At 64.6% G+C, this 55,843-nt stretch carries 53 protein-coding genes, 1 tRNA gene and 1 pseudogene (1 of these 55 cut by a window edge); 27 read left to right on the plus strand and 28 right to left on the minus strand.

Translation table 11 applies throughout. The annotated features are described in order from the left end of the window. Positions 1-250: 250 nt before the first annotated feature. Positions 251-1,177 (minus strand): amino acid ABC transporter substrate-binding protein, encoded by a 927-nt coding sequence (locus tag A3M7_RS0117885; RefSeq protein ID WP_027545161.1) that lies wholly within the window; start codon positions 1,175-1,177, stop codon positions 251-253. 9 nt (positions 1,178-1,186) lie between these two features. Continuing rightward, complete coding sequence (locus A3M7_RS0117890) at positions 1,187-2,485, minus strand: dicarboxylate/amino acid:cation symporter (RefSeq protein WP_027545162.1); 1,299 nt, start codon at positions 2,483-2,485, stop codon at positions 1,187-1,189. A 211-nt stretch (positions 2,486-2,696) separates the two neighbouring features. Between A3M7_RS0117890 and A3M7_RS0117895 the strand changes: the two are divergent. The 5 genes and pseudogenes from A3M7_RS0117895 (at position 2,697) to A3M7_RS0117915 (ending at position 8,046) form a co-directional block, all read left to right on the plus strand. Further along, positions 2,697-3,691 (plus strand): annotated as a pseudogene (locus A3M7_RS0117895) (NADP-dependent oxidoreductase). A gap of 260 nt (positions 3,692-3,951) precedes the next feature. Next, the gene (locus A3M7_RS0117900; protein WP_027545163.1) at positions 3,952-4,782 is read left to right on the plus strand and encodes a hypothetical protein; all 831 of its coding nucleotides are present in this window, start codon (positions 3,952-3,954) and stop codon (positions 4,780-4,782) included. 109 nt (positions 4,783-4,891) lie between these two features. Beyond that, complete coding sequence (locus A3M7_RS0117905; RefSeq protein ID WP_027545164.1) at positions 4,892-5,107, plus strand: hypothetical protein; 216 nt, start codon at positions 4,892-4,894, stop codon at positions 5,105-5,107. Positions 5,108-5,296: 189 nt separating this feature from the next. Beyond that, positions 5,297-6,436 carry an FAD-dependent monooxygenase gene (locus A3M7_RS0117910; protein WP_027545165.1) on the plus strand — a complete coding sequence of 380 codons (1,140 nt, stop codon included), beginning with the start codon at positions 5,297-5,299 and terminating at the stop codon, positions 6,434-6,436. Then, positions 6,433-8,046 (plus strand): benzoate-CoA ligase family protein, encoded by a 1,614-nt coding sequence (locus A3M7_RS0117915; RefSeq protein WP_027545166.1) that lies wholly within the window; start codon positions 6,433-6,435, stop codon positions 8,044-8,046. The genes A3M7_RS0117910 and A3M7_RS0117915 overlap by 4 nt, the downstream gene beginning before the upstream one ends. A 379-nt stretch (positions 8,047-8,425) precedes the next feature. On the opposite strand, the gene A3M7_RS0117920 is transcribed toward A3M7_RS0117915, so the two are convergent. Both A3M7_RS0117920 and maiA read right to left on the minus strand, forming a co-directional pair. Next, positions 8,426-8,938 (minus strand): MarR family winged helix-turn-helix transcriptional regulator, encoded by a 513-nt coding sequence (locus A3M7_RS0117920; protein ID WP_027545167.1) that lies wholly within the window; start codon positions 8,936-8,938, stop codon positions 8,426-8,428. Next, entirely contained in the window at positions 8,928-9,560 is a 633-nt protein-coding gene (gene maiA, locus A3M7_RS0117925) for a maleylacetoacetate isomerase (protein WP_027545168.1), read from the minus strand. The genes A3M7_RS0117920 and maiA overlap by 11 nt, the downstream gene beginning before the upstream one ends. Positions 9,561-9,768: 208 nt before the next feature. Here maiA and gtdA point away from each other — a divergent pair, with 208 nt between their 5' ends. Continuing rightward, the gene (gene gtdA / locus A3M7_RS0117930) at positions 9,769-10,809 is read left to right on the plus strand and encodes a gentisate 1,2-dioxygenase (RefSeq protein WP_027545169.1); all 1,041 of its coding nucleotides are present in this window, start codon (positions 9,769-9,771) and stop codon (positions 10,807-10,809) included. A gap of 212 nt (positions 10,810-11,021) precedes the next feature. Here the strand turns inward: gtdA and A3M7_RS0117935 are convergent, their stop codons facing one another. The 4 genes from A3M7_RS0117935 to A3M7_RS0117950 form a co-directional block, all read right to left on the minus strand. Then, positions 11,022-11,849 (minus strand): ABC transporter permease, encoded by an 828-nt coding sequence (locus A3M7_RS0117935; RefSeq protein ID WP_027545170.1) that lies wholly within the window; start codon positions 11,847-11,849, stop codon positions 11,022-11,024. Next, complete coding sequence (locus A3M7_RS0117940; RefSeq protein ID WP_027545171.1) at positions 11,842-12,615, minus strand: ABC transporter ATP-binding protein; 774 nt, start codon at positions 12,613-12,615, stop codon at positions 11,842-11,844. Before A3M7_RS0117940 ends, A3M7_RS0117935 begins: the two co-directional genes overlap by 8 nt. Before the next feature lie 187 nt (positions 12,616-12,802). Then, positions 12,803-13,807, minus strand: coding sequence for an ABC transporter substrate-binding protein (locus A3M7_RS0117945; protein ID WP_027545172.1), 1,005 nt, complete (start codon positions 13,805-13,807; stop codon positions 12,803-12,805). A gap of 31 nt (positions 13,808-13,838) precedes the next feature. Further along, the gene (locus A3M7_RS0117950) at positions 13,839-15,203 is read right to left on the minus strand and encodes an FAD-dependent oxidoreductase (protein WP_027545173.1); all 1,365 of its coding nucleotides are present in this window, start codon (positions 15,201-15,203) and stop codon (positions 13,839-13,841) included. 113 nt (positions 15,204-15,316) lie between these two features. On the opposite strand from A3M7_RS0117950, the gene A3M7_RS0117955 reads away from it, so the two are divergent. Both A3M7_RS0117955 and A3M7_RS0117960 read left to right on the plus strand, forming a co-directional pair. Then, the gene (locus A3M7_RS0117955; protein ID WP_027545174.1) at positions 15,317-16,201 is read left to right on the plus strand and encodes a LysR family transcriptional regulator; all 885 of its coding nucleotides are present in this window, start codon (positions 15,317-15,319) and stop codon (positions 16,199-16,201) included. Between the two features lie 172 nt (positions 16,202-16,373). Beyond that, on the plus strand, positions 16,374-16,646 hold the full coding sequence (locus A3M7_RS0117960; RefSeq protein WP_049823509.1) for a hypothetical protein: 273 nt from the start codon (positions 16,374-16,376) through the stop codon (positions 16,644-16,646). Between the two features lie 11 nt (positions 16,647-16,657). Here the strand turns inward: A3M7_RS0117960 and A3M7_RS0117965 are convergent, their stop codons facing one another. After that, positions 16,658-17,461 (minus strand): enoyl-CoA hydratase-related protein, encoded by an 804-nt coding sequence (locus A3M7_RS0117965; protein WP_027545176.1) that lies wholly within the window; start codon positions 17,459-17,461, stop codon positions 16,658-16,660. Positions 17,462-17,615: 154 nt separating this feature from the next. Here A3M7_RS0117965 and A3M7_RS0117970 point away from each other — a divergent pair, with 154 nt between their 5' ends. Continuing rightward, positions 17,616-18,596, plus strand: a complete 981-nt coding sequence (locus A3M7_RS0117970; protein ID WP_027545177.1) for a ketopantoate reductase family protein — start codon at positions 17,616-17,618, stop codon at positions 18,594-18,596. A gap of 44 nt (positions 18,597-18,640) precedes the next feature. Here the strand turns inward: A3M7_RS0117970 and A3M7_RS0117975 are convergent, their stop codons facing one another. The 3 genes from A3M7_RS0117975 to A3M7_RS0117985 form a co-directional block, all read right to left on the minus strand. Beyond that, positions 18,641-20,029, minus strand: coding sequence for a hypothetical protein (locus A3M7_RS0117975; protein ID WP_027545178.1), 1,389 nt, complete (start codon positions 20,027-20,029; stop codon positions 18,641-18,643). A 70-nt stretch (positions 20,030-20,099) separates the two neighbouring features. Beyond that, positions 20,100-20,462 (minus strand): hypothetical protein, encoded by a 363-nt coding sequence (locus tag A3M7_RS0117980; protein ID WP_027545179.1) that lies wholly within the window; start codon positions 20,460-20,462, stop codon positions 20,100-20,102. A gap of 248 nt (positions 20,463-20,710) precedes the next feature. Continuing rightward, on the minus strand, positions 20,711-21,388 hold the full coding sequence (locus A3M7_RS0117985; RefSeq protein WP_027545180.1) for an alpha/beta family hydrolase: 678 nt from the start codon (positions 21,386-21,388) through the stop codon (positions 20,711-20,713). A 127-nt stretch (positions 21,389-21,515) separates the two neighbouring features. Here A3M7_RS0117985 and A3M7_RS0117990 point away from each other — a divergent pair, with 127 nt between their 5' ends. After that, positions 21,516-22,661, plus strand: a complete 1,146-nt coding sequence (locus A3M7_RS0117990; RefSeq protein WP_027545181.1) for an acyl-CoA dehydrogenase family protein — start codon at positions 21,516-21,518, stop codon at positions 22,659-22,661. A 6-nt stretch (positions 22,662-22,667) separates the two neighbouring features. Here the strand turns inward: A3M7_RS0117990 and A3M7_RS0117995 are convergent, their stop codons facing one another. After that, positions 22,668-23,648, minus strand: a complete 981-nt coding sequence (locus A3M7_RS0117995; protein ID WP_027545182.1) for a helix-turn-helix domain-containing protein — start codon at positions 23,646-23,648, stop codon at positions 22,668-22,670. A gap of 152 nt (positions 23,649-23,800) precedes the next feature. Between A3M7_RS0117995 and A3M7_RS0118000 the strand changes: the two genes are divergently transcribed. Continuing rightward, positions 23,801-24,526, plus strand: a complete 726-nt coding sequence (locus tag A3M7_RS0118000; RefSeq protein ID WP_027545183.1) for an alpha/beta hydrolase — start codon at positions 23,801-23,803, stop codon at positions 24,524-24,526. A gap of 43 nt (positions 24,527-24,569) precedes the next feature. On the opposite strand, the gene A3M7_RS0118005 is transcribed toward A3M7_RS0118000, so the two are convergent. After that, the gene (locus A3M7_RS0118005) at positions 24,570-25,454 is read right to left on the minus strand and encodes a LysR family transcriptional regulator (protein WP_027545184.1); all 885 of its coding nucleotides are present in this window, start codon (positions 25,452-25,454) and stop codon (positions 24,570-24,572) included. Between the two features lie 104 nt (positions 25,455-25,558). On the opposite strand from A3M7_RS0118005, the gene A3M7_RS0118010 reads away from it, so the two are divergent. The 3 genes from A3M7_RS0118010 to A3M7_RS0118020 are packed head-to-tail and all read left to right on the plus strand — an operon-like array spanning position 25,559 to position 27,055. After that, positions 25,559-25,987 carry a DoxX family protein gene (locus A3M7_RS0118010; protein ID WP_027545185.1) on the plus strand — a complete coding sequence of 143 codons (429 nt, stop codon included), beginning with the start codon at positions 25,559-25,561 and terminating at the stop codon, positions 25,985-25,987. A 20-nt stretch (positions 25,988-26,007) separates the two neighbouring features. Continuing rightward, the gene (locus tag A3M7_RS0118015) at positions 26,008-26,466 is read left to right on the plus strand and encodes a DsrE family protein (RefSeq protein WP_027545186.1); all 459 of its coding nucleotides are present in this window, start codon (positions 26,008-26,010) and stop codon (positions 26,464-26,466) included. After that, positions 26,459-27,055, plus strand: coding sequence for a TlpA disulfide reductase family protein (locus A3M7_RS0118020; RefSeq protein ID WP_027545187.1), 597 nt, complete (start codon positions 26,459-26,461; stop codon positions 27,053-27,055). Before A3M7_RS0118015 ends, A3M7_RS0118020 begins: the two co-directional genes overlap by 8 nt. A 5-nt stretch (positions 27,056-27,060) precedes the next feature. Here A3M7_RS0118020 and A3M7_RS0118025 read toward each other — a convergent pair whose 3' ends face one another. Together A3M7_RS0118025 and A3M7_RS0118030 are read right to left on the minus strand one after the other, a co-directional pair. Then, entirely contained in the window at positions 27,061-28,200 is a 1,140-nt protein-coding gene (locus tag A3M7_RS0118025) for an amidohydrolase/deacetylase family metallohydrolase (protein WP_027545188.1), read from the minus strand. A gap of 126 nt (positions 28,201-28,326) precedes the next feature. Then, a tRNA-Arg gene (locus A3M7_RS0118030) sits at positions 28,327-28,403 on the minus strand. A 142-nt stretch (positions 28,404-28,545) separates the two neighbouring features. Between A3M7_RS0118030 and A3M7_RS0118035 the strand changes: the two genes are divergently transcribed. From A3M7_RS0118035 to A3M7_RS0118045, 3 genes are all read left to right on the plus strand, one after another. Beyond that, positions 28,546-28,899, plus strand: a complete 354-nt coding sequence (locus tag A3M7_RS0118035; RefSeq protein ID WP_027545189.1) for a VOC family protein — start codon at positions 28,546-28,548, stop codon at positions 28,897-28,899. Between the two features lie 124 nt (positions 28,900-29,023). Beyond that, positions 29,024-29,317: a GYD domain-containing protein gene (locus A3M7_RS0118040; RefSeq protein WP_027545190.1), complete on the plus strand. Its 294-nt coding sequence runs from the start codon at positions 29,024-29,026 to the stop codon at positions 29,315-29,317. Positions 29,318-29,673: 356 nt separating this feature from the next. After that, positions 29,674-32,130, plus strand: a complete 2,457-nt coding sequence (locus A3M7_RS0118045; protein ID WP_027545191.1) for a hypothetical protein — start codon at positions 29,674-29,676, stop codon at positions 32,128-32,130. A gap of 64 nt (positions 32,131-32,194) precedes the next feature. On the opposite strand, the gene A3M7_RS0118050 is transcribed toward A3M7_RS0118045, so the two are convergent. The 4 genes from A3M7_RS0118050 to A3M7_RS0118070 all read right to left on the minus strand — a co-directional run bounded on the left by A3M7_RS0118050 (position 32,195) and on the right by A3M7_RS0118070 (position 37,252). Then, the gene (locus A3M7_RS0118050; RefSeq protein WP_027545192.1) at positions 32,195-33,118 is read right to left on the minus strand and encodes a phosphatase PAP2 family protein; all 924 of its coding nucleotides are present in this window, start codon (positions 33,116-33,118) and stop codon (positions 32,195-32,197) included. Between the two features lie 81 nt (positions 33,119-33,199). Continuing rightward, positions 33,200-34,990 carry an adenylate/guanylate cyclase domain-containing protein gene (locus A3M7_RS0118055; protein WP_027545193.1) on the minus strand — a complete coding sequence of 597 codons (1,791 nt, stop codon included), beginning with the start codon at positions 34,988-34,990 and terminating at the stop codon, positions 33,200-33,202. Between the two features lie 311 nt (positions 34,991-35,301). Beyond that, a complete protein-coding gene (locus A3M7_RS0118060; protein WP_027545194.1) occupies positions 35,302-35,940 on the minus strand; it encodes an RraA family protein in 639 nt (212 codons plus the stop codon). 283 nt (positions 35,941-36,223) lie between these two features. Continuing rightward, the gene (locus A3M7_RS0118070) at positions 36,224-37,252 is read right to left on the minus strand and encodes an alpha/beta hydrolase (protein ID WP_027545195.1); all 1,029 of its coding nucleotides are present in this window, start codon (positions 37,250-37,252) and stop codon (positions 36,224-36,226) included. A gap of 208 nt (positions 37,253-37,460) precedes the next feature. Between A3M7_RS0118070 and A3M7_RS49685 the strand changes: the two genes are divergently transcribed. After that, a complete protein-coding gene (locus A3M7_RS49685) occupies positions 37,461-38,084 on the plus strand; it encodes a hypothetical protein (RefSeq protein ID WP_027545196.1) in 624 nt (207 codons plus the stop codon). A gap of 248 nt (positions 38,085-38,332) precedes the next feature. On the opposite strand, the gene A3M7_RS0118080 is transcribed toward A3M7_RS49685, so the two are convergent. Both A3M7_RS0118080 and A3M7_RS0118085 read right to left on the minus strand, forming a co-directional pair. Next, positions 38,333-38,545 (minus strand): hypothetical protein, encoded by a 213-nt coding sequence (locus A3M7_RS0118080; RefSeq protein ID WP_027545197.1) that lies wholly within the window; start codon positions 38,543-38,545, stop codon positions 38,333-38,335. Between the two features lie 36 nt (positions 38,546-38,581). Continuing rightward, positions 38,582-39,583, minus strand: a complete 1,002-nt coding sequence (locus A3M7_RS0118085) for a 2-dehydropantoate 2-reductase (RefSeq protein ID WP_027545198.1) — start codon at positions 39,581-39,583, stop codon at positions 38,582-38,584. A 161-nt stretch (positions 39,584-39,744) separates the two neighbouring features. On the opposite strand from A3M7_RS0118085, the gene A3M7_RS0118090 reads away from it, so the two are divergent. Together A3M7_RS0118090 and A3M7_RS0118095 are read left to right on the plus strand one after the other, a co-directional pair. Further along, complete coding sequence (locus tag A3M7_RS0118090; protein ID WP_027545199.1) at positions 39,745-40,341, plus strand: YidB family protein; 597 nt, start codon at positions 39,745-39,747, stop codon at positions 40,339-40,341. Between the two features lie 42 nt (positions 40,342-40,383). Then, entirely contained in the window at positions 40,384-40,656 is a 273-nt protein-coding gene (locus tag A3M7_RS0118095) for a GlsB/YeaQ/YmgE family stress response membrane protein (protein ID WP_083926312.1), read from the plus strand. A gap of 95 nt (positions 40,657-40,751) precedes the next feature. Here the strand turns inward: A3M7_RS0118095 and A3M7_RS0118100 are convergent, their stop codons facing one another. Further along, positions 40,752-41,537, minus strand: a complete 786-nt coding sequence (locus tag A3M7_RS0118100) for an SDR family NAD(P)-dependent oxidoreductase (protein ID WP_027545200.1) — start codon at positions 41,535-41,537, stop codon at positions 40,752-40,754. 260 nt (positions 41,538-41,797) lie between these two features. On the opposite strand from A3M7_RS0118100, the gene A3M7_RS0118105 reads away from it, so the two are divergent. From A3M7_RS0118105 to A3M7_RS44420, 3 genes are read left to right on the plus strand one after another with little or no spacing between them, the layout of a single operon-like run. Further along, positions 41,798-42,859: an acyl-CoA dehydrogenase family protein gene (locus A3M7_RS0118105; protein ID WP_027545201.1), complete on the plus strand. Its 1,062-nt coding sequence runs from the start codon at positions 41,798-41,800 to the stop codon at positions 42,857-42,859. Positions 42,860-42,875: 16 nt separating this feature from the next. Continuing rightward, positions 42,876-44,036, plus strand: a complete 1,161-nt coding sequence (locus tag A3M7_RS0118110; protein ID WP_027545202.1) for an acyl-CoA dehydrogenase family protein — start codon at positions 42,876-42,878, stop codon at positions 44,034-44,036. Positions 44,037-44,053: 17 nt separating this feature from the next. Next, entirely contained in the window at positions 44,054-44,866 is an 813-nt protein-coding gene (locus A3M7_RS44420) for an enoyl-CoA hydratase/isomerase family protein (protein WP_049823510.1), read from the plus strand. 185 nt (positions 44,867-45,051) lie between these two features. Here A3M7_RS44420 and A3M7_RS0118125 read toward each other — a convergent pair whose 3' ends face one another. From A3M7_RS0118125 to A3M7_RS0118140, 4 genes are all read right to left on the minus strand, one after another. Then, on the minus strand, positions 45,052-47,166 hold the full coding sequence (locus A3M7_RS0118125; protein ID WP_027545203.1) for an acetate--CoA ligase family protein: 2,115 nt from the start codon (positions 47,164-47,166) through the stop codon (positions 45,052-45,054). Between the two features lie 166 nt (positions 47,167-47,332). Continuing rightward, on the minus strand, positions 47,333-48,094 hold the full coding sequence (locus A3M7_RS0118130) for a hypothetical protein (RefSeq protein WP_027545204.1): 762 nt from the start codon (positions 48,092-48,094) through the stop codon (positions 47,333-47,335). Positions 48,095-48,096: 2 nt separating this feature from the next. Continuing rightward, positions 48,097-48,888 (minus strand): enoyl-CoA hydratase, encoded by a 792-nt coding sequence (locus tag A3M7_RS0118135; protein WP_027545205.1) that lies wholly within the window; start codon positions 48,886-48,888, stop codon positions 48,097-48,099. A gap of 179 nt (positions 48,889-49,067) precedes the next feature. Beyond that, a complete protein-coding gene (locus tag A3M7_RS0118140; protein WP_027545206.1) occupies positions 49,068-50,273 on the minus strand; it encodes an ABC transporter substrate-binding protein in 1,206 nt (401 codons plus the stop codon). Positions 50,274-50,495: 222 nt separating this feature from the next. On the opposite strand from A3M7_RS0118140, the gene A3M7_RS0118145 reads away from it, so the two are divergent. Then, positions 50,496-51,350 carry a thermonuclease family protein gene (locus tag A3M7_RS0118145; protein WP_027545207.1) on the plus strand — a complete coding sequence of 285 codons (855 nt, stop codon included), beginning with the start codon at positions 50,496-50,498 and terminating at the stop codon, positions 51,348-51,350. 99 nt (positions 51,351-51,449) lie between these two features. Then, a complete protein-coding gene (locus tag A3M7_RS0118150) occupies positions 51,450-52,877 on the plus strand; it encodes a M48 family metalloprotease (RefSeq protein WP_049823511.1) in 1,428 nt (475 codons plus the stop codon). A 179-nt stretch (positions 52,878-53,056) separates the two neighbouring features. On the opposite strand, the gene A3M7_RS0118155 is transcribed toward A3M7_RS0118150, so the two are convergent. Further along, positions 53,057-54,385, minus strand: a complete 1,329-nt coding sequence (locus A3M7_RS0118155) for an MFS transporter (RefSeq protein ID WP_027545209.1) — start codon at positions 54,383-54,385, stop codon at positions 53,057-53,059. Positions 54,386-54,566: 181 nt separating this feature from the next. Between A3M7_RS0118155 and cyoA the strand changes: the two genes are divergently transcribed. Together cyoA and cyoB are read left to right on the plus strand one after the other, a co-directional pair. Continuing rightward, on the plus strand, positions 54,567-55,727 hold the full coding sequence (gene cyoA / locus A3M7_RS0118160; protein WP_027545210.1) for a ubiquinol oxidase subunit II: 1,161 nt from the start codon (positions 54,567-54,569) through the stop codon (positions 55,725-55,727). 11 nt (positions 55,728-55,738) lie between these two features. Continuing rightward, positions 55,739-55,843: the 5' end (the start) of a cytochrome o ubiquinol oxidase subunit I gene (gene cyoB, locus A3M7_RS0118165; RefSeq protein WP_027545211.1), read on the plus strand. 1,893 nt of this gene lie beyond the right edge of the window; 105 of the gene's 1,998 nt are visible here — the first part of the coding sequence; it begins with the start codon at positions 55,739-55,741; its stop codon lies off the right edge, out of view.

Consider the following 55,843-nt stretch of genomic DNA (forward strand, 5'->3'; position numbering starts at 1 on the left):
TAGCCTGGCCGACCGGGACTCTCCTCATCCCGCAAATGGCCGATCAGCTTCTCGAACCGGTACCACTTGACCAGGCCAGCCAGCCGATCCAGCGCCGCATTGGCGCCGGCCCCCTTCGGCATCAGCGCTTCCACAAAGCTCGGCTGTCCCGTCTGCTTAACCGCCATNGCTACCCTCCAAGGCTTTGCCCTAGGGAATCACAATTGACGAATTACGCAACAGGCCCACAAGGGGAGAAGGGAAGTAAGCGCTAGTTATTCGCGCTCGCCGAATCGTCCATCGCCTTGAAGGCTTCCTCGAGTTGCAGCGAGATCGGCACGTTGAGCCGTTCGCCGGTCGGAAGCCTGGCGGTGAACCATTTGTTGTAGAGCGGGACCAGGTCGCGGTTGGAGCCGAGCTTGCGGAAGGTGCGCTCGACCACGGCCGACAATTGCGACTCGCCCTTCCTGAACATGATGCCGTAGGGGTCGTAGGACAAATAGTCGCCGGTGACGCGAAACTTGTCCTGCGCCTTGTGGCGCGCGATCAGGCCGGAGAGCAGGATGTCGTCGGTCGCAAACGCATCGGCCTTGCCGTCGACGAGCATCTGATACGACTGCTCGTGATCCGGCGAGGTGACGATGTTCAACCCGAGCGAGGACTTCTTGTCGGCCGCCTGGATCGCCTGCTCGTTGGTGGTGCCCTTGGTCACCACCACGGTCTTGCCCTTCAGATCGGTCAACGACTGGACCTTTGACGCCTTCGGCACCATCAGCTTGGTGCCGGCGACGAATATCAGCGGGGAGAAGGCGACGCGCTTGCCACGCTCGGCATTGGCGGTGGTCGAGCCGCATTCCAGGTCGATCTTGTTCTGGAGCACGGCGTCGATGCGGTCGTCCGAGGTGACCTTGACGTAGTCGATCCTGAGATTGGGATCGTCGACCTCGACGCCGATCTCCTCGACGATCGCCTCGCAGAGTTCGAGGCTGTAGCCGATCGGGCGGCCCGACTGGTCGAGGAAGGAGAACGGCGGCGAGCTCTCGCGATAGCCGAGCCGCACGACATGCGCTTTCTTGATGGCCGACAGCGTCGGGCTGAGCCCTTCGCTGCTGGTCTGGGCGAATGCTGTGGTCGCGAGCAACGATGCCGCGAGCCAGAGGCAGCCGCCGATCACTGACCTTGTCAGTGTCTGGCCCATGATGCGCTCCTAACCATGGCCGGCCATGGCGGGCACTTCGCCGGGCACCATGTCGCCGGGCACGGCGTCGCCTGGTCCCATCTCATGCTCGGGCCCGAGCTCGCCTTCCCACTTCGCCACGACCGAGGTCGCGAGCGTGTTGCCGATCACGTTGGTGGCGCTGCGGCCCATGTCGAGGAAGGTGTCGATGCCCATGATCATGAGCAGGCCGGCCTCGGGGATGTTGAACTGCGCCAGCGTCGAGGCGATCACCACGAGGGAGGCGCGCGGCACGCCGGCGACGCCCTTGGAGGTGATCATCAGCGTCGCCAGCATCGCGAGCTGCGTGCCGAGCGCCATGTCGATGTGGTAGCTCTGCGCGATGAAGACGGCCGCGAAGGTGCAGTACATCATCGTGCCGTCGAGGTTGAAGGAATAGCCGAGCGGCAGCACGAAGCTCGAGATCCGCGACGAGGCGCCGAAGCGGTTGAGCGCCTCCAGCGTCTTCGGATAGGCCGCCTCCGAGCTCGCGGTCGAGAACGCGATCATCAGCGGCTCGCGAACCAGCTTCAGCAGATGGCTGTAGCGCGGCCCGATCACGATGAAGCCCACGATCACCAGGATCGTCCACAGGATCGCCAGCGAGAGATAGAAGCCGCCCATGAAGACGACGAGCTTCCAGAGCACCAGCAGGCCGTTCTTGGCCACCGTCGCCGTGATCGCGGCCCACACCGCGAGCGGCGCGAACAGCATCACATAGCTCGTCACCTTGAGCATGATGTGGCCGATATCGTCGATCAGCGCCAGGATCGGCTTGGAGCGCTCGGGCATCGCGCCCATCGCCACCGAGAAGAACACAGCGAAGATCACGATCTGGAGGATCTCGTTCTGCGCCATCGCGTCCGCGATCGAGGTCGGGATCAGATGGGTCAGGAACTTCTCGATCGAGAAGGCCGAGACCGGCAGGCCGGTCGATTGGCCTGCCGCAGGCAGCGTGCCGGGGAAGTTGGCGCCGGGCTGGAGCAGGTTGACCATCACGAGGCCGAGCAGCAGCGAGACGAAGGAGGCGCTGATGAACCAGCCCATGGTCTTGGCGAAGATGCGGCCGAGCTTGGAGCCCGAGCCCATATGGGCGATGCCGCCGACCAGGGTCGCGAACACCAGCGGCGCGATGATCATCTTGATCAGGCGCAGGAACATCATGGCGATCAGGTTGATGGACGAGGCCCAGTCGGCGCGCGTATCGGGCAGGAAGTTGTAGATCGCCGAGCCCATGATGATGCCCAGCACCATCGCGCCCAAGATGTATTGCGTAAACCTGTTCGACATTGCTTACCCCCACGTACACCGGCGCTTCATGATGTCGCAGATATGACGGCTACGCAACACGCTTGGCGGGAGGCCGCGTTGGCCGGATGTTCCCGTTGTGAAACTGCCCCCCGCGATCTAGCCTTCATGCAGCGCACAACGAATGCGGCCTGCACGTTTTCTTTGCGGCGGCTGCATCAATAATCGTCAAGCAAACGAAGAGGGAAACGCCATGAGCGGCAACATCAATCGCCAGATTCTTCTGGTGGAAAAGCCGAGCGGCAAGCTCGGCCCAGAACATTTCAAGATGGTCGACGGCGCGATGCCGGAGCCGAAGGACGGCGAGGCTTTGCTGCGCGTTCGTTACATCTCGCTCGACGCCGCCAACCGCGCCTGGATGCATGGCGCGACCTATCGTTCAGCCGTCGAAGCCAACAGCGTGATGGCCGGCGGCGGCATCGCCGAGGTCGTCAGCTCGAAGGCGCCGGGCTTGGCTGCCGGTGACATCGTGTTCGGCGACACCGGCTGGCAGGAGTTTGCCGCGGTGCCGGCCAAGCATCTCACCAAGATGCCGAAGCTGGAACCGATGACGCATCTGCTCAGCGTGTTCGGCATCGCCGGCCTCACCGCCTATTTCGGCCTGCTGGACGTCGGCAAGTGGGCGAGACCGTCGTGGTCTCCGCGGCGGCCGGCTCGGTCGGCTCGATCGTCGGGCAGATCGCCAAGATCAAGGGATGTCGCGTGATCGGCATCGCCGGCGGCGCCGACAAGTGCAACTGGCTGACCTCCGAGCTCGGCTTCGATGCCGCCGTCGACTACAAGGACGGCGCCGTGTTCAAGGCCCTGCGCGCGGCCGCGCCAAAGGGCATCGACGTCTATTTCGACAATGTCGGCGGCGACATTCTGGAAGCCTGCCTGCCGCAGATGAACAATTACGGCCGCATCGCCTGCTGCGGCGCGATCTCGCAATATGACGGCGCGCCCGCCGCGCACGGTCCGCGCGGCGTGCCCGGCCTGATCGTGGTGAAGCGGCTCGTCATGCAGGGCTTCATCGTGATGGACTACATGAAGGACAGCCAGCGTGCGCTCGCCGATCTCCAGGCCTGGGTCAAATCCGGCAAGCTGAAGGTGCAGGAGGACATCATCGACGGTCTCGCGAACACGCCGAAAGCGCTGATCGGATTGCTCGCGGGCGAGAACCGCGGCAAGCGCATGGTCAAGCTCTGACGACGTATTGTTTGAGCATGATCTCCGCGCAGACGCGTTCCGCGTTTGTCGCGAGGGAAAACCGCTGCACACTTTGCGCTAACGCGGCCCTTCGGGTCCGGATCATGCTCTAGTTTCGTCGCAATTGCGCTGGCATTATCTACTTGCGGTAGAGGCCAAAGCATCCAAAGATACCGCGCGCGAGGCATCACTCGCGGCGATTGCGCTTGCATTACATTTGAAAACCGTCGGCGTTACCGACAGGGCAGGAATTCACTCAGATGTTCAACACGTTGAAACATGCATCAACGCGCACGGCGCTGCTCGCCGCCGCGCTCTTCGCAACTGCAACAGGCGCCTTCGCGCAAGTACCGACCGACGCGCAGAAGAGCGCCATGCGGTCCGCATGCCGTTCGGACTTCATGGCGCACTGCGCGAACGTCACGCCCGGCGGCGTGGAAGCGTATCAATGTCTGGCGAAGAACATGTCCAGCCTGTCACCTGGATGCCAGACCGCGGTTCGCGCGGTGGAGCCCGCTGCGGCTCCGAAGACCGAAGCCGCTCCGGCCAAATCTGAACCTGCAAAGTCTGAACCTGCAAAAACCGAAGCTGCGCCCGCCACCGAGCCGGCGGCCAAGCCGGCCGCTGGCGCCGCCCCAAAGGCGGCGGCACCAAAACAGCCGAGCAGCGCGCAGGTTGCTGCGGTCAAGAGCGCGTGCCGCGCCGACTATCCCAAGGTCTGCGCCGGCGTGCCGCCCGGTGGCGCCCCCGCGCTCGAATGCCTGGAGAAGAACAAGGCCAAGGTTTCGCCCGCCTGCGAGAAGGCCCTGAGCGCCGCGGCCGGCGGCGGCGCGGCAACAACGGCAGCGCCTGCGGGCGCGGCTCCTGCAGCGGCGGCAGCACCGGCGGCCGCGCCAGCCGTGATCGTTCTGCGCCCGCTGCGGCCGCGCGAAGAACTGCTCATCGTCCGATCGGCCTGCGGCGCCGACATCCGCACGCTGTGCGCCGGCGTTGCGCCCGGCGGCGGCCGCATCGTGCAATGCATCTCGAGCAATGCCGCGTCGCTGTCGCCTGCCTGCAAGGAGGTGCTCGCCCCGTTCGCAGCGCGATAGGGCAGCGCACGATACTGATCGGCGGCGTGCGCGAATGGATTTTCGCACGCCTGCCGCGACAAACTTTTGCAGATATCGATTTCGATCACGACAAGACAGGGAGGACAACATGCGTTCATTGCTGCTCGTTGCTTCTGCGCTTCTCGCCTTCGCGGCGACCATGACGTTCGAGGCCACCGACGCCAACGCGGTCGTGTGCGCCCGCGGCGTCTATCGCGCCGGTTGCGCCGGGCCGAACGCCGCCGTCGTGGTCCGCAAGCCGGTTCCGGTGGTCCGCTGTACCAGGGTGCTCGTGAACGGGGTCTACGTGAAGCGCTGCGTCTGACGCACAGGTGGCCAAGCCGGCGCGGTTTGGCTATGCTCCGGACGTGATGGTTTCGGACACGCGCCAAACGTGTGTTTGGAGCGAGTTTCGGCGCGCCCCGCCATGCCGATAATTCCGCTGGCGCCGAACGTCGGAGCACATTAGTCTACCCCTAGATAGTAAGTATACTGTCAATTAGGGAGGCAGACGTTGCGGATCGCCGTGATTGGCGGGGGGCCCGGCGGGCTCTACTTCGCCTATCTCTGGAAGAAGCGTCACCCTGAGGATCAAGTCGACCTGTTCGAACAGAACCCGGCCGACGCGACCTGGGGCTTTGGCGTCGTGTTCTCCGACCAGGCGCTGGAGTTCCTGCGTACCGACGACCCCGAGACGGTCGACGCGATCGCGCCGCATATGGAGAGCTGGGAGAACATCACGCTGAACGTCCATGGCGACAGCGTCGCCATCGACGGCGTCGGCTTCTCCTCGATCGGCCGGCTCGAGCTCTTGCAGTTCCTGCAGCAGCGCGCGCTCGATGCCGGCGTCACGCCGCGCTTCGACACGCAAATTCTCGGGATCGACCAGCTCAACGGCCACGACCTGATCGTCGCCGCCGACGGGCTGAATTCGCTGGTGCGCCGCGCTTACGAGGGCGATTTCGGCACCTCGCTGTCCTACTCCTCCAACAAGTTCGTCTGGTACGGCACCTCGAAGCGCTTCGACACGCTGTCGCAGACCTTCGTCAAGACCGACCGCGGCGCCTTCAACGCCCATCACTACCGCTATTCGCCGACCATGAGCACCTTCCTGGTCGAGTGCGATCACGCCACCTGGCAGGCTTACGGGTTCGCCTACAAGGACGTCGAGCAGTCCAAGGGCGTCTGCGAGGAGGTGTTTGCGGATACGCTCGGCGGCCACTGCCTCGTCTCCAACAAATCGGTATGGCGCAATTTCCCCTGGGTCTGGAACGAGCACTGGTCGTTCAAGAACATGGTGCTGATCGGCGACGCCCTGCACTCGGCGCATTTCTCGATCGGCTCCGGCACGCGGCTCGCGATCGAGGACGCGATCGCGCTGGTCAAGGCGCTGGAATCGGATGCGCATCTGACCACTGCGTTGCAGCGCTACCAGGCCGCGCGAAAGCCGGTGGTGCAGAAACTCGTCGACGCTGCGCGCACCTCGGCCTGCTGGTACGAGCACTTTGCCGAACACATGCAGCTCGATTTGATGGACTTTGCCTACAGCTACATCACCCGCTCCGGGCGTATCGACGATTCCCGCCTGCGCACGATGTCGCCGGCCTTCATGGCGCGTTATGAGGCCGCCAAGAACGGCGGGGACGAGGCATGAACAACGAGATTCGCGACCAGGTGCCCGCGGACAGCGCGGGCGCACGCGAGATCGGCTTTGCCGTTCCGCAAATCTACAACGCCAGCCGCGTGCTGTTCGACAATCTCGGCAAGGGATATGGCGACAAGCTCGCGCTGATCGGTGCGGCGGGCACGCGCACATATGCCGAGCTCTGCGCGGAGGCTTGCCGCTGGGGCAACGGCTTCGTCTCGCTCGGGCTGAAACGCGGCGACCGCGTGCTGTTGTTCCTCGACGATACGCCGGCCTATCCCGCCGCCTTCTTCGGCGCGGTGCGCGCCGGCTTCGTGCCGCTCCTGATCAACACGCTGACGCCGCCCGATCTCCTGCAGTTCTATCTCGCCGATTCCGGCGCGACCGTCGCGGTGGCCGAGTCCGAATTCTGCGCACGCTTCAATGCGGAGGCGTGCAAGGACACGAACCTGCGCACGCTGATCGTCGTCAATGGCGAAACGGGCGAGCATGCTGCGCCTGCGGCGGTCGCGGCTGCAGGCTGGCTTGCGCAATTCCCGGCCGAGCTGGCGGAGGCGGACACAAATCGCAACGAGATGGCGTTCTGGATGTACTCCTCCGGCTCGACCGGCCGGCCCAAGGGCATCGTGCATCTCCAGCACGACATGGCCTATAGCGAGATGGCCTTCGCCCAGAACATGCTGAAGCTGACGCCCGACGACATCTGCTTCTCGGTGCCGAAGATCTTCTTCGCTTACGGCTTCGGCAACTCCGTCACCTTCCCGTTCTCGGTCGGCGCGACGACGCTGCTGCTGCCGGGCCAGCCGAAGCCGGCAACGATCTTCGCGGCGATCGAGCAGTACAGGCCGACGGTCTTCTTCGGCCTGCCGACGCTCTACACCTCGCTGACCAAGGCCGAGGGCGCGCAACAGACGAACTTCTCGTCGCTGCGCATGGCGCTCTCCGCGGCGGAAGTGCTCTCGGCCGACGTCTTCAACGGCTGGAAGACTCTCACCGGCCTCGAAATCGTCGAAGGCCTCGGCTCGACCGAGGTGCTGCACATCTATCTCTCCAATCGCCCCGAGCAGAAAAAGCTCGGCGCCGCCGGCCTGCGCGTGCCCGGCTACGAGGTCGCACTGCGCGACAAGGACGGAAGCGAGGTCGGCGACGACGAGGAAGGCATCTTGTGGGTCCGCGGCGATTCCAACACGCCGCTGTACTGGAACCGGCCGGACAAGTCCGCCGAGACCATCCGCGAGGGCGGCTGGATCTACACCGGCGACCGCTTCGTGCGCGATGCCGACGGCTTCCACTTCTTCCGCGGCCGCGCCGACGATCTCATCAAGATCTCCGGCCAATGGGTCTATCCGCTCGAGGTCGAGCTGTGCCTCGCCGACCACCCCGACATCCGCGAATGCGCGGTGTTCGCTGCTGAATTGCCCGATCGTCGCATGACGCTGAAGGCGGTGGTGGTGATGAACAGCCGTGCCACCGACCAAAGCGAAGCGACGCGGCGGCTCCAGGATTACGTCAAGGGCAAGCTGCTTCCCTACAAATACCCGCGCGAGGTGATCTTCATCGACGAACTGCCGAAGACGGGAACGGGGAAGATCGACCGGCAGGCGCTGCTGCGGATGTGAGGCGACAAGGGCGGTCAGGGACGCATTCAGTCACCACACCTTCGGTGTCATCGCCCGCCTTGTGCGCACTTGCGCACTGGGGCGGGCGATCCATTATTCCGGAGGCAGCTGTGATTGAACCGAGAAGCCGCGCCATACTGGATTCCCCGCCTTCGCGGGGAATGACAGCGGAGGTAAAGGCGGCGGCGTCACCACACTCTTGGTGTCGTCCCGGCCTAGTGCGCAATTGCGCACGGGGGCCGGGACCCATACGCCGAAGCAGCCGTGTGGCGCGAGATGGTCATTGCCTGTCTTCGCCAAACCAAGATTCGTGGTTATGGGTCCCGGCCTTCGCCGGGACGACATTGAGTATTGGGGCTGCGATCTCGCCAACTCCCCCTCACCCGCCCTTCCCCAGATGCTCCAACGCGTCCTCGGCCCGCAGCGGCACGCGCGAGACTTCGTTGTTGAGATCGACGAGCTGCACCAGAAGCCCCATCAGCGCCTTGCGCTCAGTGGGCTTCAGCGGCTCCAGCATGCGCGCCTGGGCGCGTTCGACAGCGGGGATGATCTCGCGCAGGATCGCGGCGCCCGACTTGGTCAGATAGAGCAGCTTGATCCGCTTGTCCTCGGGCGCGGGCTTGCGCTCGATATAGTCCTTGGCCTGGAGCCGCTCGATCACGCTGCCGAGGGTGGAGCGGTCGAACGCAATCACCGCCGACAGCCGCGTCGCATCGATGCCGGGATGGGTGTGGATCGCGATCAGCGCCCCATATTGCACCGGCGTGAGATCGAACGCCTTGCACTCCTCCATGAAGATCGAGACCGCGATCTGCTGCATGCGCCGGAACAGATAGCCCGGCGCGGCATAGACCGCATCCATCGTGATCGGAGGAGGAGGCTTACTCGGCATCGGGCTGCTTCTCCGGTGCCGCATTGGCAAACGCCGGCAACGCCTTGGCGGCGGCTTCTGCCTTGAGAAGGCGCGGATAGGCCGAGACATCGACGCCGAAGCGGCGCGCATTGGCAAGCTGCGGCACGAGGCAGAGATCGGCCAGCGTCGGCGCATCGCCGAAGCAGAACGGGCCCGGCTCGTCCCTGATCAGGGTTTCGCAGGCCGACAGGCCCTCGCGGTTGACCCAGGCGGCCCATTCCTGGACCTTCTCCTCGGCAAGGCCGAGCTCGCGCAGCCGCGCCAGCACCTTCAGATTCTGCACCGGATGGGTGTCGCAGGCGATCGCCAGCGCAAACGCCCTCACCTTGGCGCGCCGCAGCGGATCCTTCGGCAGCAGCGGCGGATTGGGGTGCGTGTCGTCGAGCCATTCGATGATCGCGACCGATTGGGTCAGCACCGCACCGCCATCGCTCTCCAGCGCCGGCACCAGCCCTTGCGGGTTGATGGCGAGATAGGCGGGCGCGCATTGCTCGCCCTTGCGAAGATGATGCGGCAGGTGCTCGGCGCCGAAGCCCTTCAGATTCAGCGCGATCCGCACCCGGTAGGCGGCGCTGGAGCGGAAATAGCCGTGCAGCTTCATCGGAACCCTCCCTCTTGATTTTTCCCCGTCATTCCGGGGCGATGCGTCAGCATCGAGCTATGGTGCGCTTTTGCGCACCTGAGAATCTCGAGATTCCGGGTTTACGCTTCGCGTGCCCCGGAATGACTGCTTTGTACGTTACTCGTCACATTGACGCTACCTAGATCGTCAGTATACTGTCAATCAACAAAACGACGGGAGCGCCACCATGGAAGCCGTGACCAAGACGCCGGAACGCGAGGCGTTCTACAAGAAGATCGACGGCGAAAATCTCACCGCGCTGTGGACGGTGATGGGCGATTTGATCACGCCGGAGCCGAAGAGCGCCTGCCGGCCGCACCTCTGGAAATTCGAAATCATCCGCGACTACATGACGGAAGCCGGCAAGCTGATCACGGCCAAGGAAGCCGAGCGGCGCGTGCTGGTGCTGGAGAATCCGGGCCTGCGCGGCCAGTCCAAGATCACGACCTCGCTCTATGCCGGCGTGCAGATGGTGGTGCCCGGCGACGTCGCCCCCGCCCACCGGCACAGCCAGTCGGCGCTGCGCTTCGTGCTCGAAGGCAAGGGCGCCCACACCGCCGTCGACGGCGAGCGCACGGCGATGGAGCCCGGCGATTTCATCATCACGCCGTCGATGACCTGGCACGACCACTCCAACGAGACTGACGAGCCGATGTTCTGGCTCGACGGCCTCGATATCCCGCTGGTGCAGTTCTTCGACTGCTCCTTTGCGGAAGGCTCGAACGAGGACCAGCAGAGGATCACGAAGCCCGCCGGCGACAGCTTTGCGCGCTACGGCCACAATCTGCTGCCGGTTGACGTGAAGCGGAGTTCGAAGACCTCGCCGATCTTCAGCTATCCCTATGCCCATACCCGCGAGGCGCTGGAGAAGGCTCGCGCGAGCCAGGAATGGGACGCCTGCCACGGGCTGAAGCTGAAGTTCAGCAATCCCGAGACCGGCGATTTCGCGATGCCCACCATCGGCACCTTCATCCAGTTGCTGCCGAAGGGGTTCAAGACCGCGCGCTATCGTTCGACGGACGCGACGGTGTTCTGTCCGATCGAAGGCAAGGGCCGCACCCGCATCGGCGATGCCGTATTCGAATGGGGCCCGCGCGACCTGTTCGTGGTGCCGAGCTGGCATTGGGTGACGCACGAGGCCGATGACGATGCCGTGCTGTTCAGCTTCTCGGACCGCCCGGTGCAGCAGAAGCTCGATTTGTTCCGCGAGGATCGCGGGAATGCGTGAGATTGGGTGCTATAGCCTTACATTCGGTGTCGTCCCGGCGAAGGCCGGGACCCATACCGCGTGATCTATCTAGGAACGGCGGTATTCGTACCGACGAAAGGTAACTACGGGTCTTCGCCAAACCCCTCCCTGGGGTTATGGTTCCCGGCCTTCGCCGGGACGACGGCAGGGTTGTGGCCGCGCCTCCATCCACATCACCATTGCTAACGTGGCTACCGCCAGTGCAGCAGCCGCGTCTCCAGCAGATTGATCACCTTCCCCACCGCCAGCCCGAACACCGACAGGATCACCACGCCCGCGAGCAGCTGGTCCGTCTGCATCAGATTGCCGGCCTGGAGCACGAACGCGCCGATGCCGTATTGCGCGCCGATCATCTCGGCGCTGACGACGAGCAGCAGCGCGACGGAGGCGGTGATGCGGAAGCCGGCGAGGATTGCGGGCAGCGCGCCCGGCCAGATCACCTTGCGCACGATGGTGGCGAAGGGGACATTAAAACTCTGCGCCATGCGGATGAGGTTGCGCGGCACCGCATCGACGCCGCTATAGACCGAGATCGCGGTCGAGAAGAACACGCCGAGCGCAATGGTCGCGATCTTCGGCTCTTCGCCGATGCCGAGCCAGAGGATCAACAGCGGCAGCAGCGCGATCTTCGGAATCGGAAACAGCGCCGAGATGAAGGTGATGCCGACGCTGCGCGCGAGCCGCGACAGGCCGATGGCAAAGCCGACGGCGATGCCGGCCGCCGTGCCCAGCAGCCAGCCGACGCCGATGCGCAGCAGCGAGGCCGAGAGGTGCTGCCAGAGCGCGCCTGACATCGCGAGCTCGTAGATCGCACGCACGATCGCCGACGGTGCCGGCAGGAACAGCGGATTGACGAGACCGACGCTGCCGGCAGCCTGCCAGAGCGCAATGACGAGGGCCAGCGCAATCCAGCCGCCGAAGCGGCTCGACGCGGGCACGAAGCCGGCGCCGCGGAAGCGGACGCGCCGGGTCGCTTCGCTCATTACAGGTGTCTCCGTCGAGGGTGCGCGATCAAGCATGCTGAACCTCGCGCTCGGCATCGATCGCCTCGTGGCGGATCAGCGACCAGATCTGGTTCTGGAGCGCCAGCAGCTTTTCACGCGCCGCCGTTTCGCCGCGCTCAGTGCGCGTCATCGGCACGGTGACGACCTCGCGGATGCGCCCGGGCCGGCGCGACAGCACCACAATGCGGTCGGCGAGCCGCGCCGCCTCTTCGAGATTGTGCGTGACGTAGACCGCGCCCATGCCGCCATCGGCGAGCAGGCGGACAAAATCCTCCATCAGCAGTTCGCGCGTTTGCGAATCCAGCGCCGAGAGCGGCTCGTCCATCAGCAGGATGGCGGGCCTGACCGCAAGCGCGCGCGAAATGCCGACGCGCTGGCGCATGCCGCCGGAGAGCTGCTTTGGATAGGTCTTGCGAAAATCGGTCAGGCCCGTGCGGCGCAGCGCATCCTCGACCAGCGCGCGGCGTTGCGCCGCCGAGAGCTGGGCGTGCAGCAGCGGGAATTCGACGTTCTCCTCGACCGTCGCCCAGGGCAGCAGCGCAAAGTCCTGGAACACGAAGGTCAGCGGATTGAGACTGTCCGCCGGCGGCGCCCCGCGCAACTCGGGCGCGCCTGATGTCGGCTGCAACAGCCCGCCCAGGATCGACAGCAGCGTGCTCTTGCCGCAACCGGAGGGCCCGACGATCGCCACCACCTCGCCGGCACTGACGGTGAAGGAGACGTCGTCGAGCACGGCGAGATCGCCGAAGCGGTGGGTGATGTGGTTGGCGATCAGGTCCATGCGTTGCACCTCACTCTCGATCCGTCATCCTGAGGTGCGAACATTGCGATGCGAATGCATCGCAATGTGAGCCTCGAAGGATGAGCGGCCCCGCCGCATCCGGGCCGTGCATCCTTCGAGGCTCGCCTTGCGGAAGACCGCAAGTCGAGCACCTCAGGATGACGGAGATGGAGGGGGACTCGCGTCATCAATCCGCCTTCACATAGTCCTTGGCGATGATCGTATTGGCATCAAAGCCCTTGTCGGCAAAGCCCTGCTCCTGGAGCCATTTGATCTGGTTGTCGACGTTCTCGACGTCGAGCTTGCCGTCGGGATCGATGTAAGCGCAATTGCCGACCACCTGCTCGACCGGCAGATTGGTGTACTTCGCGATGATCTCCAGCAGCGGCTTGGTCTGCTCGTTGATGGGCGCCACGCCGTCCTTCATCGCGGCGAGGATGACGTCGTGATACTCGCGGTCGGCCTTTGCCAAGGCGCCAAGCAGCTTGGTCACCAGCACCTTGTTGGTCAGCGTCTTGGGCGCGGCGAACACCGCGCCCAGCTGCCACGGCGTCTCGTCGCCGACCCAACCCAAGAACTTCGCACCGCCCTCGTCCATCAGCTTGCGCGCCGTGGAGATCGGCAGCAGCGCCGCATCGACGGTCTCGCCCTTGAGCGCCGCCGCCGCGTTCGACAGCGATTGCAGCGGCACGATCTTCACGTCCGCGAGCTTGAAGCCGTATTTGTCGGCGAGCAGGCCGAGCGAATAATGAAAGGACGATCCGACCTGCGTCATTGCCACGCGCTTGCCGGCGAGGTCCTTCGGCGTCTTCAGGCCGGCGGCATAGGCGTTGTTGCTGGCGAAATAGCCGATCAGGGGGTAGCCGGCCTTCTCGCGGCTCATGCCGCCGATCACCTTCAGCACGCCCTTGCCGGCGAGATTGTAGAGACCGGCGGTGAAGGCGGTGACGCCGAAATCGACATCGCCCGAGGTGGTCGCGACCGCGATCGGCTGCGCCGCGTCGAAGAACTTCAGCTCGACGTCGAGTCCCGCCTCGCGAAAATAGCCCTTGTCCTGCGCGATGAAGACCGGCGCGGAGGAGGACAGGCGGAGCACGCCGATCCTGGCCTTCAGCGCGTCCTCAGCCTGCGCCGCGCCCATCGCCATGATCGCCAAAAGGCTCGCAAGCGCGAGCCGCGCCATCCCGATCATCCCGTTTCCTCCGTCGTTGTCTTGCAGCCCGTCAAAGCCCTTCGGGTACGGGCTGGTCCCGCCCGATGAAGGCGCCCTGTTGTTTCAACGTTTCCTGCAATTTTTCAATGGGGATGTCACGCGGGATCCGGTTTCCGGAGAGCGCCAGCGCTGCGGCGGAACCGGCAGCCTCCCCCATCACGAAACAGGCACCGGAGACGCGGGCGGCCGACTGGCCCTCATGGGTCATCGAGGCGCAGCGGCCGGCGACCAGCAGATTGTTGACGCCTTCGGGCACCAGCATCCGGTAGGGCAGCTCATTGTAGCCACGGGATTCCGGGATGGGCGGGAAGGTGAAGACGACGTCGCCGGGGACATGGGCCTCGATCGGCCAGCCGTTGACGCCGATGGAATCCTCGAACGAGGCACAGCCGAGCACGTCCTCACCGCTGAGCTGGTAGCCGCCCCTGATCCGGCGGGTCTCGCGGATGCCGAGCTGCGGCGGCAAATCGACGATGTAGGACTTTTCGAAGCCCGGCACGGTGCGCAGGAATTCGAACGCGGCGAGCGCCTGCCTGCGGCCCTCGATCTCACCGCGAGTGAGATCGTCGGGCTCGATGCCGTTGATGGCGTGGCCATCCTCGCGGGCAACTTGCGTGAAATTCACCCGCCATTCGATGCCGGATTTCTGCGGCCGCACGATGGCGCTCTTGCGCGGGAATTTGTGGGTGCCGGCGGCGAGCGCCTTTTCCATCAATTGCGGAATGGTGCGCCAGGCCTCGCCTGCCCTCTCGGGATCGATGCCGTTGAGGCGGAGCATCATCGAGGGATACAGCGGATGGCCGTGTTCGTCGCCGATCTCGAACGGCGCGCCGGCCCACACGGCGAGATCGCCGTCGCCGGAGCAGTCGATGAAGATCTCTGAGCGCACCGCCTGCCGGCCGCCCTTGGTTTCGACCATCAGCGCGTCGATGCGGCTGTTATCGCCCATCACCACGCCGGCGCCGAGCGCGTGGAAGAGGATGTGCACCTTGTGGCTGGCGAGGAGTTCGTCGGCCGCGATCTTGTAGGCCGCCGTGTCGTAGGCCTGGGCAAAGACCTTGCCGAGGATCAGATGCGGCGTGTTCAGGCCGTTGAGCAGGTCGATCCGCGCCAGGAGCTCGGACGCCATGCCCTGCACCAGCCGGTGGGCTTTGCCGTAGACGTTGCCATGCAGGCCGCAGAAATTGGTGACGCCGGCTGCCGTACCCATGCCGCCGAGGAAGCCGTAGCGCTCGATCAGCAGCGTCTTCCGTCCCGCCCGCGCTGCGGACGCCGCCGCGATAATGCCGGCCGGGCCGCCGCCAAGCACGACGACTTCATATTCGCCATAGAGCGGCACCTGGCGCGCTGGTTCTTCGATCGTCGTGGCCCGCATGACGCGTCCTATCCCTGAAAATCCTTGCTTGGGATCGACTATGAATTAACGCGAGGCGGGCTACAATCCACCAAAATACGCGATCAGCTTTCTCGAATTGCGAAAGGTCAGAGATGGACATCCTGGTGAACCTTCAGGCGTTCCTCGCCACCGCGGACGCGGCCGGCTTCTCCGCCGCCGCGCGAAAGCTTGATGTCTCGACCTCGGTCGTGGCCAAGCGCGTCACGCAACTGGAGGCGCGGATCGGCACGCCGCTGTTTCACCGCTCGACCCGGCAATTGCGCCTGACCGACGCCGGCCAGCGCTATGTGCATCGCGCGCGCGGCGTCGTCACTGATGCCACCGACCTGCTCTCGCGCATGGGCGAGAAGGGCCACGATCTCGTCGATCACCTCCGCATCAAGGCCCCGACCTCGCTGACGGTGGCGCGCCTTGCCGACGCCTTCAGCGCCTTCCAGACCCAGAACCCTAGGCTGAAGCTCGAGATCGTGCTGATCGATCGCCCGGTCGATCCTGTTACCGAAGGCTTTGATATCGCCATCGGGGCCTTCCCGCACTCCTTCGGCGGCGTGGTCGACGAGCCGCTGTGCGCGCTGAAGCGGCTGCTCTGCGCTTCGCCCGCCTATTTGAAGAAGCACGGCACGCCAAAGCATCCGCGCGACCTCGTCGAGCATCGCTGCCTCAGCTTTCTGCCGACCGGCCCCGAATGGATCTTTGACGGGCCGCGCGGCCGCATCAGTATCCAGGTAAGCCCGCTGCTCTCCTCCAACGAAGGACATGTGCTGGCGCGCAGCGCGATCGCGGGCAACGGCATCGCGCTGATATCGCAATATCTCGTCGCGGATGCCTTGCGCGACGGCACGCTCAAGCCGGTGCTGCGCGACTTTCCGATTCCGGAATTGTGGGTGAAGGCCGCGATCCCCGAGCGGCGGCGCAATGCGGCTGCGGTGCAGGCGCTGCTGACACTGCTGAAAAAGTCACTCGCGCCGTCGCTGTGAGCCGTGTCAATTGTGAGGTGGCGTAGCCCGCATGAGCGAAGCGACATGCGGGACTTTCGCAACATTCCCGGATATCGCTTCGCTCATCCGGGCTACGCGGTGCGCGCCGTGTCGGGCACCTGTCACAACATCGCAGTTGCTCTGGCGTGACAGACCTGAGAGAAGGGCCGCCATGGATTCGACACTCGTGAAATTCGCTCTCGCCGCCCTGATCGCTCTCGCGATCTCTGCCGCTCCCGCCGCAGCCGTGGAGCAAAACTGCCGCTTCATCCAGGCCAAGGCCGATCGCGAAGCCTGCTACAAGCGCCAGGAGGAAGAGCTCGCATCCAAGCGCAAGCCCATCGCGCCGACCGCCGAGAGCAAGACGCTCGAAACGCTGCGGCCGATGCGGCAGGACGACGACGCCGTCTATCGCAGCATCAACAACATCTGCCGCGGCTGCTGAGCGGAGAACGCTCAGCCTGTCCCGGCACCCCACTTCGCCGCCCGCTTTTCGGCAAACGACGCCAGCCCCTCCGCCGCCTCCGCGCTCTGGCGCTTGACCGAATGCAAGTGCACGAGCCGCGCGTATGCCGCATCGTCCACGCCCATCCCGCCGAACGAGCTCTCCAGCGCGAGGCGCTTGGTCTCGGCCATCGCCTCCGGTCCGTTGGTGAGCAATTGCTCGACCACCTTGGCGCCGGCGGCCTCCAGCTCGGCGAGCGGCACCACCTCGTGCACGAGGCCAATGCGGCGGGCGTCCTCGGCACCAAAGCGTTCGCCGGTCAGCGCGTAGCGGCGGACCTGCCGCACGCCGATGGCGTCGCAGAGCTGCGGAATGATGATCGCCGCCGTCAGGCCCCAGCGCACCTCCGTGATCGAGAACAGGGCATTGTCCGCAGCAATCACGACGTCGCAGGCCGCAATCACGCCGGTGCCGCCGCCGAAGCAGCCGCCCTGTACCAGCGCGACCGTCGGGATCGGCAGCGTGTTGAGCCGCTGCACGGCCTCAAACGTCGCCCGGGACGCTGCCTCGTTGGCCTCGGTCGATTGCGGCCGCACGCCGTTGATCCATTTGAGGTCGGCGCCGGCCTGGAAATGCCTGCCGTTGCCCTTGAGAACCACGACCCGCAGATTGGGCTTCTTGCCGAGATCGTCCATGGCTGCGAGCACGCCCGCGATCAGCGCGCCGTCATAGGCGTTGTTGACCTCCGGCCGGTTCAACGTGACGGTCGCAACCCCACGCGCATCAAGGGTCCACAGGACGGGGCTGGCAGTCATCGGCGATCCTCCGGTCGTTTGTTTGGCGCACACTATGGCCGAGGCAACGCATCCCGATCCATATGTTTCCGGCGTAGGGCGGCCGCGTCCATCGCATGGCGGCTTGTGTCATGCTGTCGCCTGACGGCACCAAGGGATCAGGGACGGGACATATATGCGCATCTGCATTTTCGGCGCGGGCGCCGTCGGCAGCCACATCGCGGTCAGGCTGGCACGCGCCGGCCATGAGGTGTCATGCGTGATGCGGGGGGCGCATCTGGAGGCGGCGCGCGCAGGCGGCCTGAAGCTGCGCGTCGGCGATTCCGAGGTCACCGCCAAGGTGAACGCCTCAGGGGATCCCGCCCAGCTCGGCCCGCAGGACGTGGTGATCAGCACGCTGAAGGCCACCGCGCTTCAGGGACTGGTTTCCAGCATCAAGCCGCTGCTGCAAGACGACACCGCGATCGTGTTTGCCCAGAACGGCATTCCCTGGTGGTACGGCATCGGCCTGCCGCCACGGCATCCCACCCCGCCGGACATCTCCTTCCTCGATCCGGGCGGCCGCTTGCGCGCCTGCATCCCGAAGGAGCGGATCATCGGCGGCGTGGTCTTCTCCTCCAACGAGGTGATCGCACCCGGCGTGGTGCAGAACCTCACGCCTGACCGCAACCGCCTGCTGATCGGCGAATGCGACGACCGCAATTGCGAGCGCATCACGAAACTCCGCGGCGTCCTCAACGATGCGCGACTGGAATCGCCGCCGGTGGCCGAGATCCGTGAGGCGATCTGGTCAAAGCTGCTGACCAACATGTCGCTGTCGGTGCTGTGCCTGCTCACCGGCCAGACCGCGCGCGGCGTGCGCGACGACCCTGCGTTCGCCGAAGTCATTCCGCGCATGCTGAACGAGGCCAACGACATCGCCCAGCACTTCATTCCCGAGGTGAAGCGCGTGACGCGCAGCGGCCCCGCTCCCAATCACAAGCCATCGCTGCTCCAGGATTACGAGCTCGGCCGCGCCATGGAGATTGACGTGCTGGTGAAGGCGCCCGCCGCCTTCGCGCGCACCGGCGGCCTGTCGACGCCGACGCTCGACCTGATCGCCGCACTAGCGATCCAGAAGGCCCGCGACAAGGGGCTTTACACGGCGGCGCCTTAAATCGCGCGCAACGGATGGCGGCGCGACGCAATTTGGGTCGATAGTCACCAAGGTGCAGCGGCCATGCAATTAACCGCTGATTTTGCACCAACATCACCCGCCGAGGTGCACATGATATCGAGACCGTTGCCGCCTGCCGGCTTGATCTGATACGGGCCGAAGGCTTGGCCAAAGGGCAACGTCCCATCGACCCAGACCTGAACCGCAGAACGTTCGAATTCAACCCTTTTGGTTTCTCCCGGCAACAGCGAGAACGGAACGTTCGGAAGGGTATCGGTCTTCTTTTCTATTCTTCGGCGGGCAATACCAAACTGGTAGGCGACCGATCCTCCCGTATTCTGGATCTGACATTGGGCCTTCGTGTTGTCTTCGAGAAAGCTACAGTTCGACTGTTCGTTGTAGGCGAACGGGCATCCGTTGCCGCTGATCGGGGAGCAGTTGTTGTGACCCCTGTCGTAAGAAACCCAGCGCCATCCGTCGCCAGCCGAATACAATCCACTCTGGGGGCAAGTGGTTGTCGCTGGATGATCAGGGTTGTGCAAGTTCGGGAGATTGCAGCCCCCAGTCAGCAATATTTCGGGATCGCCAACTAGTTCGTCGTGCTCGGACTGCTGGTGGAGAGCGAGAGCGGCCGGATTGCTTGGATAGAGGCTGAGGTGATACGTCGCCGCATAGGTCTTGGAGCATCCCCAGCTGACCCAACCGCACCACAGCCCGTCCTGGGAGGTCACGGCGCTTTGAATGATCATCGGGAAATAGGTATAAGCTGACGGATTCCAGTCGATATTGAAATCAGTCGCCTGCAGCGCCAACTCGATGCCGAATTCCTTCACCACGATCTTGTCTTTGGAAAGCGGCTTTCCGTTCATGAGAACGGTCGTCTCGTACTTGTTGCGGGCATCGTCGACGCCAAAGCCGACGCCAAATATCCTGATCGGATTCTGAGCGATATCCGAGCGGGTGATGATCGTGGGCCCGACCCTCATGATGAGGAACTTGACATCCTTGCCGATGAACTGGAGCATCGGCAGCAGCTTGGCTTCCTGTACCGCTGCGCGAGCAAAGTCGTCGTTGATCTTCTCGTTCAGCCTGTTTGCGACATTGTACAGGTCCCAAATCGCCAGCTTTCTCTGGTCTGAAATCTGCTCGAACGTCTTTTCTCTTTCCTCATCCAGAATGGACTTGAGCTGCTTCAGGCTTTCATACGCCTGCTCGGCCCCACTCGCTATCAGCTGGTTTCCGGCACCCGTAAAGGCACTCTTCGCCTGCTCGATCTTGTTATCGATATCGCTCAAAATGCTGGAGATCTTCTTGCCGGCGAGGACACCGCCGGCGGCGGCTACCAGTACCTCCACGCCTTGAGCCTGAACTGGAGAATGTGCGATGTTCAGCGCAAGGCCAAGAACGACTGTCCGAGCTATTCTCAAAATCATCTATTCACCCTAGGTTCTTGAATTGACAGGTGGCCTCACCCGCAGGGGATCAGCCGGAGATGCGACGCATTCAAAATTCGGCACGAATAATGGTCAAAGGATCGAGCTTCTCGGAAGTCACACACACCTTGAACGCCGGACCACTGTCCTGCTGCCGTATGTGGAGGGCGCCCGCCCCATAAGCGGTCATCCGCACTGTGCCTGAGCCGTCTGATGTGGAGCCCCAGGGCCTGCCGCGAAAGAAGACGCCCGTACCCGCTCGGAACGTCCGATCCTTTGGTCCGACGATCAAATAGTCGATTGACCCTACGACGTGATCACTGAACCAGGTCCAGTTTTCGTCCACAGTCTTGCAGATGTAGTCCGCACCTTGAGCCTGACTGGTCAGCACTGACAAGGCGAGCGCCGCGGTGGCGGCGAGTCGGACAAGCATCGGTACCTCGGGGAAAGTTGGGCGGCAGGTGGCAGGTGGCAGGTGCACGATCTTAGATAGACATTGCTCGACGTTGCAAGCTGCAGCGCAATGAGTGCGGCGCACACGCGATCGCAGCGGTCACGATCCAGAAGGCGCGCGACAAGGGGCTCGCTTCGAGCGTGATTTTTTTTGAGCATGATCTCTTCGGAAAACCGCTGAGCAGTTTGCGCTAACGCGGCCCTTCAAGCCCGGATCATGCTCTGCCCTCAGGCGAGCCCGTCGATCCAGGCCGTGAGCGCGTCGAGCACCTCCGCCAGCGCCTCTTCGTTGCTACGGCCGGACTTTTTCAGCACCGCGAAGGAGTGATCGCCGCCTGCGACCTCGTGCAGCGTCGCCTTCGGACGGAGCGCATCGATCACGGGCTTGAGGAGGCCGAGATCGGCAAGCCCGTCGCGCGTGCCTTGCAGGAACAGCATGGGGATTGCGATGCCGGCGAGGTGCTCGGCGCGCTCCATCGACGGCTTCTTGTCGGCGTGCAGGGGAAAGCCGAGGAAGGCGAGCCCTTTGACATCCGGCAATGAAGCCTTGGACTGCGCCTGCGACGTCATCCGCCCGCCGAAGGACTTGCCGCCGGCGACGAGCGTCACGCCGGGGCACAGCCGCGCCGCCTCCGCGACCGCCGCGCGGATGGCGGCGTGCGCGACTGCCGGCTGGTCAGGACGTCCCAGCTTCTTTTCCATGTAGGGAAAATTGAAGCGGAAGGTCGCGATGCCACGGTTCGCGAGGCCCTCAGCGACCTTCTCCATGAAGGAATGCCGCATGTCGGCACCGGCGCCGTGCGCCAGCACATAACAGGCGCGCGCATCTTTCGGCTGCGTCAGGATCGCCGAGACCATGCCGATGCGCTCGATGTCGAGCTTGAGCTCTTGAGTTTTGGTCGCCACAATCAGCCATCCCGACAGACGCTATTCCGGGCCGCCTTGGTAGCGTCACCGGCGCAGCCTGAAAACACAATAATTGTCGCCGCCGGCCAGCCTACCAAGCCGGAACACCGCATTAACCGAGGTAACCATGTCCTACCGCTCCTCCTGGATGACCGAAGAGCTCGACGTCTTTCGCGACCAGTTCCGGAAGTATCTTGCCAAGGACCTGGCGCCGCATGCCGAAAAATGGCGCGAGCAGAAGATGGTCGACCGCTTCGCCTGGCGCGGGCTCGGCGAGATGGGTGCGCTGCTGGCGAGCGTGCCGGAGGCATATGGCGGCCTGGGCGCAACCTTCGCCTATGACGCCGCCGTGCTGGATGATCTCGAGAGCACCGTGCCGGAGCTGACGACCGGCGTCTCTGTGCACAGCGCCATCGTCGCGCACTACATCCTCAACTACGGCTCGGAGGAGCAGAAGAAGCGCTGGCTGCCGAAGATGGCGAGCGGCGAGATGGTCGGCGCCATCGCCATGACCGAGCCCGGCACCGGCTCGGACCTCCAGGCCGTGAAGACCACCGCGAAGAAGCAGGGTAATTCCTACGTCATCAACGGCCAAAAGACTTTCATCACCAACGGCCAGGCCGCCGATCTCGTCATCGTCGTCGCGCGCACCGGCGAGCAAGGGGCCAAGGGCATTTCGCTGATCGTGGTCGAGACGTCAGGCGCGGACGGTTACAAGCGCGGCCGCAACCTCGACAAGATCGGCCTGCATGCCTCCGATACGTCGGAGCTGTTCTTCGACAACGTGCAGGTAGCCCCGGAAAACCTGCTCGGCAAGGAGGAAGGCCAGGGCTTCGTCCAGCTGATGCAGCAATTGCCGCAGGAGCGTCTCGCGCTCGCGGTCGGCGCCGTCGCCTCGATGGAGCGTGCCGTCAAGCTCACCACCGAGTACACCAAGGAACGGAAGGCTTTCGGCAAGCCGCTGATGGATTTCCAGAACACCGCCTTCACGCTCGCCGAGCGCAAGACCGAGGCGATGATCGCGCGCGTCTTCGTCGACTGGTGCATCGAGCGCCTGGTCGCCAAGGACCTCGACACGGTGACGGCCTCGATGGCGAAATATTGGTGCTCGGACAAGCAGGTCCAGACCGCCGACGAATGCCTCCAGCTGTTCGGCGGCTACGGCTACATGCAGGAATACCCGATCTCGCGCATCTTCGTCGATGCCCGCATCCAGAAGATCTACGGCGGCACCAACGAGATCATGAAGCTGCTGATCGCAAGGTCGCTATAGCGCCGCTCAGCCCGCGCGCCAGTCGCGCGGCCGGCAGCCGAAGCGCTGCTTGAAGCGTCGGGTGAAGTGGGAGAGGTCGGAGAAGCCCCAGTCGAACGCGATGGCGCCGATCGCGCGGCCGCAGAGTGCCGGATCCTTCAGGTCGGCCGCTGCGCCGACGAGGCGACGATCCATCACATAGTCCGAGAACGTCGTGCCGGAGCGCTCGAACAGCTTGTGGACGTAGCGCTCGCTGATGCCGACCGCGCCGGCGACCGCCGCGACCGTCAATCCCGGCTCGCGCAGCCGCTCGTGAATGGCACGGCGCAGCGCCAGCACGGTGGCGTCCGCAAAACTTGCGGCTTCCGCCGTCTGCGCCCGCGAGCGGCGCGACAGGCTGAGCGCAACGAGATCGAGCAGCACGTCGAACAGCCGGACGCTGTCCTCTTCCGTCATCCGCAATGCGCCGGCGTTCAGGGAGCGCGCGGTCTCGACGATGAGGTGACCGACATGGGGATCGTCGGACACCCGCTCGGCCCTGAAATCGAACGACGGCGGCAGCCGGTCGCGCAAGGCACGCGACGGCACCCAGAACGAAGCGACCTCCAGCGTCGGGCCGCGATCGTGCAACAGCGTCACCTCGCGGTCGCTGTCGACGATGCCGACCTGGCCGCGCGACAGGCTGACCTCGCGGCCATCCTGGAGCATGCGGCAGCGCCCGGCGAGCTTGAAGTTGAGATAGAAGCAGCTGTCGCGCGATGCCGCGATATCGGCACGCGAACGATTCACGGTGTGCTCGGGAAACATCACCCGGTTGATCGCGCCGGCGCCGAGCCCGATCGTCTCCACCTTGGCCGGGAAGCGCGACGTCGTCGCCGATTCCGGTGTCAGGTTCATGAAGGCCTGGCAGATCGCCTCGCGGTAGTAGGAAAACTGCTCGTCCGGCCGGGTCTCCGCGGTGTTCCAGATCGCGTGCCGCGGCCGGCTCATAGAATTGACCTGCTCCATCAGTTCGCTCCGAGACCAATCCGGTTCAGCGCCAGACAAGCGCGCGGCATCCTGGCCGGTTCAATATGGCGGCAACAACGACAAAGGCCGGCGTTCAGCCGGCAAGGCCCATCGCCCGACCAATCTAACCAGCCTTCCGAGGGAGCTACAATATGTCGACCTACGTTCTCGTTCACGGCGCCTGGCACACCGGTGCCGAGCTCGAACCGGTCGCAGCGCCGATCCGGGCCGCCGGCCATCAGGTCCACCTCCCGACCATCAAGGGCAACCGCCCGGGCGATGCCAAGACGACGGGGCTGAAGGAGGCGATCCAGTCGATTGCCGACTATCTCGCCGAGAACAACCTGACGGACGTGATCCTGCTCGGCCACTCCTATGGCGGCATGGTCATCACCGGCGTTGCCGACCTCGTGCCGGAGCGCATCCGCCGCCTCGTCTACTGGAACGCCTTCGTGCCCAACAATGGCGAATCGCTCAACGACATGGTGCCGCCGCACTATATCGGGCTGTTCGACATGATCGCGGCCGAGCGCGGCGACGGCTCGGTGGTGCTCCCGTTCCCGATCTGGCGCGAGGCCTTCATCAACGACGCCGATCTCGAACTGGCGCAGCGCGCCTACGACATTCTCAATCCGCATCCGCTGAAAACCTTCAGCGACAAGATTGCGCTGAAGACCAATCCGGCGGAGATGCCGCTGGCAAAATCCTACATCAACTGCACCGAAGACACCGCGCTGCCGCACGGCTATCCCTGGCATCCACGGCTGTCGGAGAAGCTCGGCCTGTTCCGCCTCGTGCAGGTGCCGGGGAGCCACGAACTGTGCTTCTCCGATCCGGCGCGCCTTGCCAGGGCGATCATGGAGGCAGGACGCGACTGACGGGGCCGTTCCAGGCCTTTGATGCCGCGGTCGCTGTAGCCGCTCACCTCATCCGCTTGTCGGCGGCGATGAAGTCGATGAAGGTCCTCACCTTGGCGGAGAGGTATTTGCGGCTCGGATAGACCGCGAACAGGCGCCCTTCGAAGATGATGTCGTCGGGCAGGATGTGCACGAGCCGACCGGCGGCGATGTCGTCCGCGACCAGCCATTTCGGCAGGAAGGCGAAGCCCATGCCTTCCAGCGCGGCCATGTGGAGCAGCGTCTCGTTGCCGCTGCGCAGGACCGGGTTGAGCTTGATGGTCTCGACCGTGCCGTTCCTGTTCAGGGAGAAGCTCTCTCCCGGATAAAGCGCATAGTGCAGCAGCGCCTGGCCTGAGAGATCGGCGAACTTCGCCGGGCGTCCGGCGCGCTTGAGGAACGCAGGGGCTGCAACCAGCAAGAACGGGACCTTGGTGATGGGACGCGCGATCAACGCCTCGTCCGGCGTTCCGGTCGCGCGCAAAGCGAGATCGAATCCCTCCTCGACCAGATTGACCAGCCGCCCGCTGAGATCGACGTCGAGACACACCTCCGGATAGCGGGTCTGGTAATCCGCCAGCACGCCCGCGAAGATCGCATTCGCAATCCACACCGGCGCGGTCAGCCGCAACGTGCCGCGCGGAACGACCGTCGCCTTGCTGACGGCGGCCTCGACCTCGTCGAGCGAATCCAGCATCTGCCGCGCCTGCTCGAAATAGAGCGCGCCGCTCTCGCTCAGGCTGACCCGCCGGCTGGTGCGGTTGAGCAGCCGCGTGCCCAGCCGCTTCTCGAGCTGCATCACGTGCTTGCTCGCCATGGCGGGAGAAATGCGCAGGCGCTGTGCCGCGGTCGCAAAGCTCTTCAGCTCCGCGACCAGGCAAAACACCCTCATACTGACCAGCGAATCCATGAGATCATCAACATCCAGGAAATGAATCAATCCTGGAACGCATAATGATCAAATAATGCGAAACCATCAAATGGTGGCAACCCTCACATCCTGGAGACCCCACCATGTCCGCCACCACCTTCGAGACCCCCACCCCGGGCCGCGCCCTTCGTATCGGCCTCTGGGCCGCACAGGGCCTGATCTTCTTCGTGTTCACCTCGGCCGGGCTGGTCAAGCTGCTCACGCCCATCCCTCAGCTCGCCGCGATGATGCCCTGGGCCGGCCAGTATTCCGAAACGTTCGTCCGAATCATCGGGCTGATCGACCTCGCCGGCGGGATCGGCATCCTGCTTCCGGCCCTGACGCGAATCCTGCCGCGGCTGACGGTGCTGGCCGCACTGGGCTGCACGGTGTTGCAGGTGTTCGCGCTCGCCTTCCACCTCTCGCGCGGCGAGGCCGATGTCACGCCGCTCAATGTCGTCCTGCTTGCGCTCAGCCTGTTCGTGTTGTGGGGACGCGGCCGCAAGGCGCCGATCGCGCCGCGTCAGTTCTGAGCGGCAGGAACGCCGCCGCCATGATGTCAGCCAATGGATGGTCCCGGAGGGGCCTGCTCGCCGGCACCGCGATCCTCACCGCGGGCGGCGCCGCCGCCAGGGAGGACCGTCTCGCCGACGGCGTCGTGATCCTGATCGACAGCAACGAGCCCTATGTCATGGGACATGCGATCAGCTACTCGGCCAACCTCGCAAAGCACTTCGCCGACAAGGGCGCGCGATTGCTAATCGAGGTCGTCGCCAACGGCAAGGGCATCGACGTCTTCCGGGCAGACAAGACTCCACTGGTCGAGCCGCTCGCGACGCTGCGGCAGTCGCTGCCCAATCTCACATACAGCATGTGCGCGTCGTCAAAGGCGATCGCGGAAGCCAAGGAGCAGGTCTCGATTCCGCTGATCGCGGGCGCGAGTCTTGTCCCGTTCGGGATCGGGCGCGTCGTCGATCTGCAACTGAAGGGCTGGGCCTATATCCATGCGTGAGGCGGCGCGCGGCACGACACTGTCCAGACGAGCGCTGCTGATGGCCGCGCCGGCGATCCTTGTCCCTCCGCGCGCAAGCCGCGCGCAGGGCGATCCCACCTGGCCGCCGGTGTTCGAGGCCGGCCGCAGCCAGTTCACGGTGGTGCGGCCGCGCGCGATGATGCCGCAGCTCAGGCTTCAGGACCTGCATGGAAAAGATGTTGTGCTGACGGCGCGGCCGGGCCGGATCACGCTCGTCAATTTCTGGGCGACGTGGTGCGCGGCCTGCCGGCTCGATCTGCCTGTGCTCGCAAGCCTCGCGGGATCACGGCCGGACCGGCTCGACGTCGTCGCGATCTGCACCGACACGAAGGACCTGCGCAAGATCCGTGCGTTCCTCGGCGGTCTCGCCGTGCAGAACCTCGCCTGCTACGTCGATGCGTACGGCACGGCGACGGAAGCCTCAGCCTCGGTCTTCACGCTCGTCGGCATGCCGGTGACCTATCTGGTCGGCGCGCGCAATCACGTCGAGGGTTACATCACCGGCGCACCCGACTGGCTCTCGCCGGCGGGCGCGCGGCTGCTGCAATTCTATCGCGAGCAAGCCTGATCCGCTCAATTCGGATGCCACCAGCGGCCGCCGATGACCACGCCTTCGGACGCGATCTTGCTGTTACCGATCAGGTGCTCGCCGACGACGTCCTCATAGTCGAACTGGCCTCGGCTGATCGAGATCAGCGTGGCGTCGCCGACGCAGCCCGGCTTGAGGCTGCCGAGCTCGGGGCGCCGCAGCGCCATCGCCGCGTTCACCGTCGAGGCCGCGATCACATCGGACAGCTCCATGCCCATGCACAAGAACTTCGACATGGTCGTCACCTGGTCGAAGGCCGGGCCATCGATGCAGAGCTGATGGATGTCGGAGGAGATAGTGTCCGGATAGAAGCCGTTGGCGAGCATTGCGCGCGCGGTCTTGAAGGCGAACGAGCCCTTGCCGTGGCCGATGTCGAACAGCACGCCGCGCTCGCGTGCATCCAACACCGCCTTCTTCACCGTGCCCTGCGCCGTCGCCGGCGTGTTGGGGAAGGGACGGAACGCATGGGTCAGCACGTCGCCGGGACGGAGGCGCGCCAGCACCTCCTCATAGCTCGGCGGCGGATGGTCGATATGCGCCATCAGGGGCATGCCGACCTCGTTCGCGACCTCGAGCGCGATGTCGAGCGGCACGACCCCTGAGGTGCCCGAGGAATGCAAGCCGACGCGCACCTTGATGCCGACGATGAGGTCGCGGTTGGCATCGGCGACCTTGGCCGCCTCGATCGGATTCATCAGCCGCAACTCCTCGCTCTCGCCGACCATGATCCGGTGCGAGAAGCCGAAGATGCCGGCATGCGAGACGTGCAGATAAGCGAGGATACGGACCTGGCTCGGCTCGATCACATGCTTGCGGAAGCCCGCGAAATTGCCGGGCCCGGCGCTGCCGGTATCCACCGCCGTGGTGACGCCGGAGAGGCGGCAGAATTCCTCGGCGTCGATGCCGAGCGAGGTGCCGCCCCAATAGACGTGGGTGTGGAGATCGATCAGCCCCGGCGTCACGATGAGCTGCGAGACGTCGCGCACCTCCGTGCCCGGATCGGCCTTCAGCCCGCTGCCGATCGCCGCGACCTTGCCGCCGGAAAAGGCAACGTCGGTCACGGCGTCGAGCTTCTGGGACGGGTCGACCACACGGCCGCCGCGCAGGATCAGGTCGAAAGGCATCATGGTCTCCGGATAGGGCAGTAAGGCGCGGCCGACATGTCGGCGTGGCCAGGAGGGAAGTCTGTTGCCTGTAGCAAGTTTTGCGCCGAAGAGCCCGCCAAATAGCGGCCATTGCCCATGACAAAATGGCGATCCCGGGAAGACTCGAACTTCCGACCTACGGTTTAGGAAACCGTCGCTCTATCCGGCTGAGCTACGGGACCGCGGAACCTGCGGGTGCGGGTTCGGCCCCCTCATAGCAGAGCAGGTTACGGTTCGCCAGCCGCATGGCGGGCCGGATCATCGTCAACCTGAACAAGGCGGCTGTACAATCGCGTCCAGGTCCCTCTCGGCGGAGCAGCTCACATGATCGAAAGCATCAGCGCCATCACGCTCGGCACGCATGACATGGGGCGCGCCGTGCACTTCTACCGTTCGCTGGGGTTCGAGCTCCTGTATGGCGGCGAAGGCGCTGCATTCACCAGCTTTCGCGCCGGCACCGGCTATCTCAACCTGACGGCGCAGCCGGACGACAAGCGCTGGTCCTGGTGGGGCCGCATCATCTTCTACGTCGACGACGTCGACGGGATCTACGAGCGCGCGCGCGGAGCCGGATGGCAGCCGTCGACCACGCCGCGCGATGCAGAATGGGGTGAGCGCTACTTCCATCTCACCGACCCCGACGGCCATGAGCTCAGCTTCGCGCGGCCGTTGTCCTGACCGAATAAGTCACGTCCGCTGACGTTCCCAACGCGCAAGTAGCGCTGTCTCAGCCGCCGTGGCAAGCTGGGCGCGGTTGCCTCAAGTGAGAATTGTATCTGGGTTCTAACCAGGGAGGACGACCATGGTAACCTATGTCGTGCTGGCGAACTTCACTGATCAGGGAGTCCGCAACGTCAAGGACTCGCCGAAGCGGGCCGACGCCTTCAAGGAGATGGCCAAAACGTTCGGCGTGAGCGTGAAAGAGATCGTCTGGACGCAGGGACGATATGACGTTGTAACCGTTCTCGAGGCTCCAGATGAGGCTGCCGCGATGTCGCTGAGCCTTAGTCTCAGCGCGCTCGGCAACGTCCGCACCGAAACGCTGCGCGCGTTTTCGGCGGCAGATATGACAAAGATCGTCGGCAAGATGCTCTGACGCTCAAGCCCGCGCGAGCGCAACGGACCCGGGATGGCAATCCCGGGAAGAGATTTCTTAGGCCTTGGCCGCGCGGGGAAACTGTCGCTCTATCCGGCTGAGCTGAGGGACCGCGGAACCTGCGAGGCAGGTTCGATCCCCCCTCGCAACGGAGCGTGATGCGGATCGCCAGCCGGCGAGACGAGCCCCCCGGTCCGCGGCCCGAGGAGATGGCAAACGAAATCAATAGTGATTCCAGTGGTATCCGCTGCCCCTTCTCCGCAGCTCCGGCGGGAGAAGGACGCTTGCCTCGCGCAATGGTCAAGGGCATGCTCGGGCTCCGTCGTGCCGGAGATCGAGACCCCTTGAGGTGAGCTATGTATCTTCCGCAAGAACCAGATCTTCTGATTGAGAAGGATGCGGACGGGGTTATTCGTGAGTTGCGCCATCTGCAAACGCCGGCGGTGGCCGACCCTGACGTGTCAGCGAAGCGAGCAGCGTTCGAGTATCTGAGGCTGGCGTCCCACACCGACCCGCCTTTGCTGCCGCTCAGCGACGACGATTTGGACCACCTCGACCACACGACCGACTCCGACGGACCAGGGCGATCCAACAAATCAAGATTTCGATGGTCGCAGCCGCGCGAACTGAAGCGCAACGGCGAGATCGAGACGACGATCGTCTGGTGTCAGCAAACAATTCCGATCAAGGTCGGGAGTACTGACTTCATCCCCGATGTTCGGGGTGGCAGCATACGTCTCGTCGTACACTACGGGCGGCAGACCGGCCGGTGGCAAATCACCAGTGCCCGATCAACGTTACTCATGCATGCCAATCTGTCGATCAAACCGGGCTTCGTGGAAAGGGCGTTTCGCCGTTTCGATCCGGAGTGGGCCGACAGCCTCCCCGCGGAACTGATCTCGGACTGGCTCGGCCCTGTTCTGGGCTTTGTGTCGCCGGACGCAATCGCAGATGGACAGCTCGTTGCGTATCATCGAAGCGGGCCCAGCACCGCGTACGAGGATGGCGGGCTTGGCTTGGCGGCTGCCGCCACCGTTTTCATGCCGATGGCGAGCGGCGACTCCATTGCGCACCAGGTCCTCTTTGATCCTCTCGAAGCCAGGCTTATCCGCAAGGCCCCGATCGCGTCGGGTTGCGCTGGATATGCCTTCCTCAGCGATCCCGACAGCAAGACAGGCGGCTTCAAGCTGCGCCCCGACAGCGGCGCCGACTTGCTCGATCACGAGCGCGATCCAGTCGGATTGCTAGATCTCGATCACGCCGGTGGCGGGCGTCGGAAGCTGTCGGGGCCGCGCGTGACCGTGCTCACGCCGGCGGCGCTGGGTGCTGACTATGATCCGCCGGTGCAGCGGCCTCCCTTCGCCTTCACGGCTCGAACCAACGAGTTCGCCGCGGTCAGCGCCTACTGTCATTGCGATTCAATGATGCAACTGGTCCAAGGATTCGGGTTTGTTCTGAAAGACTATTTTGGAAAGGTTGCACTACCGTTGACCGTCGAACATCGAGCCAAGATGTTGACGGGCTCGGGAGCCCATGACGGCCGTGGCATCAATGCCTATGTGACCCCGTTCCGCGCCGACCAAACGGCGACAGAGTGGGACGTCAGGATGTTGTTCGGGCTTGCGGATTTCGCGGACACTTGGAAGCACCCTCTTGGGCTTGTCGCCGACGTGCGCTTCGTCTGGCATGAGTTCTGCCACGTCCTGATCCTGGCTGCCACTGGCTCGACCGAATTCGACTTCGCGCACAGCGCCGGTGACGCGCTCGGCGCGATCATGTGTGATCCGGCGTCAAAGCTCCCGAAGGCGTGGCGAGGGGTGACGTTCCCCTTCATCCAGCTGCCGTTGCGGCGCCACGACCGTGACGTCAAGAAAGGGTGGGGTTGGAACGGCACTCTGTACGAGAAACCCAATCCGACCTACGGGTCGCGCGATCCCGCCGGCTACAACTCCGAGCAGATCCTGTCGACCACCCTGTTCCAGCTCTATCTCGCCGCTGGCGGCGATGCGGTTCGCCCCGACGAGGCGCCGGATGTCGACGCCCGCACGGCGACTGCATACTACATTGCTTACCTCATCGTACGCGCGATCGCGTCGCTCGGTTCCGTCGCGACGCAGCCGACCCGCGAGGCGAGCCAGTTCGCCACAGCCTTGATGGACGCCGATGTCGGCACACCTTATCTCGACTACGACGGATCGAGGCGGCTGGGCGGAATGCTTCACAAGGTTGTCCGCTGGGCTTTTGAGCAACAAGGTCTTTATCAGACGTCTTCGCCCGGCCAGAACACGCCGGGCAGCGCACCGCCGATTGACATCTACGTCGATGACGGCCGTGGCGGGCAATACAAGTACTGCAACCACTGGCACGCACTCCCTGCTGTTTTCTGGGTCCGCAACGCCGCGGACGGCCAGTCGGATGATCAGACGCCGCGCCCGGGCTATGTGAACTATGTCTACGTCAAACTTGGGAATCGCGGCGCCCAGATCGCGACCGCGGCATCGGTGGATGTTTTCACAGCCGTCGGCAACTATGCAGACACTTGGAATGCCCAATCGGGCCAGTGGTCGCCAGTGCACCGAAACAATACGACGATGGATGTATCACCCGGTGAACCATCCGCGATCTTTGGGCCGTTTGAGTGGACTCCACAGGCAGGAAAGAGAAACGCTTTGCTCGTCCGCGCGACGGTCAAAGGCGACCGCAGCAACATTGATGCGGGGTCTAACCTGCCTGTAGCCACCGGTCCCGTGGTCGTCGCGGACCTTGTCCGCGCCGACAACAATCTCGGTTATCGGGAGTGGACCCTCTCGTAGAGCTTGCGCCGATCTGGACCGGCGTTCCCTCAGGATAGACGGTCATCACCTCTCGCAATGCCACCTAAACCGGAGCGATGGCAGGGGCTATTGCTGCTGGTTGGCTCCACTCATTCTTGGCCCGTTCGAGCAGCTCTTTGATCTCGGAGTTGGCAGGCAGAGCCATGATCTTTGCCTTGCACTTCGTGGCAATGAACTCGCCTGCTTCGGTATCGCTTCGGTAGTGAACTCCCGCCCTTTCACGGTTGAGCGCGACCCGCTTTGCAAGCCAGTACAGCTCTTCTTTGTAGGCAGGCGCTACCTCCTCGAGGAAAAGCGACATGAGCCAGCTCTGTAAGGAATGACCGCTTGGAAATGAAGCATGCGCTGGTGGGCCGAAAGCCGGCAGCAGGCCTGGGCAGGCGTAGGACGGTCGCGTTCGGTGGTACTTGACCTTGTAAAAGGCCGCCACGATCTGGCCGATTCGGACCGCAAGATTCATGACCACCAGCGTATTGTGGTGCTCACGATTGTTGACGGCCATCAGGCTCACCCAGTATCCGGGTGCATTGTCATGCTGCGCAACGATTTCGCCCATGTAGCGCTCGCGATCGGTCTGCATGAGCAGCTGTAGCTGGATGATCTCGCGGGCCACAAAATCCTGATAGCCCGCCGTGCCCGGCTTCCAATCGAGCAGCCTGGGCCGCTCCGCGACGATGTCCGCGTCGATCGTGTCCCAATTGGTGGCTCTTATGAACTCCGTGAGAGGGAGCAGACAAAGAACGTCAGGATCCCACGGTCCGACCCTGTCTTTCCAGCATTCCTTGGGCAGCAATTGGTCCGGGAAACTCGGATCGGTATTCGGCCCAAGGTCGTATTGCAGGGTCAGGGGTCGGAAGCCGAGCTCGGGTGGCGTGGCGCCGAAGGCCATACCCATGCCCATGCCCATGCCCATCCCCATCCCCATACCCATCCCCATACCCATGCCCATTCCCATGCCCATTCCCATGTGATCCTCCAGAGCTGTCGCTACAGAACCTTTTCGTTGCTGAGAAGCGATCGAGCGCCGTGGCGCAATTCATCACGTACGTTAACGAGGCAGCCCGGCTTCAATTAATCGCTCGCCCAAAAGCGCTAGCCGATCCGGCTGCTTGATCGGGTACCAACTGCAATATTTCTCAACCGAGAACGAGGGATCGATCCTCATGTGTGCGGCGCCAACTTCGCGCGCCCGCTCGAGCGAGCCGGCGGCGACGAGGCTCGCGGCAAGAAGCCGCAGATTAGCGGCAAACTGCGGAGCCGCCGCCATGACCTTCGTGCCCCAGTGCACGGCATCGTCGAAGGTCTCATTGGTGTAGTGCGCGTTGGTGAGCGCCGACTGATAGAAATAGGCGTACGGATCGAGCGGCGACAGCGATATGCCGTAAGACGCGCGCGCCACGGCACGCGGTCCATCGCCGAGATAGCAGTATGTCGATGCGCTCAGGGACCACGCAATAGCGGAATTGGGCGTTCCTCCAATGGCACGGTCGAAAGCATCGATGGCACGGTCATACGCACCGAACAGAAACGAATTGATGTGCCCGAATATCGCGAGCGCCATTGGGTCCGACGGCTCGAACTCGAGCGCGCGCGACGCAAGCCGAAATGCCTCGCGGGAATCGGCCTTGAAGTCGGTGGAATGCCCCTCGCCGATGTGCAGGATGTACCATTTTGCCATCAGGGCATAGGCCGCCGCATATTGCGGATCATGGTCGAGGGCGCGTTCGAACAGGCTTCGCGCCGCAAGCATGTCGTCATGACCGAGGCGATACAGGCGATACATGCCCTGCAGGACCAGGTCGTAAGCGTTCATGCTCTGCGGCGCCTTGCGCTCGGCATGCTGCAGCTCGGAGATATGGATATGCGGCAGGAGCGCGTATGCGATGCTCGTTGCGATCTTCTCCTGCACGTCAAACAACTGGCTGATCGACGCCTCGTACTGGTTGGTCCACAGCATGGACCGCGTATCGACATCGATCAATTCCACCCGCATCCGCAGCACCTCGCCGTGACGCTTGAGCGTTCCCGTGACGAGATATCGCACGCCAAGGCGATGGCAAACGGCAGCAGGGTCGACGGTAGGACCGGTGAACCCAAGTGTGGACGTGCTGGATACGACGAACAATTCGCGAATACCCGCCAGCGAGGCGACGATATCGTGGACGATTCCCTGCGCGAGATAGGCATCCGCCGCCTGAAGGCCGAGCATCTGCAGCGGCAATACTGCCACGGACGGCTTGAGCGAATGGGCCACCGAGATTGTCGGAGCCCGCAGGTCGTGATGCGCTATCTTGAATGCCCGGATGCGCCGCTCGATATTCTTGAGCGTGAGGAATCCCAGATCGGCGGCTTGGTAGCGCAGATGATCCTTCACCTGATCGTGAATGGCCCCGGAAATCACGACCCCGCCCGGGCCGGCGAATTCCTGAAGCCGGGCTGCAATATTGACTCCGTCCCCGTAGATGTCGTCACGCTCGGCGATGACGTCGCCGACATTTGCCGACATCCTCAACTGCAGCGGGTTGCTACCGGCTGATGACGATTCGGCCAGATGCATCTGCATGCCGAGTGCGAACCTGATTGCGTCAACCGGATTCCCGAACTCCAGCAGTAAGCCGTCACCGGTACTCTTGATTACCTCACCGGCATTTGAAGCGACGCGCGGCTCGATAACGTCCGATCGCATCGACATCCATCGTTGATGCGTGCCTTCCTCGTCGCTTCCCATCAGCCGGGAATATCCGACGACATCGATGAAAATCGTAGCTGCAGTACGCCTTCTCGGCCGCCCTTGATCCGAGCCGTTGTCCGGGGACGTGTTGTCGACACTGATCATCATCACTGGCGCAACAACTCTGGGGCGGCCACAACCATTGTGACGCCGAAAGATTGTAGCAGACAAGCACAGTCAGGCAAATGCAAGGCCTGCCTGGCAGAGTCCCTCGGTTGAGCCAGGCCAATCGCCTGCCGCGTCACAGAGAGCGGGCCGAAAAGCCACTCTCAACACGACGAACGAGAATACCCGTTTTCCCCACCGCCAGGGCGCGATCGAAAGGCTTTCGCAACCTTACGTCGCGCCGAAGCCGCCGTCGGCAGGATTGTCGAGGATGTGGAATTCGTCCTTCTGGCCCAACGATGCCTCCCTTTTGATCAGGACTTGCCGTAGGAGCCCTGATAGCGGCCCTCGCGGATCGCCTTCATGGTCTCCTCCTCGCGCGCAACCTGGGCGCGCACCGCCTCCAGCAGCGCCGCCGCGCCGGCGGTGGGAAACGACACCACGCCATCCTCATCGCCGACGACGATGTCGCCGGGCGAGATCACGCTGCCGCCGACCGACACAGGCACGTTGATCTCGCCGGGGCCGTTCTTGTAGGGCCCGCGGTGGATCACAGCGCGGGCATAGCAGGGGAAGTCGTCCGCGGCGAAGGCCGCAACGTCGCGGATCGCGCCGTCGATCACGTAGCCTTCGGCTTTGCGCCACTGCGCGATGTTCTTCATGATCTCGCCGACCAGCGCGCGGGTCTCGTCGCCGCCGCCATCGACCACGATGACGTCGCCGGGACCGACCAGCTCGAGCGCGCGGTGAATGGCGAGATTGTCGCCGGGACGGGTCCGCACCGTGAAGGCCGTGCCCACCAGCTTGCCGCCGCGATGATAGGGTTTGAGCCCCACCGCGCCCGGCAGCCTGGCGAGATTGTCCGAGATCACGGACGTAGGCGCACCTCGAAAGCCCTCGATGATATCGGCCGGCGGCTTCGGCACGCTGTTGGCTGCGATGGTGATGGTCATGTCAAAGAGTCCTTTCGTGAATTTTCTTATTCGGCGTGCGCCCGCGCCTTCGCCGGCCAGATCCGGAAGGCGCGCCCTTCCTTCATCCACGCAGCGCGCTCGTCGCGCAACAGCGTGCGACGAACTTTTCCGGAATCATCGCGCGGCGGGGCCACCAGCGCGGCACGTCGGACAGCGGCAGCAGCATCAGGCGTTTCCACTTCGTCTTCCTGGCGGCGCCTCGGGGTGAGGCGATCGCGGTGCGAAGTGTAACCGCCGGAGCCGGAGCTTCAAGGCAGCGGCGTCAGCGCTCCGCGCCGCAGCCCGGAATATCGAACAGCGCCGCGAGCCCGCATTTCGAGGTCAGCATCTTGTCGCCGTCATGACCGACGCCGGCGACATCCCAGACCCTGTGATTGGGCGTGCCGTGGTCGCGCTTGGCCATCGCGTCCACGTAAGCGTGGCCGCGGGCGTAACGATAAGGCCCCTGCGCCTCTGCCATGCAGCTCTTGTCCAGCGCGGAATGCTTCGGATTGGTGTCGAGCGTGCCGAGCAGATAGATCACCTCGCGCTCGACATAGCGCTGTTCCAGTGCCGCCGGCGTCGCGTCGGCGAGATAGGGCGGACGGTCGCCCATGCCGTATTTCCAGTTGTTGTAGCCCGGACAGGATGCAGCAATTGCCGGCATCGGCCGGTCGGCGCTGAAATAGGCATAGGACGAGGGATTGGCGACGACATAGCGGATGTCGATGTGCTGGCGCGACAGCGCCGCCTCGCCCTTGCCGGCGATGGCATAGCGCTGCGCGACCTGCCCGCCGCCGGAATGGCCGGCGACCACGACCTGCTTCAGGTTCGGGAAGATGCGCCGGTCGGAGAGTTTTGCGAGGATCGCATCGAGTGCCTCGAACGAGGAGACCGGATTGGGCGCAAGCGCGGCATCGCCGCCCTCCCATCCCTCCAGCGACCAGCGCAACGTGTCCTCCGGCAATTTGTGCGCGTCGATATCGATCTCCGCCAGGAACTGCGGAACGATCATGAGCGCGCTCTTGCCATCGTCGCCCGCTGCGGCCTGCGCGTTGTTGGCCGATATGTAATATTCGTCGGCGTTGCGCAGGCGTCCGTGCAGCACGATGATCGCGCGCGAGATCGCCGGCAACGGCATCGACCAGTCGCGGGAGAGGTAGAGCGGCAGCATTCCCCGGCCGCCGACCGAGAGCCGCGCATCGCCGACCGCCTTCACCGGCTTGCGGTTGGGCGCATCCTCGTCCGCCGCGAAGGCATGGCCGCAAATCAGCACCAAGGCGAGTGCGGCAAATCGGGCCAGCGCTCTCATGACGGAGATTCTCCCCCAAATTCAGATCGATCAAACTGTAAGCGCATCCTATGCCGCGCGGCTGTGACTCCCGCGCCACGTCAAGCAAAAAATGTCAGCATTGCAGCCATGAAATTCCCGGGTTCCATGGGTGACAAGCCGGCGATAAAGGGGCAAAAATTGGCCCGACTCAGTTCGGGTTGAGTTTTGCAAGGAATGCACTCGTAGAATGTCGGTCGTGTTTGCATCGCGTCGTGCGGCGCTTCTCGTTGCCGCAGCAGGATTTTTTCTGCTGACGCACACGCATGCCCAGGCGCAATGGTGGAAGCGCGCGCCCGTCGACTTCGAGGAATGCGCAGATGCCGCCGAGAAGGCCGCAACCAAGGCCGAGAAGACATCCGCACTTGCCGACTGCAACGCCAAGTTCGCCGGCCGCCGCAAGGCAGGCGGCGGCTACACCTATTACGACTTCCTCCAGGACCGCACCTTCGACATCGCAGGTCCCAACCCGACGCCGGAAGAGCAGAAGAAGATCGACGAAGCCTACACCGGCTATCTCGCCAATCAGCGCCGCAGCAACGAAGCGGCCCAAGCCACCGCGCGTCAGCAGCGCGAGCAGCAGGAAAAACAGGCGCAGCAGTTCCAGCAGGTCGCGCTGCGGACCGACGTCGAGCGCGTGCCCGTCCCGGTCGAGCGACCGAAGGTGCAGCAGACCGCTGGCCAGAGGCCGAAGGGCGCGCCCTGCACCAAGGGCTCGTTCTCCTGCGAATGGCCGCGGCTGTCGGAAAGTTTGAACGAACTGAAGAAGCTGTTCAATCCGACACCGAGCAAGCCGGCGGCGAAGAAGGGGTGAGCTGAGGGTTCGTCATCGCGGGTACTACGGGGCGAACGTCGAATCACGCGATTTGTATTCCGCCGCGGCCACACACTCCGTCGTCGTCCCGGCGAAGGCCGGGACCCATCACCCCAATAAGTAGTCGTAGCGCGAGACTCGTAACCACGAGTCTTCGCAAAACAACTCCCTGTGGTTATGGGTCCCGGCCTTCGCCGGGACGACGACTGAGGATGTGGCGCCAACCTGCGCGCACGCGACCCCGCGCGTCAGTTCGGCTGCTTCTTCTTGCTGCGCTTCGGTTTGACCACCGGCGCATCCGCTGGCGCCGTCGCCGGTGAACTGCCCAACTGCGACCTGCTCTCCTGCAATCGCCTGTCATAGCCAGGAGAGTTCATGACCGTCGGCGGCCGGGCTTCCGCAAGCGTGGCCGCGCCGCAGAGCACGGCCAGTGCGAATCCGATCATCGAGAAACGCCTCATCGTTGCTCCTCCGGTCGCGCGGCATGCACTCAGGCGCTACCCGCGAATCTGCTGCGGCGTCAGCCCGGGCGGGCCGTTGCCAGCGACTTCAGCCTCCTTGACCAGCGCAACAATGCGGCGCATCAGCGGCACATCGACATTGTTCTGCTCTGCAAGCGCGATGACCGCGCCCTGGAGATAGTCGATCTCGGTCTTGCGGCCCTGCTTCAGATCCTGCCACATCGAGGAGCGCGCCTCGGGATCGATCTTCATGGTCCGCCCCAGGATCGCGTTGAAGATCATGTCGGGCAATTTCAGCAATGTCGGCGTCAAGTTCAGCGGGATCGGCGTCGCTGAGACCGGATTGAGGCCGGCGGCCTTCATCGCGGCCAGCCCCTCTGCCATCTGGTCGGCAAACAATTTTCGCCAGTCGCGGTTTGCCAGTTGCGCGGCGAGCGGCATGTCCGACAAGGCGCTGAGCGCGTTGTTCAGGTTGATGATCAGCTTGCCCCATTGCACGCCGGTGATGTCGCTGCTCGCGCGCATCGAAAGGCCAGCCACCGAGAGCGCGCCGGCCGTGTTCCCGGCGTCCTCTCCGACATGGATGTCGCCGGAGGTCGAGCGGTGGAAGCGGCCCTCGCCCATCGCGATCACGTTGAACGGCACCATGCCGGCCAGCACGGGCCGGCCGCCGAGGCGCTCGCGCAACACCGCGACATTGCCGACGCCGTTTTGCAGGGACACGATGACGGCATCCTGCGGCGCGTGCTGCGCGATCTGCTCCGCGACATCGGCGGTGTCGGCGCTCTTCACCGTCACCAGCACGATGCCGGCGCTGTGGAAGATCGAAGGGTCTTCCGACAGCGCGAGCTGGCCGGCCCCGAGCTTCTTCTCGGAGCCGTCGAAATCGGTCAGCCGCAGGCCGAACCGCTCGATCTCGGTCTTCACCCGCGGCCGCACCAGCAGCGCGACGCGGCGGCCGCCCGCCGCCAGCATGCCGCCGACGAAACAGCCGATGGCGCCGGCGCCGGCCACCACGATCGGTCGATCCGTAACCACTGACCTCGCTCCCTGAATGACCGGCCTTCGATAGCAGAGGCGAGGCCAGCTGCCCATCGCGTCGCAGCCGCCTTGTAACCGTCATGCGAGCCCCATATGTTCTCGCCCCGGGGGCAGTCACCGGCGAGCACTCGCCGGACGAGACGCCAAAGGAGAGCACCATGGGTCTACTCGACGTCCTCAACGGCATGCAGAACGGCCCGCGCGGCCCCAGCACACCCAGCTCCGAGAAATCCTCCGGCGGCATGTCGCCGATGACCATGGCGCTGCTCGGCTTGCTCGCCTGGAAGGCATTCAAGCATCTGACGGCTGGCCAGCCGGATGCGGCGCCTGCCCCGCAGCAGCGCTCACCGCTGCCGCCTCCGACGCCTGTCAATACTGGCAACGCCACGCTTCCCGGAGGAAGCGGCGGCGGTCTCAGCGATCTGCTCAAAGGCGGCCTCGGCGGCCTGCTCGCAGGCGGCGCGGCCGGCACCGTGCTGAGCGGCGGCCTCGGCGATCTCCTCAATCAGCTCCAGCAGGGCGGCCACGGCGAGGCCGCGAATTCCTGGGTCGGCAAGGGCGAGAACAAGCCGATCGCGCCCGGCGATCTCGCGAGCGCACTCGGCGCGGACCAGATCGAGAGCCTGTCCGCCCAGAGCGGCCTGTCGCGCGAGGAGCTGCTCTCCGGCCTCAGCCAATATCTGCCGCAGGTGATCGACCACCTGACGCCGGACGGACGGCTGCCGACGGAGAACGAACTCTCGGGCAGAATTTAGTCGAAGATTGATCTGCGCGTTCTCGGGAAGGGGAGCATTGTCATGAGCATGGGCGGCCTGTTGTGGATCATCGTCGTCGGCTTCATCGCCGGCCTCATCGCGCGCTGGCTCGCGCCGGGGCCGAACAATCCGAGCGGCTTCATCCTCACCACCATCCTCGGCATCGCCGGTGCGTTTCTGGCGACGTTCATCGGCCAGGCGATTGGCCATTACGGCCCGGACCAGGGCGCCGGCTTCATCATGGCCACGATCGGCGCGGTGGTGGTGCTGTTCATCTGGCACCGGCTGGTGGCGAGCGGCGTGATAAAGGGGTAGTTGCTGTCATTCCGGGGCGCGCAAAGCGCGAACCCGGAATCTCGAGATTCCGGGTTCGATGCTAACGCATCGCCCCGGAATGACGTCGTGTAGCATCACGTAATCAAATGCATCCCCGCATCCATGCGCACGACCTCGCCGGTCATGTTGCTGGAGGCCGGCATCGCCAGGAAGCAGACGAGCTGCGCGATGTCCTCCGCGCTCGAGGCGACCTTGAGCGGCACCTTCGCCACCACGCTGTCGCGCACCTGCTTTGCGCCGGCCTCGCCGCGGCCCTTGGTGAACCAGGGCGTGTCGATATAGCCGGGACACACCGTGTTGACGCGGATCAGCGGCGCCAGCGCGCGCGACAGCGACAACGTCATCGTGTTGAGCGCGCCCTTGCTCGCGGCATAGGCGATCGACGAGCCGACGCCGCTGATGCCGGCGACCGACGACACGTTGACGACCGCCGACGCCCGCCCCGACGCCTTCGCGCCGGCTTCCAGCAGGCTGCGCGCCGCACGCACCATCTGGAACGGGCCGATGGTGTTGACGCCGTAGACGCGCTGGAAATCTTCCGCCGACAATCCGTCGAGATCGGCGTGCGCGACATGCTTGGTGGTGCCGGCATTGTTGACGAGCACGTCGAGCCGGCCCCAGCCGCTGGCTGCCGCAACGATCTTGCGGCAATCCACATCCTTGGAAACGTCGCCCTGGGCGACCAGGACTTCCGCAGCGCCCGCGTTGCGGCAGAGCTCTGCCGTGGCCTCGGCTTCCTTCTGGCTCGACGAATAGTTGATGACGAGCCGCGCCCCGCTCCGCGCGAGAATTTCCGCGGTCGCTGCGCCAAGTCCGGATGCGGACCCCGTCACGATTGCGCACAAGCTGTCTTTGGCCATCCGGATTTCCTTCCCCTGTATCTGATGCAAGCCTTGGGTCGCTGGCCCTGTTTAGCGAGTTTGGCGTACCCTGCAAATCGAGCAAACTCCGCTAAGCGGAATTAGTCCAGATCACCTCTCGCGCCCATGCCGGTGCCGCAGATGGGCTTGCGATCAACGCTTGTCAGGGCCATGGCTTTTTCAGATCATCGGGCGCAAGAAGAGACCGCGCGCCGGCTTGACCTGGCGGGACGCGCCAATGGCAAAGCACGGGGAACGCTGTGGCGGAGAGTGACAATATCGTCGTCGAGACCGCGGAAAAAATCTTCGCCGATCTCGCCGATCCGCAAACCATCAACAACGACAAGAAGGATTCCTGGCAGGCGCCGCTGTGGCAGGCGCTGAGCGAGGCCGGACTGCCGCTGTCCTGGGTGCCCGATGATCTCGGCGGCTCCGGCGCGAGCCTTGCCGACGGCTTTGCGCTGCTCAACGCTGCCGGCCGCTTCGCGGTCGCGGTTCCCCTCGCCGAGACCATGCTGGCGGGCTGGCTGCTGGCGCAGGCCAGGATTTCTTCGCCGGAAGGCGAGATGACGGTCGTTCCGGCGTCGCCGAAGGATCGCATCACGCACGATGCCGACGGCGCGCTCTCCGGCCGCGCTCGCGGCGTGCCCTTTGCCAAGGCGGCGAAGCACTTTGCGGTGCTGGCGCACGGCAAGGATGGGATCTCGATTGCTTTGGTCGATGCGGGCAAGGCCCGGATCGAATCCGGACTCAACGTCGGCTACGATCACAGCGATACCGTGGCGCTCGACAAGGTCCAGCCCATCGCCGTCAAGCCCGTGAAGGGCTTCGACCAGACCACGCTCATGCTGATGGGCGGTGTCGCGCGCAGCCTTCAGATCGCGGGCGCGCTGGAAGCGATGCTCGACATCTCGGTGCGCTATTCCAACGAGCGCGTCGCGTTCGAGAAGAAGATCTCGAAATTCCAGGCCGTGCAGCACAACCTCGCCCGTCTCGCCGGCGAATCCGCCGCCGCGCTTGCGGCCGCGACGTCCGCGGCCGACGCCATCGCGAACGCAAAGTCATTCGACGACGAGGTCTACCTCGAGGCCGCCTCGGCAAAGATCCGCTGCGCGGAAGCCGCGGAGAAAGGCGGCGCCATCGCGCACCAGGTGCACGGCGCCATCGGCTTCACCAGCGAGCACATCCTGCACCGGTATTCGCTGCGGGCGCTGGCCTGGCGCGACGATTTCGGTTCGGAAAGCCACTGGGCCGTCGAGCTCGGCAAGCTGGTGGCCAGGCGCGGCGCCGACGAATTGTGGCCGCTCGTGGCTTCGCGTTGATCGGGAGACGAAACACATGACCGCTGCCCTCCGTTTCGATCCGATCCGCCTGCCCGAGAAATGCGAGCAATTGCGCAAGGAAGTGCGCGCCTTCCTCGCCGAGGAAATCGCCGCCGGCACCTTCGATCCGCACAAGCCCAACCGCGAAGACACCGACGTGCCTGAATTTTCCCGCCGGGTCGGTGCCAAGGGCTGGCTGGGCATGACCTGGCCGAAGAAATACGGCGGCCAGGAGCGCTCCTTCCTCGAACGCTACGTGGTGACCGAGGAGATGCGCGTGGCCAATGCGCCGACGCGGCGCTTCTTCGTCGCCGACCGCCAGAGCGGACCGGTGCTGCTGAAATACGCCCCTGAACACATCAAGATGGAGATTCTGCCGCGCATTTGCCGCGGCGAGATCTGCTTCGCGATCGGCATGAGCGAGCCGAACTCCGGCTCGGACCTGTTCGCGGCGAAGACGCGAGCGACCAAGACCGACGGCGGCTATCTCATCAACGGCACCAAGATCTGGACCTCGTCGGCGCACATCGCCGACTACATGATCGCGATCTTCCGGACCTCGCCGCCGACCAAGGAGAACCGCCGTCACGGCCTGACGCAGTTCTTGGTCAAGATGAAGCAGCCGGGCATCAAGGTGAACCCAATCGGCCAGATCACCGGCCAGTACGAGTTCAACGAGGTCGTCTTCACCGACTTCTTCGTACCCGATGATCACGTGCTCGGCGAAGTCGACGGTGCGTGGAAGCAAGCCACATCGGAGCTCGCCTATGAGCGTTCGGGCCCCGAGCGTTTCCTGGAAACCTACTACGTTCTGACCGAGCTCGTCCGCGCGGTCGGCCCCAATCCGGACACGCGCAGCGCCGAAGGCATCGGCCGACTGGTGGCGCAGCTCCACACCATGCGGCGCATGTCGGTCTCCGTTGCCGGCATGCTGCAAGCCGGCAAGGAGCCCGTGGTGGAAGCGTCCATCGTCAAGGACATCGGCACGGTCTGGGAGCAGCAGCTTCCGCATCGTGTGCGCGACCTCGCCGCTTTCGTCGAGGAGACCGCGACCAACCGCGAGACGCTGGAGCGGCAGCTCGATTTCGCCATCAAGACCGCACCGAAACTCACCATCCAGGGCGGCACCACCGAGGTGCTCCGCGGCATCATCGCCCGCGGGCTTGGCTTGCGCTAATTCAATCGAGGACCATCATGAGCACCTATACAGATATCGGCGTCGAAAGGGTCGGGCACGTCGGCACCATCGAGATCCGCCGTCCGCCGCTCAACTTCTTCGACATCTCGCTGATCAACCAGATCGCGGATGCGCTCGACGAGTTCGACCGCGACATCGAGATCCGCGCCTCGGTGCTCTCGGCGCAGGGCAAGGCGTTCTGCGCCGGCGCCAATTTTGGCGACCCGGCGCGACAAGCCCAGGAAGCGCGCGAGGCTAACAAGAAGGGCGATCCGGCGGACAATCTTGGCCCGATCAGCCATCTCTACATCCAGGCCGTGCGTATCTTCCGCGCCAAGAAGCCGATCGTCGCGGCCGTGCAGGGCGCAGCCATCGGCGGCGGCCTGGGTCTCGCGGTGTCCGCGGATTTCCGCGTCACCTGCCCGGAAGCGCGCTTCTCCGCGAACTTTACAAAACTCGGCTTCCATCCCGGCTTCGGTTTGACCGTGACGCTGCCGGATCTGATCGGCAAGAACAACGCCGAGCTGATGTTCTACACCAGCCGCCGCGTCACCGGCGAAGAAGCGGTCAAATGGGGGCTCGCCAACCAGTTGGTGCCGCAGGACCAGGTGAAGTCGGCCGCGATGAAGCTCGCCGGCGAAATCGCCGAGTGCTCTCCGCTCGGCCTGCTGTCGACCCGCGCGACGATGCGCGCCAGCCTCGCCGACCGCGTCATGGCCGCGACCAACCACGAGCTCGCCGAGCAGACCCGCCTGCGCGCAACGGAAGACTTCAAGGAAGGCGTCAAGGCCACGGAAGAACGGCGCGCGGCGAATTTCAGGGGGCGGTAGTCAACGTATCGCGCCGGTGCTTCGGCAACCTCTCCTGTCGTCCCCGCGAACGCGGGGACCCATAACCACAGGGAGGAGTCGTCGCGCAAGCTGGTAACTCCGAGTCTTCGTCAAACCACACCCTGTGGTTATGGGTCCCGGATCTGCGCTTCGCTTGTCCGGGACGACGGCGGTGGGTGTAGCGGCTACTTCCGCCCCACCACAAGCGCATCCACGATCGTCACGCCCTGCCCTTCGGCGTGCACCAGCACCGGGTTGAGCTCGATCTCCGCGATGTCCCTCGCGTGGCGCGCGGCGAGCACGGAGATGTCGGCGATCAGTTGCGATAGCGCCGCAACGTCCGCCTTCACAGCTCCGCGAAAGCCGTTCAAGAGTGGCGCCGCCTTCAATCCCGCCAGCATCGCGCTCGCTTCTTCCGCGCCGACCGGCGCCGGGCGATAAGCGACGTCACGGAACAGCTCCGTGGTGACCCCACCGAGACCCACCATCACCATCGGGCCAAAAGTCTCGTCTGTCATCGTTCCGACGATGATCTCGATGCCCCGCTTTGCCATCGGGCCGACCAGCACGCCCTGGATCACGGCCTCAGGCCGGTGCTTGCGCGCACTGCCCAGCAGCGCCTCGAACGCCAGAAACACCTCGCCCTTGGCGGCGATGTTGACGCGCACGCCGCCGACCTCGCTCTTGTGCGCGATATCGGGCGACTGGATCTTCATCACCAGCGGCAGGCCGACGCGGGCGACCGCTTCATCGAGCCCGGCCTTGTCCTTCACCAGCACCTCGTCCGGCAACGCGATGCCGGCGGCGCGCAGCAACGCCTTGCTGTCGGCCTCCGACAGAACCGGCGAGGTCAGATGCACGGAGAGATCGCGCGACGGCGGCCGTGCCTCGTCCGCAGACTTCGGCAGCTCGAATCGGGCGTAGTCGACGAGCTGCCGCATCGCGACGCCGGCATGGGTCAGACCCGAGAGCACGACGACGCCGGATTTGGCAAGCTCGCGCCGCGCGAAGTCGGACGGCACCGTGTAGGAATAGAACACCACCGGCTTGTGCTGCGCCGCCAGCACCGGCGTCAGTTCGGCCTCGTTGAACGGCTTGCGCACCTCGCTCGACAGCGACAGCACGACCAGGATCGCGTCGACCTCGTCGGAGGCCGTGAGCATATCGACGCTCTTCTGGAGACCGCCCGACGTGACGCCCTGCGCGGTGACGTCGATCGGATTGCGCGCGGTGCCGTAGGACGGCATCAGCGTCTTGATCTCCGCCTGGATCCGCTCGGACAATTCCGGCACCTGCAACCCCCGCAGCGCCACCGCATCCGCGCCCCAGATGCCGGCGCCGCCAGAGACGGTGACGACGGCGACGCGATCGCCCTTCGGCAACGGGTTGCTCGCCAGCACTGCGGCGATCGTCAGCGCTTCGTCCAGATCGTTGGAGACGATGAAGCCGTATTTCGCGAACACCGCGTCATAGGCTGCCGACCAGCCGGCCATGCTCGCGGTATGCGAAGCCGCGGCGCGCTGACCTGCGCCGGAGCGGCCGACTTTCGTCACGATGACAGGCTTCTTCATTTCAGCCGCCCGCCGCGCCGCCGCGAGAAACTTGTCGACGTCGCGGATGCCCTCGATGAACAGCAGGACCACGTCGGTCGAGGCGTCCTGCACCAGATAGTCCAGGAACTCGCCGGCGCCGAGATCGGATTCGTTGCCGGCGCTGACGACGTAGCTCACGGTGACACCGAGCGCCCGCGCGCGGTGATAATAGGCAAAACCGATGCCGCCGCTCTGCGCGACGATGCCGATCCGTCTTTGCGTGGCGATGAGCGGCACCAAACCGGGCTTGACGTCCACGGCCGGGCTGAACGTCGCCGCCACGCGCTGCATCCGGCTGAAAAAGCCCTCAGCGTTGGGGCCGGAGATCCGCATGCCCGTATGCTTGGCCAGCGCCGCGATCGCATCCTGCATCGCCGCACTGTCGCCGCCCTCCTCCGCGAATCCGGAAGAGATGATGACCGCGTTCTTGACGCCGGCGGCGGCGCATTGCTCGAGCGCAGGCAGCACGGTACGGGCGGGAATGATGACGACGGCGAGATCGATCGGCGCACCGATCTCCGCGATCGATTTGTAGCAGGCGAGCCCGTCGATCTCGGCGTAGTTCGGGTTCACCGGGTAGATCTTTCCGGGATACTCGTTCTTGCGCAGCATCGACAAGAGCCGCCCCGGGATCTTCTCGTGATCGCGGGAGGCGCCGATCAGCGCGATGCTCGCGGGCGAAAAGAAGCTGTCGAGCGGATGCGGCATGTTGAACCCTTGCTCTTGTCTCTATCCGTCATCCTGAGGCGCGAGCCGCGCGGTGCACAGCACCGTGCGGGGAGCCTCGAAGGATGAACGGCCCCGCCGTGGCCGTCGCCCTTCGAGGCTCGCCGAAGGGGCGAGCACCTCAGGGTGACGGATAACGGTTGAGGGATCAACTCACCCGGAAGGTTACGCCGCCCAACAGGAATTCATTGCCCGCCACCGCATGGCCCTTCGCCCTCGCCGCATGCAGCACCTGCGCGACATCGGCGACCCGAAACTCCAGCGCGCTCATGATCTCGCTGGCGCCCTTCACAAAGCGGAAACTGGCGTTGGGCAGTTTCAGCTCGGCAACGCCGTTGCTGGCGGCATTGGGCGCAACCCCGATGATCCTGCCCCAATGCTCCGCAAGTCCCTGCGGCTCCGGGCTCTGCATCTCGACGCCGGTCAGCGCCTGCGTCACATCCTTGCGGATGAATTTTTGCCAGTCCGGTCCCGCCGGCGGATAAGGGCCCAGAACGTCGTCGCTGCCTTCGGTGTGGTTGAACTCGATGAAGGCCGCGCGGCAATCGCGCGGATGGAGTTGCACGCCGTGATAGGGCGCATGGTCGATCACGTTCGCCGTGCGCACGCCGAGCGCGTTGGCGTTGCGGCCGCGCTCGTCCGGATCGTCGCAGCAGAAGATCGCCATATAGCCGCCGCGGCCGCCGGTCTTCTCGATGAAGCGGCCGGCGGTGGTGCCGGCCTTGAACGGCGCCACCACTTCCAGCAGGATCGTGTCGACCGGAAGCAGCGCGTTCTCCAGGCCGTATTTCGCGACATTGCCGTCGCGATAGCAGACGGCGAGGCCCATGATCTCCGCGATGTCGGAGATGACAGGCGCGAGCTGCGGCGCGACCAGGCAGATCTGTCGCAAGCGCACATAGGGCGCCATGGTCATGCGCCCTTGAAGGTCGGTTTGCGCTTCTCGACGAAGGCCTTTGCGGCCTCCTTGTGGTCCTCCGTGTCGCCGCAGCGGGTGTGATGGATCGCCTCGCCGTCGAAGCAATCCTCCAGCGCCAGGTGCTCGGCATTGTTGATGTTGCGCTTGATGAAGCCGAGCGCGATCGAGGGGCCCTGCGCTAGCGACAGCGCGAGCTCGTGGGCAGCAGTGTCGATCTCGGCGTCGGGCACGACCTTGGTCACCATGCCGATCGCATGCGCCTCCTTCGCCGTCAGCACCGGCGACATCAGATAGAGCTCGCGCGCCCGCGCGCTGCCGAGCAGCTGGGTCAGGAAATAGGTGCCGCCATAATCGCCGGAGAAACCGACCTTGGCGAAGGCGGTCGTGATCTTGCAGGATTCGCTAGCGATACGCAGATCGCAGGACAGCGCCATCGACAGGCCCGCGCCGGCCGCGGCACCATCGAGCTGCGCCACCACGGGTTTCGGCATCTGGTGCAGGATGCGCGAGACCTCCATGCCGCGGCGCAAATTCGCAAGCTTCTGCTCGAACGGCAGCGGCGCGCGGCCCTCCGCCATCGACTTGACGTCGCCGCCGACGCAGAAGGAGCCACCGGCGCCCTTGAACAGCACCGCGCGCACCTCTGGATCGTCAGCCGCGCGCCGCGCCGCCTCGACCAGCCCGCGCACCATGTCCGGGTTGAGCGCGTTCTTCCGTTCGGGGCGATTCATCGTGATGGTGAGCAGCCCGCCTTCGAGCTTTTGCAGGACCATGTCGTTGCTCATGGGACGTCTCCCTCTTGTTGTTTGTTTTGGTCGTCGTTCCGGGGCGCGCCGACCGCTAGATTGTCGTTCCGGGGCTCGCGAAGCGAGAACTATGGTGCGCAATTGCGCACCTGAGAACCTTGAGATCCCGGGTTCTCGCTTCGCGAGCCCCGGGATGACGGCGTGACTTCGTCACGCCGTCACTTCTTCACCAGCGGGCAGCGCGACTGCTCCAGCGACTGGAACGCTTCGCTGCCGGGCACGGTGGCGAGCAGCTTGTAGTCGTCCCAGCGGCCCTTGGACTCCGACGGCTTCTTCACCTCGAACAGGTACATGTCGTGGATCATGCGGCCGTCCTCGCGGATCTTGCCACCCTTGGCGAAGAAATCGTTGATCGGCGTCTCTTTCATCACCTTGATGACCGCAGCCGCATCCGTCGTATCCGCCGCCTTCACGGCTTTCAGATAATGCGTCACGGACGAATAGACGCCGGCCTGCGCCGAGGTCGGCGGCCGCTTCATGCGCTCGGTGAAGCGCTTCGAGAAAGTGCGCGTGTCGTCGTTGAGGTCCCAGTAGAAGGCTTCCGCCAGCAGCAGGCCTTGCGCCGTCTCCAGTCCGATCGAATCGATATCGGTCACGAAGGCCAATAGCGGCGAGACCTTCTGGCCGCCCTTGGTGATACCGAACTCGGCAGCCTGCTTGATGGCATTGACGGTGTCGCCGCCGGCGTTGGCAAGGCCAATCACCTTGGCCTTGGAAGCCTGGGCCTGAAGCAGGAAGGACGAGAAATCCGACGTGTTGAGCGGATGGCGCACGCCGCCGAGCACCTTGCCGCCGGTCTTGGTGACGACGGCGCTGGTGTCCTTCTCCAGATCCTGGCCGAAGGCATAGTCGGCGGTGAGGAAGAACCAGGTGTCGAGGCCCGATTTCACCGCCGCAAGGCCGGTCACATTGGCCTGGCCGTAGGTGTCGAACACGTAGTGCACGGTGTAGGGACCGCAGGCCTCGTTGGTGAGACGGATCGAGCCCGGGCCGTTGAACATGATGATCTTGTTGCGCGCCTTCGCGATCTCGCCGGCGGCAAGCGCGGTCGCGGAGGCCGCGACGTCGTAGATCATCTCGACGCCCTGGTTGTCGAGCATGTCGCGGGCGATGTTGGCGGAGAGATCCGCCTTGTTGAGATGGTCGGCCGCCAGCACCTGGATCTTGCGTCCCAGTACCTCGCCGCCGAAGTCTTCGACGGCCATCTTGGCTGCAGTCTCGCTGCCGGGACCGGTGATGTCGGCATAGAGGCTCGACATGTCGAGAATGCCGCCGATCTTCAGTGGCGGCTTGTCCTCGGCCTGCACGGCGCTCGCACTCAGCGCAAACGCAGCGGCAAAAATGCCCGGCAAAATTCTCTTCATCGAAAAGACCTCCCTTATCGCGCCGTGCTCTGATGGCGGCTTGGTTATTGCTTTTGGCTATCGCTATTGCCTATCGCTATTGCCGCAATCATGCCGCATGCGCGAGAGGGCAGCAAGCGCGAGGGGCGTGCAGGTCGCGCGATCGTCGCGCGTTTTCCGCAAAGCGGAATGGTGGGATGACGCAAGATGTTTCCGCATCGTCATTGCGAGCGCAGCGAAGCAATGACGGAGTGTGAGGAAGCCTCTTCGCGACCCGCTACGCATGGGTTAAAGCTGGAGCGTAACGCAACCTCTCCGGGCAACGTGACACGATCACTCATCCTCAGCGCCGCAGCGCTACTCGTCTTCGCGTCTGGTGATGCGTTCGCGGCGCCGTGCCAATTCGAGTCCCAGGGCGAAGGCCACGTCGCCGCGATCGTCGATGCCCGCAGCGTGCGTCTCGATGACGGCCGCGAGGTGCGCCTCTCCGGAATCGAACCGACCGCGACGACGAAGCAGGCGCTGGCCTCGCTGCTCGTCGGCCGCGACGTGACGCTGCGGAGCGCTGACGACACGCCCGATCGCTATGGGCGCCAGGGCGGGCTGGTCTTCATCGGCGAAAGCGACACCCCGGTGCAGGCGATGCTGCTGGCCCAGGGCGAGGCCATCGTTTCCGCCGAGATCGCCGACAAGGACTGTGCGGCCGCCCTGATGTCGTCGGAGGCCGAGGCGCGGCGCCAAAGAAAGGGCAACTGGGCTGACCTGTCGGCCATAAAAAACGCGGAAAGTCCGGACGATATTTTGGCCGGGATCGGGCGCTTTGTGGTGGTCGAGGGCAAAGTCCTGTCGGTCCGGCAAGCTGGGGCAATGACCTACCTCAACTTCGGACGGAACTGGACACGCGGCTTTGCCGTGACTATTTCAAGGCGCGCGTTACCGGCGTTCGAAAACGCCGGGGTTGCCATTAAGTCCTTGGAAAATCGACGTATTCGAGTCCGGGGCTGGGTTGAGGGGAATACGGGGCCGCGTATCGATGTGCGCCTCGTGGGACAGGTCGAGTTGCTGAGTGCAAACGAGCCGACAGGGGTAAGGCCTTAAACGGGCCGGGCACGGGTTAACGACGTGAATGGGGTGCTAGAACAGCACAAAACGAGTGAAGGCCGCCGCCTTCGGGCTGCGCCGGCCGCGCTATGCCTCATGCTGGGCACGGCGCTCGCCGGCTGCGGCGATATGGGCCGATTCCAGACCGCGGCGGCCCCGCCGGCGGTCGCGATGCCCAAGCCGAAGCCCGCAGTCGCGCAGACCCCCGCCACCGAAAAGGAGCACGAGCGCATCCTGGCGAGCTATGGCGGCGCCTATGACGACCCCAGGCTCGAATCGCTGGTCACCAAAACCGTCGACCGGCTCGTCGCGGCCTCGGACCGCCCCGACCAAGGCTACCGAGTCACCATTCTCAATTCCGGCGCAGTGAACGCCTTCGCGCTGCCGAACGGCCAGCTCTACGTCACGCGCGGTCTCCTTGCGCTTGCGAGCGATACGTCGGAATTGTCCTCCGTGCTCAGCCACGAGATGGCGCATGTGCTGTCCAAGCACGCCGCGATGCGCGAGGACCAGGCGCGCCAGGCCGCGATCGTCACCCGTGTCGTCACCGACATGAGCAACGACCCCGATCTCACCGCGCTCGCGCTGGCCAAGACCAAGCTCACCATGGCGAGCTTTTCGCGCAACCAGGAGTTCGAGGCGGACGGCATCGGCGTCGGCATCTCCGCCAAGGCACATTTCGACCCTTATGGTGCGGCCCGCTTCCTCTCGGCGATGGAGCGCAATGCCGAGCTGAAGGCCGGCAAGACCTCCTCGCTCGATCCGCGCGCGCAGGACTTCACCTCGTCGCATCCGGCAACCCCGGAGCGTGTGCAGAACGCGCAGACCATCGCGCGACAGTACGTCGCTCCGGAAGGCGGCGAGCGCGACCGCGAGAGCTATCTCGCCGCGATCGACAACCTCGTCTATGGCGAAGACCCGAGCGAAGGTTTTGTCCGCGGCCGCCGCTTCCTGCATCCGAAGCTCGGCTTCACCTTCCAGGCGCCGGACAATTTCACGCTCGACAACACCGCGCAGGCGGTGATCGGCGTGCGTGACGGCGGCTCGCAGGCGATGCGCTTCGACGTGGTGCGGGTGCCGGCCGAGCAGTCGCTCGGCGACTATCTCAATTCAGGCTGGATGGAAGGCGTCGAGAAGGCGTCCACGGAAGACATCACCATCAACGGCTTCCCGGCCGCGTCCGCCACCGCCAAGGGCGACCAGTGGCAGTTCAAGGTCTATGCGCTGCGCTTCGGCAGCGACGTCTACCGCTTCATCTTCGCGGCACGGCAGAAGTCGACCGAGAGCGAGCGCAACGCGCGCGAGACCGTCAACTCGTTCCGCCGCCTGACCCTCGACGAGATCCAGGCCGCGCGCCCGCTGCGCATCAAGGTCATCACCGTGCAACCCGGCGACACCGTGGAATCGCTCTCCCACCGCATGGCCGGCGTCGATCACCCCGCCGAGCGCTTCCGCGTGCTCAACGGCCTCGATCGCACCGCCCAGGTGAAGGTGAGGGATCGCGTGAAGGTCGTCGCGGACTGAGGCTGCAGTCGTTCGGCAAACTCCGCCGTCGTCCCGGCGCAGGCCGGGACCCATAGCCACAGGATTGAGTTTGGCGAAGATTCGGAGTTGCCAGCCCGCTCCATAACCCCTCCCTGGGGTTATGGGTCCCGGCCTTCGCCGGGACGACATCTGCTTATGCCGCGCCAGCTCGAGCCCGACTAGCCGCCCGCGTCCATATCGCCCGCCTCGCGCTGGCCGCTGAGCCAGAGCGCGAGCAGCGTCCAGAACGCGCCGGAGAGCAGATACGCACCCGAGGCGATGACGCCGAGATTGGTCGCGAGCAACAGAGCGACGAGCGGGGCGAAGCCGGCGCCAAACAGCCAGGCCATGTCCGAGGTCAGCGCCGAAGCCGTGTAGCGATACGCCTGCTTGAAGTTCGAGGCGATCGCGCCCGAGGACTGACCGAAGGACAGGCCGAGCAGGATGAAACCAATCACCATGTAGATGGTCTCACCGAACGCGCCGGCATCGAGCAGCTGCGGGGCGAAACCGCTGTAGATCGCGATTGCGATCGCCGATCCCATCAGCAGCGACTTGCGGCCGACGCGGTCGGCGATGATGCCCGAGAGCACGATCGCGCCGACACCGAACACGGCGGCGACGATCTCGATGATCAGAAAGCGCACCGGGCTTTCGCGGGTGAACAGGAACACCCAGGACAGCGGAAACACCGTGACCATGTGGAACAGCGCGAAGCTTGCGAGCGGCGCGAACGCGCCGAGCATGATGTTCTGGCCTTCGCGCGCGACGGTGTCGGAGATGCGCGCGGGCTGCAATTCGCGGGTCTCGAACAGCGAGGCATATTCCTCGGTCGTCACCATGCGCAGGCGGGCGAACAGCGCCACGACGTTGATGGCGAAGGCGACGAAGAACGGATAGCGCCAGCCCCAGTCGAAGAAGTCGTCGGCCGAGAGGTTGCCGGCGAAATAGGCGAACAGCGCGCTCGCCACGATCAGCCCGAGCGGGGCCCCGAGCTGCGGCACCATCGCGTACCAGCCGCGCTTGGAGGGCGGCGCGTTCAGCGCCAGCAGCGAAGCCATACCGTCCCAGGCGCCGCCCCAGGCCAGACCCTGCGCGATCCGCGCCAGCGCCAGCAGCCAGATCGCCGCAACGCCGATGTCGTGATAGCCGGGCAGGAACGCGAGCGCCACGGTGGCGGTGCCGAGCAGGAACAGCGCCGAGACCAGCTTGGCCGTCTTGCCGTACTCCCGGTCGACCGTCATGAAAATGACGGTGCCGATCGGCCGGGCCATGAAGGCCAGCGCGAAGATCATGAAGGAATACAGGGTGCCGGTCAGCTCGCTCGCGAACGGGAACACCAGGCGCGGGAACACAATCACCGAGGCGATCGCGAAGACGAAGAAGTCGAAGAATTCCGAGGTGCGGCCGATGATGACGCCGATGGCGATCTCGCCGGGACTGGCCTGGTCGTGGCCGTGCTCGCCCGAGTGGAGGTCTGCCATTGCGGGGGTCTGTGCCGTCGCCATTCGTGCGCCCTTAACGTCCTGAAAACCAAAGCCGACCGCCCGGCGGGGCGCCAGGCAATCCGAGCCTGTCTGACCCAACAGACCGCACTGCAACATTGGACAAATTGTCCAATGTCCGGATTGCTGCGCCGCAGCTACCCGTTGGCCCCGCAAAGGAAACTCATTCTCAAAGGCTCGGCCCGTGTCCCGTCTCAAGATCCTGGCGCTGCTACCCCTGGCAGTTGCGCTCAGTGGCTGCAACTACGTCGTGCTGGCGCCAGCCGGCGACATCGCTGCCCAGCAGCGCGACCTCGTCATCATCTCCACCGTCCTGATGCTCCTGATCGTCGTCCCCGTGATGGCGCTGACGGTGCTGTTCGCCTGGCGCTACCGCCAGTCCAACACCTCGGCCCGCTACGAGCCGGAATGGGACCACTCGACCAAGCTCGAGCTGGTGATCTGGTCGGCGCCGCTGCTGATCATCATCTGCCTGGGCGCGCTGACCTGGATGGGGACGCATCTGCTCGACCCCTATCGCACGCTCGGCCGCATCAAAGCGGAGCAGGCCGTGGACCAGTCCAAGGCCCCGCTCGAGGTCGACGTCGTCGCGCTCGACTGGAAGTGGCTCTTCATCTATCCGGACTACGGCATCGCCACCGTCAACGATCTGGCAGCTCCCGTCGATCGTCCGATCAACTTCCGCATCACCGCCTCCTCGGTGATGAACTCGTTCTACATCCCCGCGCTCGCCGGCCAGATCTACGCGATGCCGGGCATGGAGACGAAGCTCCACGCGGTGGTGAACCATCCCGGCACCTACAAGGGCTTTTCGGCGAACTACAGCGGCGCCGGCTTCTCCGGCATGCACTTCAACTTCCAGGGCCTCGACGACAAGGGCTTTGACGCCTGGATCGCCAGCGCCAAGTCCGCCGGCGGCTCGCTCGGACGTGCCGAATATCTCCAGCTCGAAAAGCCCAGCCAGAACGAGCCGGTGCGGCGCTGGGGCACGATCGATTCCGATCTCTACCGCCTGATCCTCAACATGTGCGTCGAGACCGGCAAGATGTGCCAGAGCGAGATGATGGCGATCGACGCCAAGGGCGGCGCCGGCCATCAGGGCCTGAACAACACCCTGCCGCTCGCCTACGACAAGTACGCCCGCCGCGGCACCGCGCTCGGGCCCGAGCCGACCTTCGTCGCCGGCACCTGCACGCCGGATGCGCCGCAGGGCAAGACCACCGCCTCCATCACGGCGCCCGTCGACACCGCGCCGCTGCTCGGCGCCGGCCTGAAGCGGCCGACCTTCACGCCGCTCAAGTCCTCGTCCTTCTTCCTCGGACAGCGTCCGAAGTCAGACTCCTAAAGAGAGCTCGCATGTCTCCTGATCTTCTCAAGCTCATCTTCGGCCGGCTCGGCCTCGAGTCACTGCCATTGCACGAGCCGATCGTCGTCGGCACCTTCGTGGTGGTCGCGCTCGGC

The sequence above is a fragment of the Bradyrhizobium sp. WSM2254 genome, assembly GCF_000472645.1.
Taxonomy (GTDB): domain Bacteria; phylum Pseudomonadota; class Alphaproteobacteria; order Rhizobiales; family Xanthobacteraceae; genus Bradyrhizobium; species Bradyrhizobium niftali.

Coding starts and splice junctions, on each gene's coding strand:
- A3M7_RS0117970 (WP_027545177.1), top strand. CDS start 17,616: ATGCGCATCTGCATTTTCGGCGCGGGCGCCGTCGGCAGCCACATCGCG.
- A3M7_RS0118025 (WP_027545188.1), bottom strand. CDS start 28,200: ATGCCTTTCGACCTGATCCTGCGCGGCGGCCGTGTGGTCGACCCGTCC.
- A3M7_RS0118070 (WP_027545195.1), bottom strand. CDS start 37,252: ATGAGAGCGCTGGCCCGATTTGCCGCACTCGCCTTGGTGCTGATTTGC.
- A3M7_RS0118005 (WP_027545184.1), bottom strand. CDS start 25,454: ATGGATTCGCTGGTCAGTATGAGGGTGTTTTGCCTGGTCGCGGAGCTG.
- maiA (WP_027545168.1), bottom strand. CDS start 9,560: ATGAAGCTGCACGGCTATTTCCGCTCCAGCGCCGCCTACCGGGTGCGG.
- A3M7_RS0118155 (WP_027545209.1), bottom strand. CDS start 54,385: ATGGCGACGGCACAGACCCCCGCAATGGCAGACCTCCACTCGGGCGAG.
- A3M7_RS0118110 (WP_027545202.1), top strand. CDS start 42,876: ATGACCGCTGCCCTCCGTTTCGATCCGATCCGCCTGCCCGAGAAATGC.
- A3M7_RS0118095 (WP_083926312.1), top strand. CDS start 40,384: ATGAGCATGGGCGGCCTGTTGTGGATCATCGTCGTCGGCTTCATCGCC.
- A3M7_RS0118145 (WP_027545207.1), top strand. CDS start 50,496: ATGACGGAGTGTGAGGAAGCCTCTTCGCGACCCGCTACGCATGGGTTA.
- A3M7_RS0117920 (WP_027545167.1), bottom strand. CDS start 8,938: ATGCCGAGTAAGCCTCCTCCTCCGATCACGATGGATGCGGTCTATGCC.
- A3M7_RS0118015 (WP_027545186.1), top strand. CDS start 26,008: ATGATGTCAGCCAATGGATGGTCCCGGAGGGGCCTGCTCGCCGGCACC.
- A3M7_RS0118050 (WP_027545192.1), bottom strand. CDS start 33,118: ATGGGAATGGGCATGGGAATGGGCATGGGTATGGGGATGGGTATGGGG.
- A3M7_RS0118090 (WP_027545199.1), top strand. CDS start 39,745: ATGGGTCTACTCGACGTCCTCAACGGCATGCAGAACGGCCCGCGCGGC.
- A3M7_RS0117905 (WP_027545164.1), top strand. CDS start 4,892: ATGCGTTCATTGCTGCTCGTTGCTTCTGCGCTTCTCGCCTTCGCGGCG.
- A3M7_RS0117960 (WP_049823509.1), top strand. CDS start 16,374: ATGGATTCGACACTCGTGAAATTCGCTCTCGCCGCCCTGATCGCTCTC.
- A3M7_RS0118040 (WP_027545190.1), top strand. CDS start 29,024: ATGGTAACCTATGTCGTGCTGGCGAACTTCACTGATCAGGGAGTCCGC.
- A3M7_RS0117940 (WP_027545171.1), bottom strand. CDS start 12,615: ATGGACCTGATCGCCAACCACATCACCCACCGCTTCGGCGATCTCGCC.
- A3M7_RS0118140 (WP_027545206.1), bottom strand. CDS start 50,273: ATGAAGAGAATTTTGCCGGGCATTTTTGCCGCTGCGTTTGCGCTGAGT.
- A3M7_RS0117945 (WP_027545172.1), bottom strand. CDS start 13,807: ATGATCGGGATGGCGCGGCTCGCGCTTGCGAGCCTTTTGGCGATCATG.
- A3M7_RS0118000 (WP_027545183.1), top strand. CDS start 23,801: ATGTCGACCTACGTTCTCGTTCACGGCGCCTGGCACACCGGTGCCGAG.
- A3M7_RS0118130 (WP_027545204.1), bottom strand. CDS start 48,094: ATGGCGCCCTATGTGCGCTTGCGACAGATCTGCCTGGTCGCGCCGCAG.
- A3M7_RS0117890 (WP_027545162.1), bottom strand. CDS start 2,485: ATGTCGAACAGGTTTACGCAATACATCTTGGGCGCGATGGTGCTGGGC.
- A3M7_RS44420 (WP_049823510.1), top strand. CDS start 44,054: ATGAGCACCTATACAGATATCGGCGTCGAAAGGGTCGGGCACGTCGGC.
- A3M7_RS0118020 (WP_027545187.1), top strand. CDS start 26,459: ATGCGTGAGGCGGCGCGCGGCACGACACTGTCCAGACGAGCGCTGCTG.
- A3M7_RS0118060 (WP_027545194.1), bottom strand. CDS start 35,940: ATGACCATCACCATCGCAGCCAACAGCGTGCCGAAGCCGCCGGCCGAT.
- A3M7_RS0118010 (WP_027545185.1), top strand. CDS start 25,559: ATGTCCGCCACCACCTTCGAGACCCCCACCCCGGGCCGCGCCCTTCGT.
- A3M7_RS0118125 (WP_027545203.1), bottom strand. CDS start 47,166: ATGCCGCATCCGCTCGACAGCTTCTTTTCGCCCGCGAGCATCGCGCTG.
- A3M7_RS0117965 (WP_027545176.1), bottom strand. CDS start 17,461: ATGACTGCCAGCCCCGTCCTGTGGACCCTTGATGCGCGTGGGGTTGCG.
- A3M7_RS0117980 (WP_027545179.1), bottom strand. CDS start 20,462: ATGCTTGTCCGACTCGCCGCCACCGCGGCGCTCGCCTTGTCAGTGCTG.
- A3M7_RS0117915 (WP_027545166.1), top strand. CDS start 6,433: ATGAACAACGAGATTCGCGACCAGGTGCCCGCGGACAGCGCGGGCGCA.
- A3M7_RS0118035 (WP_027545189.1), top strand. CDS start 28,546: ATGATCGAAAGCATCAGCGCCATCACGCTCGGCACGCATGACATGGGG.
- A3M7_RS0117990 (WP_027545181.1), top strand. CDS start 21,516: ATGTCCTACCGCTCCTCCTGGATGACCGAAGAGCTCGACGTCTTTCGC.
- A3M7_RS0117955 (WP_027545174.1), top strand. CDS start 15,317: ATGGACATCCTGGTGAACCTTCAGGCGTTCCTCGCCACCGCGGACGCG.
- A3M7_RS0117950 (WP_027545173.1), bottom strand. CDS start 15,203: ATGCGGGCCACGACGATCGAAGAACCAGCGCGCCAGGTGCCGCTCTAT.
- A3M7_RS0118055 (WP_027545193.1), bottom strand. CDS start 34,990: ATGATGATCAGTGTCGACAACACGTCCCCGGACAACGGCTCGGATCAA.
- A3M7_RS0117995 (WP_027545182.1), bottom strand. CDS start 23,648: ATGGAGCAGGTCAATTCTATGAGCCGGCCGCGGCACGCGATCTGGAAC.
- A3M7_RS0117885 (WP_027545161.1), bottom strand. CDS start 1,177: ATGGGCCAGACACTGACAAGGTCAGTGATCGGCGGCTGCCTCTGGCTC.
- gtdA (WP_027545169.1), top strand. CDS start 9,769: ATGGAAGCCGTGACCAAGACGCCGGAACGCGAGGCGTTCTACAAGAAG.
- A3M7_RS49685 (WP_027545196.1), top strand. CDS start 37,461: ATGTCGGTCGTGTTTGCATCGCGTCGTGCGGCGCTTCTCGTTGCCGCA.
- A3M7_RS0118100 (WP_027545200.1), bottom strand. CDS start 41,537: ATGGCCAAAGACAGCTTGTGCGCAATCGTGACGGGGTCCGCATCCGGA.
- A3M7_RS0118135 (WP_027545205.1), bottom strand. CDS start 48,888: ATGAGCAACGACATGGTCCTGCAAAAGCTCGAAGGCGGGCTGCTCACC.
- A3M7_RS0118080 (WP_027545197.1), bottom strand. CDS start 38,545: ATGAGGCGTTTCTCGATGATCGGATTCGCACTGGCCGTGCTCTGCGGC.
- A3M7_RS0117975 (WP_027545178.1), bottom strand. CDS start 20,029: ATGATTTTGAGAATAGCTCGGACAGTCGTTCTTGGCCTTGCGCTGAAC.
- A3M7_RS0117935 (WP_027545170.1), bottom strand. CDS start 11,849: ATGCTTGATCGCGCACCCTCGACGGAGACACCTGTAATGAGCGAAGCG.
- A3M7_RS0117900 (WP_027545163.1), top strand. CDS start 3,952: ATGTTCAACACGTTGAAACATGCATCAACGCGCACGGCGCTGCTCGCC.
- A3M7_RS0118045 (WP_027545191.1), top strand. CDS start 29,674: ATGTATCTTCCGCAAGAACCAGATCTTCTGATTGAGAAGGATGCGGAC.
- A3M7_RS0118150 (WP_049823511.1), top strand. CDS start 51,450: ATGCTGGGCACGGCGCTCGCCGGCTGCGGCGATATGGGCCGATTCCAG.